47 protein-coding genes are annotated in these 49,109 nt (G+C 36.2%); 10 read left to right on the forward strand and 37 right to left on the reverse strand.

What is annotated here, in order from left to right:
- Nucleotides 1-213: 213 nt before the first annotated feature.
- On the forward strand, nt 214-939 hold the full coding sequence (locus AMS59_RS03020; RefSeq protein ID WP_234007666.1) for a glucosaminidase domain-containing protein: 726 nt from the start codon (nt 214-216) through the stop codon (nt 937-939).
- Nucleotides 940-989: 50 nt separating this feature from the next.
- Here AMS59_RS03020 and AMS59_RS03025 read toward each other — a convergent pair whose 3' ends face one another.
- From AMS59_RS03025 to AMS59_RS03100, 15 genes are all read right to left on the reverse strand, one after another.
- On the reverse strand, nt 990-1,472 hold the full coding sequence (locus AMS59_RS03025; protein ID WP_053482280.1) for a hypothetical protein: 483 nt from the start codon (nt 1,470-1,472) through the stop codon (nt 990-992).
- A gap of 129 nt (nt 1,473-1,601) precedes the next feature.
- Nucleotides 1,602-2,417 (reverse strand): SH3 domain-containing C40 family peptidase, encoded by an 816-nt coding sequence (locus AMS59_RS03030; RefSeq protein ID WP_053482281.1) that lies wholly within the window; start codon nt 2,415-2,417, stop codon nt 1,602-1,604.
- A complete protein-coding gene (locus AMS59_RS03035) occupies nt 2,414-3,199 on the reverse strand; it encodes a serine hydrolase (RefSeq protein WP_053482282.1) in 786 nt (261 codons plus the stop codon). The genes AMS59_RS03030 and AMS59_RS03035 overlap by 4 nt, the downstream gene beginning before the upstream one ends.
- Nucleotides 3,200-3,208: 9 nt before the next feature.
- Nucleotides 3,209-4,141 carry an LD-carboxypeptidase gene (locus AMS59_RS03040; protein WP_053482283.1) on the reverse strand — a complete coding sequence of 311 codons (933 nt, stop codon included), beginning with the start codon at nt 4,139-4,141 and terminating at the stop codon, nt 3,209-3,211.
- A complete protein-coding gene (locus AMS59_RS03045) occupies nt 4,138-5,085 on the reverse strand; it encodes an ATP-binding cassette domain-containing protein (RefSeq protein WP_053482284.1) in 948 nt (315 codons plus the stop codon). Before AMS59_RS03045 ends, AMS59_RS03040 begins: the two co-directional genes overlap by 4 nt.
- Nucleotides 5,075-6,130, reverse strand: coding sequence for an ABC transporter ATP-binding protein (locus AMS59_RS03050; RefSeq protein WP_304438245.1), 1,056 nt, complete (start codon nt 6,128-6,130; stop codon nt 5,075-5,077). Before AMS59_RS03050 ends, AMS59_RS03045 begins: the two co-directional genes overlap by 11 nt.
- Nucleotides 6,131-6,145: 15 nt before the next feature.
- On the reverse strand, nt 6,146-7,120 hold the full coding sequence (locus AMS59_RS03055; protein WP_053482286.1) for an ABC transporter permease: 975 nt from the start codon (nt 7,118-7,120) through the stop codon (nt 6,146-6,148).
- Nucleotides 7,120-8,064 (reverse strand): ABC transporter permease, encoded by a 945-nt coding sequence (locus AMS59_RS03060; protein WP_053482287.1) that lies wholly within the window; start codon nt 8,062-8,064, stop codon nt 7,120-7,122. The genes AMS59_RS03055 and AMS59_RS03060 overlap by 1 nt, the downstream gene beginning before the upstream one ends.
- Nucleotides 8,065-8,261: 197 nt before the next feature.
- On the reverse strand, nt 8,262-10,085 hold the full coding sequence (locus tag AMS59_RS03065) for a peptide ABC transporter substrate-binding protein (RefSeq protein WP_053482288.1): 1,824 nt from the start codon (nt 10,083-10,085) through the stop codon (nt 8,262-8,264).
- 177 nt (nt 10,086-10,262) lie between these two features.
- Nucleotides 10,263-11,327, reverse strand: a complete 1,065-nt coding sequence (locus AMS59_RS03070; RefSeq protein ID WP_053482289.1) for a dipeptide epimerase — start codon at nt 11,325-11,327, stop codon at nt 10,263-10,265.
- A 23-nt stretch (nt 11,328-11,350) separates the two neighbouring features.
- Nucleotides 11,351-12,145: a M55 family metallopeptidase gene (locus AMS59_RS03075; RefSeq protein WP_053482290.1), complete on the reverse strand. Its 795-nt coding sequence runs from the start codon at nt 12,143-12,145 to the stop codon at nt 11,351-11,353.
- On the reverse strand, nt 12,142-12,834 hold the full coding sequence (locus tag AMS59_RS03080) for a M15 family metallopeptidase (RefSeq protein WP_082337364.1): 693 nt from the start codon (nt 12,832-12,834) through the stop codon (nt 12,142-12,144). The genes AMS59_RS03075 and AMS59_RS03080 overlap by 4 nt, the downstream gene beginning before the upstream one ends.
- A 534-nt stretch (nt 12,835-13,368) precedes the next feature.
- Nucleotides 13,369-14,097, reverse strand: coding sequence for a hypothetical protein (locus AMS59_RS03085; protein ID WP_053482291.1), 729 nt, complete (start codon nt 14,095-14,097; stop codon nt 13,369-13,371).
- A 239-nt stretch (nt 14,098-14,336) separates the two neighbouring features.
- Nucleotides 14,337-15,380: a P1 family peptidase gene (locus AMS59_RS03095; RefSeq protein ID WP_053482293.1), complete on the reverse strand. Its 1,044-nt coding sequence runs from the start codon at nt 15,378-15,380 to the stop codon at nt 14,337-14,339.
- Between the two features lies 1 nt (nt 15,381).
- Nucleotides 15,382-16,080 (reverse strand): aspartate/glutamate racemase family protein, encoded by a 699-nt coding sequence (locus tag AMS59_RS03100; protein WP_053482294.1) that lies wholly within the window; start codon nt 16,078-16,080, stop codon nt 15,382-15,384.
- Nucleotides 16,081-16,397: 317 nt separating this feature from the next.
- On the opposite strand from AMS59_RS03100, the gene AMS59_RS03105 reads away from it, so the two are divergent.
- Nucleotides 16,398-17,792 (forward strand): sodium:alanine symporter family protein, encoded by a 1,395-nt coding sequence (locus tag AMS59_RS03105; protein ID WP_053482295.1) that lies wholly within the window; start codon nt 16,398-16,400, stop codon nt 17,790-17,792.
- A 57-nt stretch (nt 17,793-17,849) separates the two neighbouring features.
- On the opposite strand, the gene AMS59_RS03110 is transcribed toward AMS59_RS03105, so the two are convergent.
- From AMS59_RS03110 to AMS59_RS03130, 5 genes are all read right to left on the reverse strand, one after another.
- Nucleotides 17,850-19,802 (reverse strand): methyl-accepting chemotaxis protein, encoded by a 1,953-nt coding sequence (locus tag AMS59_RS03110; RefSeq protein ID WP_053482296.1) that lies wholly within the window; start codon nt 19,800-19,802, stop codon nt 17,850-17,852.
- 659 nt (nt 19,803-20,461) lie between these two features.
- Nucleotides 20,462-22,423, reverse strand: a complete 1,962-nt coding sequence (locus tag AMS59_RS03115) for a methyl-accepting chemotaxis protein (protein WP_053482297.1) — start codon at nt 22,421-22,423, stop codon at nt 20,462-20,464.
- An 888-nt stretch (nt 22,424-23,311) separates the two neighbouring features.
- Nucleotides 23,312-25,273: a methyl-accepting chemotaxis protein gene (locus tag AMS59_RS03120; protein ID WP_053482298.1), complete on the reverse strand. Its 1,962-nt coding sequence runs from the start codon at nt 25,271-25,273 to the stop codon at nt 23,312-23,314.
- 299 nt (nt 25,274-25,572) lie between these two features.
- Nucleotides 25,573-25,860 carry a hypothetical protein gene (locus AMS59_RS24025; RefSeq protein ID WP_053482299.1) on the reverse strand — a complete coding sequence of 96 codons (288 nt, stop codon included), beginning with the start codon at nt 25,858-25,860 and terminating at the stop codon, nt 25,573-25,575.
- Between the two features lie 378 nt (nt 25,861-26,238).
- The gene (locus tag AMS59_RS03130) at nt 26,239-26,427 is read right to left on the reverse strand and encodes a hypothetical protein (RefSeq protein ID WP_053482300.1); all 189 of its coding nucleotides are present in this window, start codon (nt 26,425-26,427) and stop codon (nt 26,239-26,241) included.
- A gap of 115 nt (nt 26,428-26,542) precedes the next feature.
- On the opposite strand from AMS59_RS03130, the gene AMS59_RS03135 reads away from it, so the two are divergent.
- The gene (locus AMS59_RS03135) at nt 26,543-27,097 is read left to right on the forward strand and encodes a hypothetical protein (RefSeq protein ID WP_053482301.1); all 555 of its coding nucleotides are present in this window, start codon (nt 26,543-26,545) and stop codon (nt 27,095-27,097) included.
- Between the two features lie 180 nt (nt 27,098-27,277).
- Here the strand turns inward: AMS59_RS03135 and AMS59_RS03140 are convergent, their stop codons facing one another.
- The 8 genes from AMS59_RS03140 to AMS59_RS03170 form a co-directional block, all read right to left on the reverse strand.
- Nucleotides 27,278-27,817, reverse strand: coding sequence for a DUF1572 family protein (locus AMS59_RS03140; protein WP_053482302.1), 540 nt, complete (start codon nt 27,815-27,817; stop codon nt 27,278-27,280).
- 176 nt (nt 27,818-27,993) lie between these two features.
- Nucleotides 27,994-28,893: a hypothetical protein gene (locus AMS59_RS03145; RefSeq protein ID WP_053482303.1), complete on the reverse strand. Its 900-nt coding sequence runs from the start codon at nt 28,891-28,893 to the stop codon at nt 27,994-27,996.
- Entirely contained in the window at nt 28,886-29,296 is a 411-nt protein-coding gene (locus AMS59_RS03150) for a sigma-70 family RNA polymerase sigma factor (protein WP_082337365.1), read from the reverse strand. Before AMS59_RS03150 ends, AMS59_RS03145 begins: the two co-directional genes overlap by 8 nt.
- A gap of 81 nt (nt 29,297-29,377) precedes the next feature.
- A complete protein-coding gene (locus tag AMS59_RS26125) occupies nt 29,378-29,593 on the reverse strand; it encodes an RNA polymerase sigma factor (protein ID WP_053482304.1) in 216 nt (71 codons plus the stop codon).
- Between the two features lie 106 nt (nt 29,594-29,699).
- Nucleotides 29,700-30,308 (reverse strand): SCO family protein, encoded by a 609-nt coding sequence (locus AMS59_RS03160; protein ID WP_053482305.1) that lies wholly within the window; start codon nt 30,306-30,308, stop codon nt 29,700-29,702.
- 104 nt (nt 30,309-30,412) lie between these two features.
- Nucleotides 30,413-30,535: a YvrJ family protein gene (locus tag AMS59_RS24030; protein ID WP_082337366.1), complete on the reverse strand. Its 123-nt coding sequence runs from the start codon at nt 30,533-30,535 to the stop codon at nt 30,413-30,415.
- 87 nt (nt 30,536-30,622) lie between these two features.
- A complete protein-coding gene (locus tag AMS59_RS03165) occupies nt 30,623-30,847 on the reverse strand; it encodes a DUF2922 domain-containing protein (RefSeq protein ID WP_053482306.1) in 225 nt (74 codons plus the stop codon).
- A gap of 12 nt (nt 30,848-30,859) precedes the next feature.
- Nucleotides 30,860-31,075, reverse strand: a complete 216-nt coding sequence (locus tag AMS59_RS03170; protein ID WP_053482307.1) for a DUF1659 domain-containing protein — start codon at nt 31,073-31,075, stop codon at nt 30,860-30,862.
- A gap of 120 nt (nt 31,076-31,195) precedes the next feature.
- On the opposite strand from AMS59_RS03170, the gene AMS59_RS03175 reads away from it, so the two are divergent.
- Entirely contained in the window at nt 31,196-31,624 is a 429-nt protein-coding gene (locus AMS59_RS03175) for a DUF2621 domain-containing protein (RefSeq protein ID WP_053482308.1), read from the forward strand.
- A gap of 267 nt (nt 31,625-31,891) precedes the next feature.
- Here AMS59_RS03175 and AMS59_RS03180 read toward each other — a convergent pair whose 3' ends face one another.
- From AMS59_RS03180 to AMS59_RS03190, 3 genes are read right to left on the reverse strand one after another with little or no spacing between them, the layout of a single operon-like run.
- Entirely contained in the window at nt 31,892-32,389 is a 498-nt protein-coding gene (locus AMS59_RS03180) for a CcdC family protein (protein WP_053482309.1), read from the reverse strand.
- Nucleotides 32,390-32,411: 22 nt separating this feature from the next.
- Complete coding sequence (locus AMS59_RS03185) at nt 32,412-32,780, reverse strand: response regulator (RefSeq protein ID WP_255349994.1); 369 nt, start codon at nt 32,778-32,780, stop codon at nt 32,412-32,414.
- A 53-nt stretch (nt 32,781-32,833) separates the two neighbouring features.
- Nucleotides 32,834-33,544, reverse strand: coding sequence for a cytochrome c biogenesis CcdA family protein (locus AMS59_RS03190; protein ID WP_053482310.1), 711 nt, complete (start codon nt 33,542-33,544; stop codon nt 32,834-32,836).
- 460 nt (nt 33,545-34,004) lie between these two features.
- Here AMS59_RS03190 and AMS59_RS03195 point away from each other — a divergent pair, with 460 nt between their 5' ends.
- From AMS59_RS03195 to AMS59_RS03210, 4 genes are all read left to right on the forward strand, one after another.
- Entirely contained in the window at nt 34,005-34,733 is a 729-nt protein-coding gene (locus AMS59_RS03195; protein WP_053482311.1) for a FadR/GntR family transcriptional regulator, read from the forward strand.
- Nucleotides 34,734-34,899: 166 nt separating this feature from the next.
- Entirely contained in the window at nt 34,900-35,613 is a 714-nt protein-coding gene (locus AMS59_RS03200) for a (Fe-S)-binding protein (protein ID WP_053482312.1), read from the forward strand.
- A gap of 173 nt (nt 35,614-35,786) precedes the next feature.
- Entirely contained in the window at nt 35,787-37,214 is a 1,428-nt protein-coding gene (locus tag AMS59_RS03205) for a LutB/LldF family L-lactate oxidation iron-sulfur protein (RefSeq protein ID WP_053482313.1), read from the forward strand.
- Nucleotides 37,214-37,930 (forward strand): lactate utilization protein C, encoded by a 717-nt coding sequence (locus AMS59_RS03210; RefSeq protein ID WP_053482314.1) that lies wholly within the window; start codon nt 37,214-37,216, stop codon nt 37,928-37,930. The genes AMS59_RS03205 and AMS59_RS03210 overlap by 1 nt, the downstream gene beginning before the upstream one ends.
- Before the next feature lie 160 nt (nt 37,931-38,090).
- On the opposite strand, the gene AMS59_RS03215 is transcribed toward AMS59_RS03210, so the two are convergent.
- Nucleotides 38,091-39,377 (reverse strand): MFS transporter, encoded by a 1,287-nt coding sequence (locus tag AMS59_RS03215; protein ID WP_053482315.1) that lies wholly within the window; start codon nt 39,375-39,377, stop codon nt 38,091-38,093.
- Nucleotides 39,378-39,708: 331 nt separating this feature from the next.
- On the opposite strand from AMS59_RS03215, the gene AMS59_RS03220 reads away from it, so the two are divergent.
- Nucleotides 39,709-40,962 (forward strand): helix-turn-helix domain-containing protein, encoded by a 1,254-nt coding sequence (locus AMS59_RS03220; RefSeq protein ID WP_053482316.1) that lies wholly within the window; start codon nt 39,709-39,711, stop codon nt 40,960-40,962.
- Between the two features lie 49 nt (nt 40,963-41,011).
- Here AMS59_RS03220 and AMS59_RS03225 read toward each other — a convergent pair whose 3' ends face one another.
- Nucleotides 41,012-42,916, reverse strand: a complete 1,905-nt coding sequence (locus AMS59_RS03225; protein WP_053482317.1) for an endonuclease MutS2 — start codon at nt 42,914-42,916, stop codon at nt 41,012-41,014.
- A gap of 1,480 nt (nt 42,917-44,396) precedes the next feature.
- On the opposite strand from AMS59_RS03225, the gene AMS59_RS03230 reads away from it, so the two are divergent.
- Nucleotides 44,397-45,281, forward strand: coding sequence for a helix-turn-helix domain-containing protein (locus AMS59_RS03230; RefSeq protein ID WP_053482318.1), 885 nt, complete (start codon nt 44,397-44,399; stop codon nt 45,279-45,281).
- Nucleotides 45,282-45,344: 63 nt separating this feature from the next.
- On the opposite strand, the gene AMS59_RS03235 is transcribed toward AMS59_RS03230, so the two are convergent.
- Genes AMS59_RS03235 through AMS59_RS24795 form a run of 4 tightly spaced genes read right to left on the reverse strand, consistent with a single transcriptional unit; the run spans nt 45,345 to nt 48,931 of the window.
- The gene (locus AMS59_RS03235) at nt 45,345-46,313 is read right to left on the reverse strand and encodes a zinc-binding alcohol dehydrogenase family protein (protein ID WP_053482319.1); all 969 of its coding nucleotides are present in this window, start codon (nt 46,311-46,313) and stop codon (nt 45,345-45,347) included.
- A complete protein-coding gene (locus tag AMS59_RS03240; RefSeq protein ID WP_053482320.1) occupies nt 46,301-47,566 on the reverse strand; it encodes an MFS transporter in 1,266 nt (421 codons plus the stop codon). The genes AMS59_RS03235 and AMS59_RS03240 overlap by 13 nt, the downstream gene beginning before the upstream one ends.
- 4 nt (nt 47,567-47,570) lie before the next feature.
- Entirely contained in the window at nt 47,571-48,770 is a 1,200-nt protein-coding gene (locus AMS59_RS03245; RefSeq protein ID WP_053482321.1) for an acetyl-CoA carboxylase biotin carboxylase subunit family protein, read from the reverse strand.
- Nucleotides 48,771-48,793: 23 nt separating this feature from the next.
- Nucleotides 48,794-48,931 carry a hypothetical protein gene (locus tag AMS59_RS24795; protein WP_156304544.1) on the reverse strand — a complete coding sequence of 46 codons (138 nt, stop codon included), beginning with the start codon at nt 48,929-48,931 and terminating at the stop codon, nt 48,794-48,796.
- Nucleotides 48,932-49,109 lie beyond the last annotated feature (178 nt).

Genomic DNA, 49,109 nt, shown 5'->3' on the forward strand with positions numbered 1-49,109 from the left:
GTCAGCAACAAAGCGAGTAGCCCGTAGCGGAAATCAGCCTCTTTGGATGTATAAAAATGGTTAATCAACACACCTGCACTACTTTATTTCTATTTATGACTCTGTATAATTAGAAATATATGAACTTCGTTATTGAAAAGAAAGGAGGAAGATGTGGTAATCTACCAACATCAATGAACAATGAAATACTTCGTAAATTTTTTAAAAGGTCTTATGATTACTGTTATTGTTATCTGTATTTCGTTTTTTATGGTGACGCAGTTTTTCAATACTAATGAAACAAAAGAGCCTGTAGTTGTCGATAATAGCCCTAGTGTAGAAGAGTTTATTGGCTCTATTGCTGAAATTGCTCGGAAACAAGGTGCTGACAATGACTTGTATGCATCGATTATTATTGCGCAAGCCGTTTTAGAAAGTGAGCATGGGCAAAGTGGCCTTGGATCTGCTCCAAATAACAATTTATTTGGGATGAAAGGTAGTTACCAAAATAACTCCGTCACATTGGAAACATCTGAAGATGATGGTTCGGGTAATATGACTAGGGTGATGGCTGAATTTCGCAAATATCCTACCTATGAGGCTTCCATACGAGATTATGTAAAATTAATGCGTAACGGGGTTTCCTGGAACAAAAATTTCTATGCAGGAGTTTTTAAAAGCAATACAAAGTCCTATACAGATGCGACGAAGTTTTTAACAGGCTCCTATGCAACAGATTCACAATACAATGAAAAGCTTAATACACTGATAGCAAAGTATGATTTACAACAGTATGACAGTCCTGTCAAAGATAAAAAAACAATTACCGTAGCTGATGGTGACTCTCTTATACATATTGCAGAGGCTCATAATGTTAAAGTTACGTCCATTAAACAATGGAATCAGCTTCGATCTGATAGAGTTGAAGCCGGCCAACAATTAAATATTTATAAATATTAATGTAAAAAATCTCCATGTACAATTATTGACATGGAGATTTTTATCTTCTACTAACTTATTAATCTGTAAATCACAGTTTCTAAGTCAAAGACTCGTTTATTCAAAACGTACGTTCTACCTTCTACCTGCTGAGCAATTTTTTCAGTAAACTCACCTAAATTTTCGATAATATTTTTCTGAAGCTCTGCTTGTCCAATTTTAAGTTCATACACATCACTCTTAAGTACTTGTACATCACTTTTAAGTTCATGCACATCATCCTTAAGTATGTGTACATCACTCTTAAGTTCATGCACATCATCCTTAAGTATGTGTACACCGCTCTTAAGTTCATGCACATCATCCTTAAGTATGTGTACATCACTCTTAAGTTCATGCACATCATTTTCAATTTTATCTAAGCGTAGTTCAATTCCATCAAATCTTTGATCAATAGTCTCAAAACGTTGGTCAATTCCGTCAAGTCGCTTATGCACTGGTATTAATTCTTCTTTTAAAACGGAACGTAACAACTCTTTTAACTCTAGATTCAATTCATATCCCCCAATCCTCTAATTTTGATTGCATTATAGCATAATGTAAATAGGTTATCTCAATCAATAATTTTCCGATTCGTCTCAAAAATTGAAAAAGAGAAGCCACGTCAAGCTTCTCTAAACTTTTTATTTAAATAAGCTAGCAACAGCGGTAATAGATGTTGCCAAATCTTTTCGATATTGCTGATGCTGTTCGTCCAGACTGTTTATATTAACCTCGTTCCCGCCAAGCGAAGAATGTACATAAAAGTTATCTCCTATATATAAAGCAATATGTCCTGGGAAGTATAATAAGTCTCCCTTTTGTATGTGCTCTAGAGATATTTCTTTAATAGGAAAACCTTCAACGATTTTGGCATCGCGATAAATATTTACCCCATTTAGCATATATGCCATAGAACATAGACCTGAGCAATCAATACCTAGCGGCGATTTTCCTCCCCAGCGATAGGGTGTCGCTAAATAGCTAAGCGCTGTTTGGACAACATTTTCTCGTAATTGTTGCTCAGATAAGCTATTTTCTGGAATTTTTTCTTGTAGCCATTGCCTACGTACGTAACCGATCTCCTCCGTTACTAATTGCACTGCTGCCCATTCAGGATCTAGCTCGTCAATAGCAATCGAACAGATGATTGAACCTTTAACGAGCGTCATCATTTTCGTACTCTGAATGCGAGGCTGCTGCAAAACATCAGCGAAGCTTTGGTTAATAAAATGGTTTACTTCTTGTAGCCAGGCATCCGTTTTGGCTTCACCCACTAGTAAGTTATCCTTCTGGCAATAACCTTCATAGCGATATGCGGTTTGTATACGTACCCAGCTCTCATCTATGTCTTCTATGATTTGAACCGTCATTCCGTATAATACCTCATCCACTAATTCTGAGGATTCATCTGGCTTTGCATGTAAATTGGCAATCATTGACGTCACAATGGCATTCATTCTATCATCTCCTTCCGCTTCACCAAGTAATCGTAAACAACTTTGGAAAGACGACCAATTAGCTGCCTTGCATGATCATTATTAGTAACTTCAGTGATGAAAACGCCAATGAGATAATCCCCAGAGCTACTGTACACAATCCCAACATCATGATCTACCGTATCAAGACCACCTGTTTTATGAGCAAGTTTCACATCATCTACTAAATAACGCTTCAGTGATTCGTGTACTCGTTGGCGGCATAAAATTTCTAGCGTTAGTTCACTAAATGCTAATGATAACAAGTCCCTACGATAAATTCGTGAAAATAGCAGTGCCATATCACGTGCTGACGTAGTATTATCAAAGCCTTTTGCAAGCCTCTCGATATCCATCATCTTACGTTGAATTGTAGTTTGTAGTAGCCCAATTTCACGAAAATATTGATTGAGCGCATCCATTCCTAGAAAATCGATTAGTACATTTGTTGCTGTATTATCACTCGTAATAATCATCCATACTAAAAGCTCGTAAATGGTACTTTGCTCTAGGCGCTGCTCACTAATAACACTAAAATCCACCCATTCTTCTGGTGTTATCTTAATCTCTTGTTCTAATGATAGGTTGTTGCTTTCTACATAATTCAGAACAGCAAGCAGTATAGGCACCTTAATCAAACTAGCACTAGAAAACGTGTCTTCTAGCTTTTCATTCATGAAAAAATGTTCAGTCTTACAATCTTTCACAAACATATGCACTTTATAGGGAGCTATTTGAAGAATCTGTGTAATCGTTTGCTTCATATTTCACACCTACTCTATGACTTTTATCAACTGATTCTCCGTGTCCATTGTAATAGTTCGACCTAATGGCAGGGACAGCGTTGGTAAACAGTGGCCACAAGTAATGTCCTTAATGATAGGTATATTGAGTGGACCTAAAATTTCTTGAAAAATGGTTTGTAGTGATAGGCTGTGTTCTGGATGTTTTGGATCTTCAGGGCCGCAATTTGTCCAAGCTCCTAATAGGATACCTGCCACCTCATCTAGTTTGCCTGCCAATTTTAGTTGCGTAAGCATCCGATCAACACGTTGCTCACTCTCGTCTACATCTTCTAAAAATAGGATTTTACCCTTTGTATCAATTTCATAAGGTGTCCCAAGAGATGCGGTAACTAATGTTAAGTTCCCACCAATAAGCTGCCCTGTCGCTTTGCCAGCTGCAAGCGTTGTCATTGTACGTCCAGGTGGATTTTCAAGACAGTAGCCCGTACGTTCTGTTGCTGTCACACTTTCGATAAAAGAATTCCATGTATATTGATCCATCTCTGGTCGAATAAATTCTGTAGAGGGCATTGGTGTATGATACGTAACAAAGCCACATTGTTGGTTAAAAGCGATATGTAATGCCGTTACATCGCTATAACCAGCAAATACTTTTGGGTTGGCTTTTATCGTAGCGAAATCTAGAAGCGATAAAATTTTTGTCGCTCCGTAACCTCCACGTAGACAGAAAATGCCGTCAATGTTAGAGTCGCTAAACATTTGATTAACCTCAGAGGCTCTTAGTTCATCAGAGCCTGCTAAGTAGCCGTGCCTTGCTCGACATGTTTCCCCAGCGACAACTTTAAAACCTAGCTTTTCAATACTTTGAACGGCAGGAAGAAATTTTTCAGGTGGGGTTGCACCCGAAGCACTTATCAAACCAATTGTGTCACCTTTTTTCAATGCCTTTGGACGAATCATTTGCTTACCTCCATTTTTAGTGAAGTTCGGTATCTTTCCAATTCCTCTTCATTAGCCAAGACAAAATGACCTTCTTCTATTTCAATAAATGACGGTGGCTGAATGTCATAGTTATGCTGTGATGGATCATAGATTTCTACGACTTTATCACGCTCCTTATAAGGATTTGGCTCCGGTACTGCCGATAACAATGCCCTTGTATAAGGATGCAGGGGATTAGCAAACAGCTTTTCTGTCTCCGCTAGCTCAACAATTTTACCTTTATAAATTACAGCCGTTCGGTCCGTAATAAAGCGGACTACAGATAAGTCATGAGCAATGAATAAATAGGTTAAATCATTTTGCTGCTGTAGGTTTGCTAGTAAATTTAATACTTGAGCACGAATGGATACGTCTAATGCCGAAATTGGTTCGTCCGCAATAATAAACTCTGGCTCCATTACTAGTGCACGTGCAATGCCGATACGCTGACGCTGCCCTCCTGAAAATTCATGCGGGAAGCGACTAGAAAACTCCGGTAATAATCCTACATTTAACAATGCATTGCGTACTTTCTGTTGACGATCAGCCTCATTTTTGAAGTTTTTTGTATTAATAAGTCCCTCTGAAATAATATAGTCAACCTTTGCACGTTCATTTAGAGATGCCATAGGATCTTGAAAAATCATTTGGATTTTCTGTGTAATTTCTCGATCCCACTCTTTCGATATTTTGCCATTTAGTTTCTTACCGTGATACAGTATTTGTCCTTCAGTGACTTCATTGATACGCATAATAGCTCGGCCGATTGTTGTTTTCCCAGAGCCTGATTCACCTACTAAACCAAATGTTTCACCTTTAAAAATATCGAAGCTGACATCATCAATCGCTATAAATTTATTTTTGCCCTTCCCAAAAACAACCTTTAAATTTTTCACCTCAACTACTACTTCTTTATGACTCATGCGCGTATCGTCTCCCTTCCGCGAAAAAGGCTTGTAGCGCTTCAGGAGGCTCTACTTTCGGCGCAAGTGGATCTAATAGCCATGTACGAGCATAATGTGTGTCACTGACCTGAAAAAATGGAGGACGTTCCACAAAATCGATCTTTAACGCATATTGATTGCGAGGTGCAAAGGCATCTCCCTTAATTTCTTGAAAAAGATTTGGTGGAGTACCCTTGATGGAATAAAGCTGCTCCCCTTTTGAGCCTAGTTGCGGTAATGAAGAAATGAGCGCCCATGTATAGGGATGCTTGCCATTAAAGAAAATTTCATGCGTCTTTCCTATTTCGATGACATCACCTGCATACATAACGGCAATACGGTCAGCAACCTTCGCGACAACGCCTAAATCATGCGTTATATAAACGGTCGTTAGTCCATATTTTTGTTGAAGATTTTTTAAAAGCTGCAAAATTTGTGCTTGGATTGTTACGTCTAATGCAGTTGTTGGCTCATCACAAATTAAAATTTTTGGTTTACATGCTAGCGCAATTGCGATGACGATTCGTTGACGCATGCCACCGGAAAATTCGTGAGGATATTGCTTATAGCGCTTTTCCACATCGTGAATGCCAACATCTTTTAACAATTTTAATGTTTCTTCGTATGCGACTTTCCCCTTTAAGTCTTGATGTAAATGAACACATTCCTCGATTTGCTTACCAATCGTTTTCAGTGGATTTAATGATGTCATAGGATCCTGTGTAACCATTGCCACTTCTTTTCCCCGAATGCTTAGCCACTCCCGCTCGGTTCTAAACTGCGCTAAATCCTGAGTATTGTAGAGGATCTGCCCCTGATCAATGTAGCCATTTTTATCGAGCAAGCCCATGATTGATTTCATAAGAACGGATTTTCCTGAACCTGATTCGCCAACGATCGCAAGATTTTCACCTTTGTATAAATCAAGGGAAATATTACGAATGGCCGTTAGCACTCTGCCACGAAGTGTAAATTTAATGACAAGGTTTTGGATGGTTAAAATAGGTGATTGAGTTTGTGTCACTTCCATCATCCCCCTTTATACGTGATTTTTCGGATCTGCTGCATCTGCAAATGAATTTCCTATAATATAAAATGCAATCGTAATGATACTTAATACAACACTTGGAAAAATGAGCTGATATCTTAATTCTGGAGACATCATGAGTACTCGTCCTTCATTGATTAAATTTCCTAAAGACGGCTCACTAATCGGTAGTCCTAATCCGATATATGTTAAAAAGACTTCTGAGCCTATTGCAAATGGGATGGCTAGGCTCATTCGTAACATAATGACCGAAATGAGATAAGGTAAAAGATTTTTTAAAATGATTCGATAATCGGGGGTTCCTAAACATTTTGAAGCTAAGTTATACTCTCGATCACGCAAAATCACAATTTGATTGCGTATAAATCTCGCCATTTCCACCCAGCCGGTAATACACATGGCAATAATGATCGTAGAAATACTTGGTCGCAAAATATAGGACATTAAAATAAGTACGATAGTCGTCGGTATGTTATCAACGACGTTGTAAAGCTGTGTGATGGGCAACTCTAATTTACGCGAAAAGCCCCAAAGTGTACCGACTGTAATACCAACGATAGCCTCTACTAAAGCAACGACACAGCCAATAAATAACGAGGTTCTCGTCCCTGCCCAAATACGTGACCATAAATCCTGCCCAATGGAATTTGTCCCAAACCAAAATTCAGCATTTGGTGCAATATTACGTGCTTGGAGGCCTGTCTGGTCATCTAAATATATTTCAGTCGGTGATTTTTGCGTTGGTAAATACGGCTGTAAAATGGTGAAACCTACGATTATAAACACGCCAACTAATAAAAAGACAGCGATGCGATTTTTCAAAAAGGATTTCCATGTGGAACGCCAATAAGAATAATTAGAATAGGCAGTTTCTTCAGCTTGACGTTCATCTACTTCTGCAAACTCGAACAATGTTTCACGTGATTTGTTTGAGATATTGTTTATTTCTTCTGAATACATTCCCATTAACGTACACTCTCCCCTTTCCCCAATTTAATGCGCGGATCAACAAGGGCCATTGTAATATCACCTAAAATGAGTCCGATAATTCCAAGTGACGAGAACACCAGCACTAAGCCTTGTACAATCGTATTATCCTGTCGCTGTATAGCATCTACGAGTAAGCCCCCCATACCAGGAATGGAATATAAGGATTCAATGTAGATGGAACCTGTAATGGTAAAAAGAATAGTTGCTGGTAAATACTGTGCCATTGGAATAAAAGCGTTTCGTAGTACATGTTTAAACATTAATGCACGCTCTTTAACTCCTTTTGCTCTCGCTAGCTTAATATAATCCTTGTTTAATTCATCCACCATATAACGCCGCATCCACATAGCATAGGAGGCAGTCGGTGCTAACGCCATTGAAGTCAGTGGTAAAATCCACGTAATTGGCCTATACTCATCAAAAAGCATTGGTAAATGGAAAATTTCTGTAATATACATTTGAATGACTAAATAATAGACGGCGGCTGGCACTGCAACGATAATGACAATATAGCCAGTCCCTAAGCGGTCCAGCCAGCGTCCCTTCATCTGGGCCATCAATATGCCGAGCGGAACTCCAATTAGAAGAGATAGTGCAACCGCACCTAAACCAAATAGTAAGGAATACATGATCTTATCTGCAATAATCGTAACGACTGGTACATCTGTCCGATATGTAACGGATTTACCTAAATCACCATGAAACAGCTTAGCGTAAAAATTCCCCAACTGTACAAGTATCGGGTCACGTAAACCTAAATTCGTTAAATATACTTCTTGTTGTGCAGGTGACATTTTATTCGCTGCTGCTCCTAAATAACCTTCTTCCGGCATTAAACGTAGTAATGAAAAAACAATCGTAATAATAATAAATAGTGTTAAAACTGATTGTAATAACCGTTTACCTATATACCACAGCATCATTTCATCCTCCTTCTTCAGAAAGACTGAAGGAGATGCCGACTTTTTTATTTCGGTATCTCCTTCATCAATACTCATTGCTTTTGAACATTTATCTTGAATGGAGCAATTATATTTTTTTCAGCATTAACTACCCTAAAGTCCGATTGCTGCAACTAACAATCATGGGAATAAGTTGAAAAAGATTGAATTTTCAATCATTTTGACACTTTAGCTAACGCATCCGCACGTTCTTGCTCCCATTTCGCTAAAGCTTCTTTAAATTCCTCATTACTCATCGGTTTTTCTAAAACTCGCTGACCTTTAAATTTCTCGGAAGTCACACCGAATGGAGAATATTGAGCTTCAAATGGATTTAATTTAGAAGCAACATAGCCGCTACCCCCTACTGAATAAGGGATAACAAATGCCTCATCAATTAAGAAGGCTTCCGCTTTGGCAAATAGTTCATAACGTTTTGCTGTATCGATTGTCGCTTTTGCTTCGTCCACTAAGTTTTGATATTTTGATTTTCCGTTTGCTTCTGTATAGCCTTCAGCTAGCTCTGGTTTATTATAAGTACCGTCTGCAGTAAATGGATCCGTATACGTTGATGGATCGGCATAGTCTGGACCCCAGTTTGCTTCGAGTAATGCAAATTTACCAGGTTTACGAACCTCTGATAAAAAGCCTGTTGATGGGCCGGCCTCTATGATAATATCTACATAATCAGTACCTAATAATTTTTCAATCTGCTGTTCAACCACTTGTGAACGATTTGCCCAGTCTGGACCACCGGAGTTATAAGGCATTAACACTTTTACTGGGAAAGTTACTTTTCCTTCTAGCGCTTTTTTCGCTTTTTCCTTGTATTCCAATGCCTTCTCCTTATTGAAGGAGTCGTTCTTTGAAATATCAGCTAATGGTGCTAACTGTGTATAGTCAACCCCCGCCACATTGACAAAGTTTTTAGGAGTAATTGTGTTGCTAAGCAAATCTTTTGGATTATAAGGTTCTAAAGTTAGCATTGCAGATTCACGGTCGAGTGCATGGAATAGAGATTTTCGGAAATCTTTATTATTGACCGCTTTCTTCCAATTTTCAGGCTCGTATTCTGCATCAAATTGCGGGTTAAAGTTTAATGCATAGAAATACGTATAGAAGTTATTTTGTGTTTGACGAATTTGTGATTTTTTCTTCTCATCTTTAAACCACTCATCAATTATAGAAGTTGGTATACTAGCTGAATCCACTTCTCCTCGTAAAAATAATTCTGGTTCAACTGTAGCCGCTTCTTTATTGTATTTATAGCGAATACGATCAATCAGAACATGATCTTTATCCCAATACGTATCATTTTTCACAAGTACTCGCTCATTTTGCGGTTCAAATTTGTCTAAAATATAAGATCCGTTATAAAGGAAATTTTCACGAGTTGTACCAAAACTATCTCCTTTTTCTGCTATAAACTTACCATTAACCGGGAAGAAACAGACATAATTCAACATAGAAAGGAAATAAGGTGTTGGCTTTTCTAAAGTATATTCTACTGTATGTTTATCTACTGCCTTTATGCCAACCTTCGTAAAATCTGTCATATCACCGTTATAGAAGGCTTCCCCATTTTTTACGACCGTAGCAATCCAAGCTGTTGATGATTCATTTTTTGCATCAAGTACATAATGTAAGCCATCTACAAAATCTTGAGCAACCACATCTGCATACTCTTTCCCGTCATGAGTGACCCATTTTGCATCGTCACGTAGCTTGAACGTCCAAACTGTAGCATCGTCATTTGATGACCATTCTTTGGCTAAGCTTGGTTGTACAACACCATACTTATCATACTCAATTAATCCATCAATCAAGTTCGCTGCCACAGCAAACTCATTGGTTTCGGAGGTCTTTAAGTAATTTAACGTTTTTATTTCCCCTGAATAAACAACGCGATACTCTGATTTCTTTTCACTTGAAGAATCATCACTACAAGCTGCACAAAGCATTACAATAAGACACACGAAAAGCAACCAATACCTTTTCATAATAAACATCCCCCTAGTAATCTTATTTATCTACATAAAGTGACAGTACAAATCCCACTTCAAGATGTTAGAGAAGTAAAAAATAACAGTGGGAGATCAACTATCCATAAAGCCCGATTGGTTCTATTTACAGTCAGTAGGGTTGACGCCCCCCTCACTGATTGAAGCTGCACTTTATTATGAAAATCCTATTCCAACTGCATCCGTCATCCTAATTCGATCATTTTCAAATATTGGACCACCTGCAATAGGATCTTTCAAACATAAACTTGGTCCGTCTAAATCTACCATCGTGATATTTTTCTGAGATGCGGCAAAATGTGCAGCGGCACTAACGCTAATTTTTGTCTCTAACATACAACCAATCATGCATCGTATGTCGTTCGCCTCCGCAATGTGACAAATTTTCTGCGCTTGATAAATGCCTCCTGTTTTCATGAGCTTAATATTAATCAAATCTGCAGCTCGCTTTTCAATAATTGTATAGGCATCTTTTGCAGAGAAAACACCTTCATCTGCCAAAATATTTGTCAATGTATTTGCCGTCACGAATTGCATTCCTACTAAATCATGGCAATGAACAGGCTGCTCCACCAATTCAACATTCGCACCTGCATCTTCCAGTGCACCAATAATTTGTACAGCCTGCTTCGGTGTCCAACCCTGATTCGCGTCAACTCGTAATGTTATGGCGTGTCCAACTGCATCACGAATAGCAATAACTCGCTTTACATCGCCTGCTGGATCTTTCCCGACTTTGATTTTTAAAATTTGAAAACCTCGCTGTACGGCGGCTATACTATCCTTCACCATTTCTTCAGAATCATTTACACTTATCGTAATATCTGTTATTAATTCTTTCCGATAGCCCCCTAATAATTTATACAGAGGTGTTTGATAGTGTTTCGCAAATAAATCATAAATCGCCATATCTACCGCAGCTTTTGCACTAGTGTTTTGATAAATACTGCTGTCAATTCGCTCCATGATTTCTGTCAATTCTTCTATATCCATCCCGATAATAGCTGGCTTTATATACTCTTCGATAGCGTGCGAAATTGACCCTAGTGTTTCACCAGTAATGGCTGCAGTCGGTGCCGCTTCACCGATGCCTATTTGCCCATTATCAGCATGGACATAGACGGCAATATTGTGAATGCTATGCACTGTTCTCAATGCTGTTTTAAATGGTGTTATAAGCGGTGCCTCCACCTTTCCTACGACAATATTTTTAATTTTCATCCATTCACCTACCTTTTCGTTACTTATGTTAAGAACTGTAAAATTCGAAGCACCTCATAAAAATCCTCCGTTACGAATTCCACTGTATTATGTGGTTTGAACGTAGCGTTCGGATAGAATGAATTTCGATATGCACGAGTATGATCCCGATAAATGATTTCTACCACGAAGCGCTCAGGCAATGTCACTTGTAAATCTTCACGCGACACCTTCATTGAGTCCTCAACAAGTCGTTTCGTTTCCATAATTGTCAGCTGTGGACTCACACTAATAGTCGCATTTCCTATCCCTTCTTTTGTAGCAAAGGTGATAATGTTGTCATTAATAGAGAGAATTTCTTCTGTTAACCCCACGTCCCCACTTACAAATGACACCGGTACACCATGTAAAGCAGCCGCGTACGTATTAATCAAAAATTCACTCGCATACTCACCATTAATTTTCACATCAGCAAAAACACAAAGCGTATGTGCTAAAGGATTTCTTGCACTTCCACCTTTACTGTGATAGCCAATAAAAACGGCGCGATCAAAGCTCTTATCAAGCCCCGCAACCATACACATCGGGTCATACGTCCAACCTCGAATGACCTTGCAGTTTACTGGCAAATTAGATATATCAAGATTACGTGCTGAATCATGAGCATCCTTTAATAAAATTTCGGTCGCCCCACCAAGAATAGCCCCCTCAATTGCGGCTTCTACTTCCTTTGTCATTTGCTTTTGGAAAAACTGATAATCTGGCGCGTTTAGCTCCGTCTCACTCCAAACTGTTGTGCCAGTAATCCCTTCAATATCTGCACTAATATAGACCTTCATAGAAATCGAAACTCCTTTACTTTATTGTCTTGGATAATTGCTTCCACTGCCCCATAACTAGCTTCTTGCGCACCTACACGTCTTGCCCATGAAACATTATTAAAATCGTAATGCCACCATTCCTCTGAATAATTCGTAAAGCCAACCATTGTCATACAGTTATACAGAAGTCGTCGATGAACACAGGCTTCCCAATCTTCCTCTGGATGTTGCTCAAAATAGCGTGTCGCAGACTTTTCACTGATTTCATCAAATGCTGTACCTAAATTTAAAGCATTGCCATCTAAATCTCCTAGCGTCACATCAATCGCTCCACCTGTTAAATGAGGGGCAAAATGAGCATGACCAATGCTAGGAAACGCAACGTACTTTCGCGTTTCTCTTACAACCTCTTGCTCAGTCAAATGTGGAAAACGCTGTGCGATTTGCTTTGAAAAACTCGTAAACAAAAATTGCTGTACTTGGAACGGACGATAGCCATCATATATGATAAGGCTATAATTTTTAGACAATAATAACAGCGCTTGTGTTAATCGCTCATACACACTCTGACGTAAATAAATTGCTTGTAAACTGTTTGGTATTTTTTGTTGATAGTAAATTGGGTTAATAAAAATCCTCGAATGTTCTTCCCCGATTTGAATGAATGGCTCGCCATTTTCACGAATTGTTGGCGTTGAGTCCCTCATTGAAGTTTTATTTACCTCAATGGGTTGAAAAACGGCGTCATGTATAGTACACACCTCCAATTTCAAGTTTCGATAAAATTTTCGGATAATTCAGTTTTCATTGAATGTATCATACCTTATATTTATTGACTAGATAAAAAAAGAAATATGACATAATAATGGCTATTTTCTTCTTTTCAATCAAGATACGCCAAATGATTGAGGCAAGCTGTCGAAAAACAATGTTTCTTCACCTATTTAGAAATTTTATTCACGGAGGGGGTAGAAGATTACTGAAAGATGATAAAACATGACGAATAAGCATCTTCAAAGATTTCCTAGTTAGAGCTCTTCGCCATAATGTGTGGTTGATTTCCGTTCCGATTGGGCGCTTTCTTGGGGGCGTCTAGTCGGAACGGAAATCAACTAATATGCATACGTTTTAACAAATGCATCTACTACTTTCGGTGATGAGCCTTAGTTAATAGAATCAAATTTAATTGGTTACAAAAAAACCTCCATTTTGATATTAATCAAAACGGAGGTAAAACTCTTCTAATTATTTCGAAGTTGGATACAGTCCAATTGCCAAGTAAATAATATTTTTATTAATATTTCACGCACTAAAGATGAGGTTTCATTTACGGAAGAACGAATATGACATTGAATAATTTTATTATTGAAGCTAAACCAGAACCATCTTGCTGGATATTTTGTTTCTTGAATTCCATAATAAACTTCAATTTTTCTATTTTCATATGGAATTTTCAATAATCTAAATCTCCATTTTTGACGAGTTCCAATATTTCTCCCTAAAGTTTTTGGTAAATCTTGTTCTAAAGTATGTGGGGCTATTGAAATCCAGCACCCATCTGTCAGGTTTTCATTTTGTCGATATAGTAATTGAACTTCATTCGTTTCTTTACCAATCCCAACCGAATCCAGCTTATAATCTAATAATGTCTCTGAGAAAGTATTATCCAAATTAATTGTTTCTGGGTCAAACCATTTTACTCTCGTTACTTCATCTTCGCCCCATTTTCCTTGATCATGTCTAGCTGTGTAACTTACAGTAGCAAATGACTTTTTTGACAAATCCAAGTTTATTACCAATAAATTCGCAAGATATTCTATTAACTCATCATCAGTGGCATCACCTTCAAAAACAGATATCTCCACAGTTGTAAATCCTACAGAATAGCTTAAAGCCTTATTATTTTTATAATCTATGCCAATAAAGCCGACTCTATTATTTATTACGAAAGGATTCCCTTGTTTAACCAAATTTGTATCTGCATAAATAAGGGAAAGCCCAATCATAGAAAAATTGTTTTACTCGAATAATTCCATTCTGAAGTTTTGCATAGAAGTAAATCGAACTACGATTATCTTTTGTTTCCGGGCGCAATGAAAAATTATAGATATTTTGCATTTGTTTATCATTCGGTAGTAAAGGGCTAAAATTAACATACTCTACAATTTCATCTAATGATTTATGTGTAATGATATTTTCCCATCTCCATTTAAAATTGATAAGCTTCCACTTTATGTCCATTTCGACCAACTGTAGTCTGTGCCTGCGAAAGTGAATTTAAAATGGCTTCCTCTGTTGCTTCTGCAGCAGCTGCAAATAATTGATTCATGATAGGATGATCCTCACGTAGTTGTGTCCGTGTTTCGACAAGCTGATCTGATAGATGAGCGATATGGTGGGCTGTTGTAAAGCCAATAACTATATCTCCGCTGCCATGTGAAAAATGACTGCCTGTACGTCCCAGTCCGATACCACACCGTTTAATGACACGAGTCAGTTGACGACTACTAAGTGGAGCATCTGTGGCAAGTACGATGATAATGGAGCCATCTGTTGGAGATAATGTCGATTCATGTTGTTCTTTTGAAACAAGATATCGATGTGCTAAAAACTCTGAGCTATGCCCAAAATTACTAAGGACCATACATCCTACCGTGTAATTCGTTGATTCATGCGTCACAATTCGGGAAGATGAGCCAATTCCACCTTTGTAGCCAAAGCACATCATTCCTTTCCCTGCTCCAACCGCCCCTTCCTCTGCAGTGTCATTTGATGCCTTGCGAATCGCTTTCACAGCATGCTCGGGTGTGATAGGGCATTCTCGAATAGAATTTAAATAGCTATCATTACATTCCCCAACAACGATGTTGATAGTTCCTGTCGATTGACCAATTTCACTATTTGTATCGAGCATATATAGTAGCGTTCCTTGAGTTACTGCTGGAATGCCAAATGTATTCGTTAACATAATGGGTGATTCAATAACGCCAAGCTCATTCACCTGCACAAGCCCTGTTGTTTTACCAAAGCCATTTAGGACATAGCTCGCTGCAGTAACCTTTTGCTGAAACAAATTGCCCTCATGCGGTAAAATCGCTGTTACTCCTGTACATGCATAAGCTCCTTCTTCATTAATCTTTTCATCAAGTGTTACATGACCTACCCGCACTCCGATTACATCGGTAATACAATTTTTCTCACCAGTTGATAAGTTTCCAATTATAATCCCCATTTCCCGTACTTTCCTCGGCATATTATTCCCCCTCACGAATCGCCCTATTTACAGCAGCCTGTGCATGTATAACAGTTGTATCAAAAACAGGTACGTTAACATCTTCCTGCTTAATGAGTAATCCAATCTCTGTGCAGCCTAAAATAATTCCTTGTGCTCCTAATTTCACAAGGCCCTCAATCACCTGTAAATAATATTCCTTTGATGTTGGTTCAATTTGACCTAAACATAATTCTTCATAGATGATCCGATTTACTTCTGCACGCTCCTCAGCAAGCGGAACAAGCACTTCGATGCCAAATCCCTCTACTCTAGCTCTATAGAAATCTTGCTCCATCGTATACTTTGTCCCAAGAAGGGCAATTTTTTGTAAACCAGCCTTTTCTATTTGATTGGCTGTCGCATCTGCGATATGTAAAATCGGGATTGAAATCTTCTCCTGAATGAAATCAATAACCTTATGCATCGTATTGGTACAAATGACAATAAAATTTGCCCCTGCACCTTCTAGAGATCGTGCTGCTTCTCCCAGTACTTGCCCAGCCTTCTCCCAATCTCCCCTGGCCTGATAATGCTCGATCTCTTGAAAATCTACACTATATAAAATACATTTTGCCGAATGCAAGCCTCCTAATTGTCGTTTTACCTCCTCATTCATAAGACGGTAATACTCACCAGAAGACTCCCAACTCATTCCACCAATCATACCAATCGTATCCATAAAATCTCCTCCTTTAATTCTATTATTAATTTACCTTAAATAAGAGAATTTTCAAAATATAACTCCCCTTATATTTGATAGAGGAATTTATTAGATTGATACTAACAAACATTTAAAAATAGTAAATTTTAAATTGTTAATTATTTCAAAATAAATGTTTATAATATCCTAAAATAGCCATTATAATAGTAAAAAACTTTCAGAAAATAAAGAATAAGCAAACAAAACCTATTTTTTAATAATTTTTATTTTCTAATAGTTGATTTTTTATAAAAAAAAAGTGTAGACTAAAACGTATTGTGAAAGGAGGAAAGATGATGGAATGGATATCGAATATCGTAGGTAACCTTAATGATATTTTATGGTCAAAAATGCTTATTGCATTGTTATTGATTGCAGGATTATATTTTTCATTTGGCACAAAGTTTGTACAAATTCGACTTTTTCCTGAAATGTTTCGTTTAATAGTTGAAAAAAGAGAAGGGGAGTCAGGTGTTTCCCCGTTCCAAGCCTTTACGATAAGCGCGGCATCGCGTGTAGGTACTGGAAATATTACAGGTGTGGCATTAGCAATCGGAGTAGGTGGGCCAGGAGCTGTATTTTGGATGTGGATTATTGCCATATTAGGAATGGCGACAGCCTTTATTGAAAGTACACTTGCACAGGTGTACAAGGTCAAGGATGGCAATACGTTTCGTGGTGGACCAGCCTATTATATGGAAAAAGCGTTAGGTCAACGAAAATTAGGAATCATTTTTAGTATTCTTTTAACATTATGTTTTGGCTTTATTTTTAACGCTGTACAATCTAATACGATTGCTACTTCTGTAGGTGCAGCATTTGATTTAAAACCTGCAGTTATTGGAATTATTCTCGTTATGTTAACGGCTTTGATTATTTTTGGTGGCGTACATAGAATTGTAAAAGTTACACAAGTACTTGTACCAGTAATGGCTATTTTCTATTTAGCTGTCGCGTTTTACGTTGTCGTGACGAACCTATCTGAAATTCCTGCTGTTTTCGAGCTGATTTTCACTCAAGCGTTTGGTCTTCAGGAAGCTGCAGGTGGTGCGATTGGTGCTGCAATTAGTCAAGGTGTTCGACGTGGCTTATTTTCTAATGAGGCTGGGATGGGTAGTGTGCCTAACGCCGCAGCTACTGCCAATACTTCACACCCTGCTAAGCAAGGACTTGTGCAAAGCTTAGGAGTCTTTTTTGATACGATCATGATTTGTTCAGCAACAGCGTTCATCATTATTTTAGCGGGTCTATATAATACAGGTGAAAGTAATGGAATTATTCTTACACAAAATTCTTTAGCTGTACACGTAGGTGATTGGGCTCCTTACTTTATCGCTATTGCTATTATTTTCTTTGCATTTAGTTCGATTGTCGGAAATTACTATTACGGTGAATCTAATATTGAGTTTATAAATGCTCATAAAGGCTGGATGTTTGTCTACCGTATTTTAGTGCTTGGTATGGTTATGTTTGGTTCTCTTGCGCAAGTAGAGCTTGTTTGGAACTTAGCAGACTTGTTCATGGGACTAATGGCTTTAATAAATATTGCCATCATCATGTTACTTGGCAAAATAGCCTTCCTTGTATTAGATGACTTTACAATGCAACGAAAAGCCGGTAAAAATCCCGTCTTTTATGCAAAATCAATTCCAACATTAAAAAATACTGATTGTTGGGAAGAAGATCGATAATATACAAAAACGCCATCCTCAAAAGAGGAATGGCGTTTTTTGTGCTGTTTGATTCTTTTAATATTTAAATTGACTTATTAGCTGTTTTAACTCATCCGCCATATGTGCTAGAGCTTGTGCTGAAGCATTAATTTCTTCCATTGAAGCTAATTGTTCCTCTGTAGATGCCGCTACGTCCTCTGAAGCAGCTGCATTTCCTTGTGCTGAGAACGCTAAATCTTCTGTAATAGCTGCCACCTCTTGTACGCTCGCTGACATTTCTTCAGATGCAGAAGATACCTCTTCCATTTTAGGAGTAATTTTATCCATGCTTGTCTTAATGACTTGGAATTTCGTAATGGCTTCATCCGATACATGTAGTCCATTTTGAACATCCTCTGTAACTTTTGCCATGATATTTACGGATTGTTCTGTTTCTAATTGAATACCATGGATTAGCTCGAAAATTTGCTTTGCAGATTCCTGCGATTGCTCCGCCAGCTTTCTTACTTCATCAGCAACAACTGCAAAGCCTTTTCCGTGCTCCCCTGCTCGTGCTGCCTCAATGGCTGCATTCAGAGCAAGTAAGTTCGTTTGATCTGCAATGCTTGTAATGACATCTAAAATGGATGTAATTTGCTTAGAGCGTTCATGTAGTGTTTGAATTTTCGTGTTTGAATCTGTTACCGATAAATGGATAGATTGCATTTGATCTTTTGTATCCTGAACTGCCTGTCCACCTTCATCTGCTTGTAGCGTTGCGTGCTGCGAAAGATCTGTCACAGTAGAAGAGATGTCCGCAATATGCAGAATGGCCTTAGAAAGTTCATGTAACGATTCTGCATTCTTATTGGCACTCGTCGTTTGCGTGTCTGCACTCGTAGCAACATCTTGAATCGAAATGGCCACTTTTTCTGTAGCAATGCTCGTTTGGTTAGCATTGGCTGTTAGCTCCTCTGCAGACGATGCTACCTCCTCGGCATTTTGTTCAATTTTTTGAATAAGAGTCCTTAAACTGTCTTGCATATCGTTAAAGGCTTGCCCTAGCTGTCCAATCTCATCTTGAGAAGTAATTATCACTTTCTCTGTTAAATCACCTTTACTAATGGTCACCGCACTATCCTTAAGCGATCTAATTGGTTTTATAATTCCCTTCATGACAAAATAGAACACAATCGTACTTATGACAATCGCAATAACTAACACAAGTAACGTATGTTTTAAAATGGATGATGCCGATTTATCAATTTCCTTCGAAAAAATTGTGCCGGAAATTTTCCAATTCGTTAATTCATTTGTAGTAAAGAACATAATACGGTCATCACTGTCTTCATACGTGCCAGATTTACTTTCATACATCTTATCTGCGAAGCTCTCTGTTAATTCGCTACCTGCTTCTAAAGTAGGATGTGAAATAACCAGTTTATTTTCATCAAAAATAGAAGAATATCCATTTTTCCCGATTCTAATTGAGCTTGCGGTTTTTTGGAGGTCTGCCAATTTTATATCTATTGCTACTACCCCAGATTGGTCCTTAATTTGACGGGCAACTGTAACAACCATATCTCCAGTTCCTGCATCAATATAAGGATTCGTTATTAAAGTTTCGCCTTTTAATGCCTTGGCCTCTTTAAACCAATCCCTTTCCAAAGGATTATAATCCCCCATATCCGTTTTTGGTTCTTGAATAAATGCTCCATCATTTGTTCCAAGATAAACACATAAAACCTCTGGATGCATCTTCATATATTGTTGAAAATTCGTTAATATTGTGGCTCCCTTCTGTTTATACTCAGAAGAATTTATTTCCTCGCCAAAAACATTAATATCGTTTATTTTTTCACTAATGGTTTTATCAATAACCGTATTTAACATAGTTACACTTTCATTTGCACTAAATAATATTTCTTCTTTTATCGAATTTTTAGCCGAAAGATACGAAAAACTCCCAACAGTAATAACTGGAACTAGCAAGATAAGAGCAAATAAAGTGTAAAGCTTGCCCTTAAAGCTTCCAAATAATTTCTTCATGCAACAGTTCTCCTTTTGTCTTCATTCGTTCTTAAGATGTGTATTTTTGTATAATTTCGTGTTTTCTTTTAATGGCACTATACTCAATGATTTAGACTCAAAAAGAATGCCGCTTTCCTCTACTGTTCACAGCCTACCCTTCTTTTATCGATGAAATTTCACCCTAGGCTTTTATCGGACGAAATACATAAATTCAAACCCCTTTTTTCATTTTTTTGATTTAGCTAGCTTAAATTCTTCTATTTCGCATTTTTCCATCATTCAACTAAACATAGAATTTTACTTTAGATATGATTATTGCTGTCGCATAGAGAACATAAAAGTGGAAAGAACAAAAGGAATATAAGCTTTCAGAAGAAAAACCATGCCATCGATCGGACAACGATAAATCGATGTAGAGCCTGTTTTTGGATTCTTGAAGGCTGATTTGCGTTTCAGTCGATTTTCTGTCCGTGGAAAATCAAAAACGAAATGGGCTTTGCATTGATAGCAGTAAATATTTGAAAATACACTGCCGTTATTAACAGAGAAATAAGGTAAAGAAAATAGAATGACTTGGTCAAACAAGAAAAAAGAGAAATCGATATACTTTTCGATTTCTCTTTTTCTTTACTATCAGCTAGTTATGTCCCAGCCTTGTTTTTTTGTATGTCTTTCTATTAATATTTAAATTGACTTATTAGCTGTTTTAACTCATCCGCCATATGTGCTAGAGCTTGTGCTGAAGCATTAATTTCTTCCATTGAAGCTAATTGTTCCTCTGTAGATGCCGCTACGTCCTCTGAAGCAGCTGAATTTCCTTGTGCAGAGAATGCCAAATCCTCTGTCACAGCTGTCACTTCTTGTACACTTGCTGACATTTGTTCAGATGCAGAAGATACCTCTTCCATTCTAGGAGTAATTTTATCCATGCTTGTCTTAATGACTTGGAATTTCGTAATGGCTTCATCCGATACATGTAGTCCATTTTGAACATCCTCTGTAACTTTTGCCATGATATTTACAGATTGTTCTGTTTCTAACTGAATGCCATGGATTAGTTCAAAAATTTGCTTTGCAGATTCCTGCGATTGCTCCGCCAGCTTTCTTACTTCATCAGCAACAACTGCAAAGCCTTTTCCATGCTCTCCTGCTCGTGCTGCCTCAATCGCTGCATTGAGAGCCAGTAAGTTCGTTTGATCTGCAATGCTTGTAATGACATCTAAAATGGATGTAATTTGCTTAGAGCGTTCATGTAGTGTTTGAATTTTCGTGTTTGAATCTGTTACCGATAAATGGATAGATTGCATTTGATCTTTTGTATTTTGTACTGCTTTTCCACCTTCATCTGCCTGTAGCGTTGCATGCTGCGAAAGATCTGTCACAGTAGAAGAAATCTCTGCAATATGAAGAATGACCTTAGAAAGTTCCTGTAACGACTCTGCATTCTTATTAGCACTTGTCGTTTGCGTGTCAGCACTCGTCGCAACATCTTGAATCGAAATGGCCACCTTTTCTGTAGCAACGCTCGTTTGAGTGGCATTGGCTGTTAGTTCCTCTGCCGACGATGCTACCTCCTCGGCATTTTGTTCAATTTTTTGGATAAGAGTCCTTAAACTGTCTTGCATATCGTTAAAGGCTTGCCCTAGCTGTCCAATCTCGTCTTGAGAAGTAATTATCACTTTCTCTGTTAAATCACCTTTACTAATGGTTACTGCACTATCTTTGAGCGATCTAATTGGTTTTATAATTCCCTTCATGACAAAATAGAACACAATCGTACTTATGACAATCGCAATAACTAACACGAGTAACGTATGTTTTAAAATGGATGCTGCCGATTTATCAATTTCCTTGGAATAAATAGTACCAGTAATTTTCCAATTCGTTAATTCATTCGTTGTAAAGAACAAAATTCGATCATCACCGTCAAAGACATAATCATACGTTCCAGATTTACTTTCATACATCTTATCTGCGAAGCTCTCTTTTAATTCCCCACCTGCTTTTAAAGTAGGATGTGAAATGACCATTTTATTTTCATCAAAAATAGAAGGATATCCATTTTTTCCGATTTTAATTGAGCTTGCGGTTTTTTGAAGGTCTGCCAATTTTAAATCAACTGCTACTACCCCAGATTTGTCCTTTAACTGACGGGCAATTGTTACAACCATTTCTCCAGTAAATGCATCAATATAAGGATTCGTTATTAAAATTTCTCCCTTTAAAGCCGTAGCCTCTTTATACCAATCTCTTTCTAAAACATTGTAATCCTTAACATCCAATTTAGGTTCTAGAAATAATGCTCCCTCATTTGTTCCAAGATAAACACTTAAAGCATCTTGATTCATCTTCATATATTGTTGGAAATTTGTTAATATTGCGGCTCCATTCTGTTTATACTTAGAAGAATTTATTTCCTCGCTAAAAACATTAATGTCATTTATTTTAGAACTAATGGTTTCATCAATTACTTTATTTAAAATATTTACACTTTCATTTGCACTAAATAATATTTCTTCTTTTATCGAATCTTTTGCCGAAAGATATGAAAAACTCCCAACAGTAATAACTGGAACTAGCAAGATAAGAGCAAACAATGTGTAGAGTTTACCCTTAAAGCTCCCAAATAATTTTTTCATGCAACTATTCTCCTTCTGTCTTCATTATTTCTTAAGATGTGTGTTTTTGTATAATTTTGTGTTTCCTTTTACTGGCACTATACTCGATGATTTAGACTCAAAAAGAATGCCGCTTCTATCTACGGTTTACAACCTACCCTTCTTCTATCGATGAAATTTCACCCTAGGCTTTTATCGGACGAAACTCATAAATTCAAACCCTTTTTTTTCATTTTTTTGATTAACCAACATAAATTATTTTATATTGCACTTCTTCATCATTCAATTAATCCTAGAATCTCACTTTAAATATGTTCATAGCTGTCGTACACAAAAACTTGTTGCCCGAAAAAATATGTAAAACAAAAGCTTTTAGAAAAAACAGATGCCATATAGCGACAATGGGAAAACGATGTAGAACCAGTTTTTTGTATTATTGAATGCTAATTTGCGTTTCACTCAATTTTCTGTCCATGGAAAATCAAAAGGTTGAAAACGAAATGTACTTTGCATTGATGACAGTAAATTTCTAGAAATAAATTAACAGAGAAATAAGGTAAAGAAAATAGAATGACTTATTTAAACAAGAAAAAGAGAAATCGATGCCTATTCGATTTCTCTTTTTCTTTACTATCAGCTAGTTATGACCCAGCCTCGTTTATTAGGTTGAAAAACACAATGGTCAAGCAGTCGAGCCACAAAACAGAATCGCTAAAGCTGATTTTCTTCGTTTTTATAGGAATACTTTGAAGATTTATCGAAACTATTTGAGCCTTTATCGAAAAACAATCTCTTTCTACCAACAAACGACTCAAGTAAGCGCCATTCGTATTGTCCAAGAGTCATACTTTATTTAATAGGACACCTTAATCTCATTGAAAACAATAGTTTTTCGTATAGCTGATTCTGTTAATATTTAAATTGACTAATTAGCAGTTTAAGCTCATCTGCCATATGCGCAAGAGCTTGTGCAGAAGCATTAATTTCTTCCATTGAAGCTAATTGTTCCTCTGTAGACGCTGCAACATTCTCTGAAGCAGCTGAATTTCCTTGTGCTGAGAATGCCAAATCCTCAGTAACAGCTGTCACTTCTTGTACGCTCGCTGACATTTGTTCAGATGCAGAAGATACCTCTTCCATTCTAGGAGTAATTTTATCCATGCTTGTCTTAATGACCTGGAATTTCGTAATGGCTTCATCCGATACATGTAGTCCATTTTGAACATCCTCTGTAACTTTTGCCATGATGTTTACGGATTGTTCTGTTTCTAATTGAATACCATGGATTAGCTCGAAAATTTGCTTTGCAGATTCCTGTGATTGCTCTGCCAGCTTTCTCACTTCATCAGCAACAACCGCAAAGCCTTTTCCGTGCTCTCCTGCTCGTGCTGCCTCAATCGCTGCATTAAGAGCCAGTAAGTTCGTTTGATCTGCAATGCTTGTAATGACATCTAAAATGGATGTAATTTGCTTAGAGCGTTCATGTAGTGTTTGAATTTTCGTGTTAGAATCTGTTACCGATAAATGGATAGATTGCATTTGATCTTTTGTATTTTGTACTGCTTTTCCACCTTCATCTGCCTGTAGCGTTGCATGCTGCGAAAGATCCGTCACAGTAGAAGAGATTTCAGCGATATGAAGAATAGCCTTGGAAAGCTCCTGTAACGATTCTGCATTCTTATTGACACTCATCGTTTGCGTGTCTGCACTCGTCGCAACATCTTGAATCGAAATGGCCACCTTTTCTGTAGCAACGCTCGTTTGAGTGGCATTGGCTGTTAGTTCCTCTGCCGACGATGCTACCTCCTCGGCATTTTGTTCAATTTTTTGAATAAGAGTCCTTAAACTGTCTTGCATATCGTTAAAGGCTTGCCCTAACTGTCCAATCTCATCTTGAGAAGTAATTATCACTTTCTCTGTTAAATCACCTTTACTAATGGTTACTGCACTATCTTTGAGCGATTTAATCGGTTTTATAATTCCCTTCATAACAAAATAGAAAACAATTGCACTTATGACAATCGCAATAATTAACACGAGTAAAGTATTATATAAAATCGGTGATGCTGATTCATCAATTTCCTTCGCAAAAATTGTGCCGGCAATTTTCCAATTCGTCAATTTATTCGTTGTAAAGAACATAATACTGTCATCACCGTCAAAGACATATTCATACGTTCCAGAGTTGCTGGCGTACATTTTGTCGAGGAAGCTTTCTTTTGATTCGCTACCAGGTTCTAAGGTTGGGTGTGAAATGACCTTTCTAGTTTCATCAAAAATAGAAGAATACCCATTTTTTCCGATTTGAATTGAGCTTGCGTTTTTTTGAATGTCTGCCAATTTTATATCTATTGCTACTACGCCAGATTTGTCCTTAACCTGACGAGCAACTGTTATGATCATATCTCCGGTCGCTACATCTTTATAAGGATTCGTTATTAACGTTTCACCCTTCAAAGCCGTAGCTTCTTTATACCAATCTCTTTCCAAAGGATTGTAATCCGCGCTATTAGATTTTGGTTCTACAAATACTGCTCCTTCACTTGTTCCAATATAAATAGTTAGTACATCTGGATGTAGCTTTATATATTCCTGAAATTTTGTATCTAATGCCGTTGCATGCTCTTTATACATTGAAGAATCTATTTCCTTGCTGAGGACATTAATGTCATTCATTTTTTCACTAATGGTACTATCAATTAACGTATTTAAAATATTTACACTTTCATCCGCACTAAAAAGTATTTCTTCTTTTATCGAATTCTTTGCTGAAAGATACGATAAGCTTCCTACAGAAATAACTGGGATTAGTAAGATAAGAGCAAATAATATGTAGAGCTTACTCTTAAAGCTTCCAAATAATCGTTTCATGCAACAGCTCTCCTTTTGTCTTATCAAGTTCTTAAAATATGTTTTATCCATTTGTAGTTTCTTTTTACACTCAAAAAAAGAATTCCTCCTCGGTTCACACCATCCCTTCTTTTATAGATTAAATTTCCATCATAAGTTTTTATCGGACGAAATACTTAAATTCAAACCCCTTTTTTCATTTTTTTGATTTTTTAACATAAATCCTTCTATTCTTGCACTTTTTCATATTATGTACTTAAACATAAACCCCTATGTATCACGCTTTAGCAATGATACATAGGGGCTCTTGATGTTAGTATTTAAAATGCTTGAATTGATTCTTGTAAGTCAATCGCCATTTTCGATAAATGTGTAGAGGATGCCGCAACACTTTGAACATTGCTAATCGATTTCATGGATACTTCGCTAATGTAGTTGATTTCTTTTACAAGTTTTTCGATATCTTGATGGATCGTTCGAATGGCTGCTGTAACTGATTCGGTTTGTGTTTGTACATCATTAATGGCATTGTCAATTTGAATGAAATTATCTCTTGCCACATTTACCTTTTCATGACCGACTTTTACTGAATCTTTACTGTTGATCATGTCTTCCTCGATAATTCTTGTATCCTTAGTAATTTGCACAACGACTTTTTCAATATCTCAGGTGTGTTGATTAACCATTTTTATACATCCAAAGAGGCTGATTTCCGCTACGGGCTACTCGCTTTCCTGCGGGCGAGCGTCGAGCCGCTTCCTCCGCTTCGCTCCGTGCAGGGTCTCGTCTGTCTCGCTTTCCCGCGGGAGTCGAGTAGCCCTACGCTACAATCAGTTAAAATGGAAATATATTGGCAAAGTGGTAACAAAAAAATCCTTTTATCGCTCAATAATAAACTTATTTTTTCCTAATCAACACGCCTGTCAATATCTACTGCTTCTATAAAGGCGTTGATAGCCAATAGATTTGTTTGGGTCGCAATATTTTTAATAACATTGACTGCTGAGACGATTTGCTACTGTATTTTCATCTAAGTCTTTAACACGTGTACTTAACTCTGTTGTGTTATCCGCAATTTCATTCATCTGTTCAATAACATAACGAACTGAGGAACGTCCTAGGCTAGCCATATTTTTAGTTTCTACCGTTGCATCGTTAACATGATCAATATTCATTGATATGTCATAATTGTCTTGACTTCTCTATTTTCTCTACAGCGTTTTATTGGTTCTAACTCCCAATTTTGGATATACTATTAATATAAAACTGATACAAAGGAGAATTTAGAAAATGAGTAAACCAGATTTGTATGTTAGTTTAGTAGTAGGCTCTGATTGTGATATCGAATCTCTTGCATTACGCTCAGTACTCGAGTCATTTGGGGTACGAGTAACACTTCATTTAATAGGAAGACCAAATGATTTTATTGATGTTTTATCTGGAGAAGATTTGGATGATCGAATAGATTATTTAATTTTAAACTTCCACGGGGATGAAGGACGATTTTGCATGCCAGAGCTAGGTGCAGATATTTATGAGTTAGATGAACTCAGAGGGGAATTTTTCGGTCCTCAAGAAGTCTTAAAATATAGTAAATTAAAAGATTTGAAGGTTATTGCCTCTGGCTGTACTTTAGGTGAAAAACAGCTAGCGACTGCATTTTTAAAAAGTGGTTGCCATTCCTATTTAGGACCGGATGATTACATAGATGGTAATGCAAATTTAATGTTTCTCATAAGATTTATGTACGAAATTATTGCTAATGAGAGAACACAGCAGGAAGCCTTTGAAATCGCAAAAGCTATCGACGAAGAAACTTCGATGTATCAGCTTTATTTGGCATAGAAGACAAATCCCCAAAAAGAGGCTGGAATAAAAGAATTTTAGCCAATGAAAAAAACCGAACTATATTACGAAACGCTCATTCTGTGTTTCGTAATAGTTCAGTTTTCTGTTTATATTCGTTGTTAATTTTAAAATTATCCGTCTTTCATAAAGGACAAAGAGTTATGTCCTGGCCTCTTCTTATTTATTGTTGATGTTTTTTAACATAGACTCTGTAAAAGCCTGCGATTGTCCCTTTGGAATACTTAATGTTTGCCACTTAGAGCCCTTTAGTTGCTTAGCAATGTAAACGATTTGACCGACATGTTGTGAGTAGTGGGACATCTGTCTTTCGATAGCATCTATCACAGAATGCTGTTCTCCCCTAATCGTTACAAACCCTTGTAAATCAGCTTCCGTTAATCTTTGTAAAGCATCTAAAAATACTTGCCAGCCTTTTTCCCATACTGTCATAACCTCTTCTTTTGTCTGAAGGCTATCCGTAAATTCATCATCACGATTTCTCGTTGCTTTCTCACCATCTGTCGTTAGAAAGTCAGTCCATCTTGATATCATATTACCACTAACATGTTTCACAATCACTGCGATACTGTTTGAATCTTCATTATACGCCCAGTGCAATTGGGCCTCTTCCAGTTGGTCAAGTGTTTTATCGCCTAGCTCTTTGACACTTCTAAGTCTTTTTTGGACAACATTTAAATACGTTTGCGCTACCGTCATTGTTGACCCCCCATCCCTTTTCTACTATTTTAATATAAACATAATGCGATGTGCCATTTAGGTAACTAGTTGTTGCCAAAAATAAAGTAATACTAACTCACTGGGGGGTTCTTTATCAACACTGATTGCCAGCCTTCACCAACCAAGCTTTTACATGCAATTTATCTTTCACCTTACTACTTTGCATTTGCTGAATTTAAGTGCGGGATAAAATCCCTTGCAAGAGCAACCATTTTTTCTTGTGCTTCCTGTTGATCACCATTTAATTGATAGCCTATTTGATATACATAGCCATTATAATACGTATAAAACTCATTGGCTCTTGAACTCATTCGATAAATGCGCTTGTCTGCCTCATCATAATTATAGTATACATACGCGAAAGCTTTATCTGGTGTCATCGCACGATAATACAAAGGATTCATAAAGTTCAAACCTACATTCGTAATTCCCCCTGAAAAGTCCTGACTATCCGCATCTTTATAGTTTACTAAAGGATTATGATTTACATTTGTTACCGTCAAATTAATATATTGACGATCCACTCCAGTGAGAGACTTTTCTTTATAACTAAATTGAAATTGCTTTTGCAGGCTACCATCTTGCATCTCTGATGTTACCGCATAGACCTCCTGTATATTTGATTTAAATGGAAGATTTTTAGGGTCTATTAGATGGACAGCATTCCCCATAGTAGTTGCTACTGCTTGCATAGCTTCGAAGCCCTGAAGCGGTGCATAAAATTTGATATTTTCGCGATGAACTAATCGATCCGCTATTAAAAAAAACTGACTGTACGCCATCTCTTTTCCTTCAACTTCTGTTTTAAATAAATCGGTGAATGATTGTTTTACTTCTTCATGAAGTATTTCTGTCGTTACATGGTCAATCGGTTTCGAAGCTTGCCATGCAATAAATAGTAAGACAGAGCATGTCATCATGACGGCCAGTGAACGATGCGACCAAAGTTGCTTTGATGGATACGGCTCTTGCTGAACTTGTTGTCGAACCTTTTGAATGATTGCTTCTTTATGTGCTGAGACATCCTTCAACACATGCATTGTATGCTTATCCATGGAAAAGTACCTCCCATTCAATATGCTGTAAGTCTACTTTTAATAATTCCTTCCCTTTCTTTAAACGAGATTTCACGGTACCCTCAGGAATTTCCAGTAGCTCAGCTATCTCCTTGATCGTCATCTCCTCCAAATAAAAATAGACAATTGCTTCACGTTGCTTTATTGGTAACCGTAAAATGGCTTCATCTAAAAGAGTTTGTTCATCTTGACGAATAAGTGTATCTTGTAAAACAGTTTTTTGTTTGGCAAAAAAATTATGCTGAAATGTAATTTTTCGATAAGCCCAGCTTTTTAAGTAATCCTTACATTTATTAATGGTCATGCGTGCTAAATAAGCCTTCATTTCTCCTCTTTCTTCATATAACTTTTGGTGGTGATAGAATTTAACTTCTTTCAGCAAAGTCTCCCACCTTTATAGGTGATTAGATGAATGTGGTTATTAGTCACTTTTCAGCGGGTGTCCAATATCCGCTGAAAAAAGTTAAAGCCTCCGGCGGATGTCACGGAATCGGAAAGGAGTTCTTTGTGCAAGCACAAAGCCGATTCCGGACGCAATTACGCCAAGGCATAATTGATTAAATACATCTTGAACAATATCCTCAGCTATTCGTAGATCTTTCGTATAGTAGTAAGCGATTCGAAATAAATGATCTGTATGTAGTTCCATTAGTTGCTCTAAATATTCTGTATCAGACAAAATCTTTCCCTCCTTCTACACTATAAATGAGGCTACAGTTATAAAAGATTAAATTTCAGCAAAAAAACCGTCTCTTTATTAATTGAGACGGTTTCCTTCTATTCCATTATAGATTTTCATCAATATATGTTTCTATATCAGATGCAATTGTGTCAATTGGCACATCATCGATATTTTTAGCAAACCCTGTATACATTTTTACGATTACGCCATTTTTATCGACTAAGAAAAATTGATTCCCATGGATCACTTGGTCGCTGTTAGGATCATCTTTGACGATTATTTTTGTTGATTTCACAGCAAACTGCTCGATATATTTTTGAGAATAACCAGTAAGTAGATTCCATTTTGATTCATCTGGAACATTATATTTTTTTAAATAATTAGCTAATACTTCTGGTTTATCAACGTCAGGATCAACTGAAAACGCAACAATATTATAATCTTCCACACCTTTTTTCTTCAGCTTTTCTTGAACTTGCGTCATATTAAAGGACATTGGTGGGCAAATTGATGTGCAATTTGTGAAAATATACATACCAATCCATGGTTTCCCTTTTAAACTCTCTAAAGAAACTTTTTCTCCGCGTTGATTGACATGTTCAAAATCTGGTAATTCTAAGTTATAATCTGCTTTAAACTTTGTATTTCCACACGCACTGAGCACTGCAGCTAATGCAAAAAGTAGAACAAGCCCAATTATTTTATTTCTCATCTCTAACACGCTCCCTACTTACACTACACCCATCCTATCGTACGATGTAAATATTGACAAGGACACTCAAGTGACAGCTTTCGTACATCTTTGTGAAATCGATTTCACTTTAAGGAAACAAGTGCATCATGAATTGCATCTAATTTAACTTCTACTCGGTGCAGTAAATAAAACGACACTAAGATAGGAAAACCGATATCCGATATCATGTTTAACCACTGTTCCATGCTGCTCCCTCCTTCACTGCTAGATTAATAAAACTGACATTGCTGAAAATGGTCCTTGCAGGAAATTCTGCAAAGACCATTTCGTGACTATTCGATCTCTAATTCAAATTCTGTTACTTGTCGATCAACGATGCGAGCCCCACTCATCGAAACTAGAGTGCCAGCTTGTCCATCAAAAACGTTTTTAGCGATGATTGTTTGCATTACCTTTTGAATTTCTTCCGCTGTTACTTTTGGCTTCGGTGCATCAATAGTAAATATTGCCGTTTTCCCTGCCGCTGTTTCAAATTGCAGCTCTAAAACTTGTGTCATAGCTTTCCCTCCTTAGGATAAATCTGTTGTTTCTTGTTTTACAATGCTGTCTAGTGCGTGTGAAGATAAACTTGCAATGGCATATGCTACTGCTACTAAATCCTCTGCCGTATGCGAGCTGTTTAAATTGCGGTACGTTTTTGTTGTGAACATAGGCTCGTTTTGTGCATTGTGTCCAGCGACATACTTTAAGCGTAGTGTAGCACCTACAAAATTGACTTTTGCCATGAGCGTCACCTCCTTCCTACACAATATATACCGACTAGTTACTAAAAAAGGGACATTTAGGATGAATTTTTTTATGTAAGCTTTTATAATAGAGTGAGAGAAGGCAAAGAGGTGAACGATTTGTTAAGTGGTTGGTTTTTATGGTTTATCCTATTTTGGGTAGTTGTACTTATTTCATTTATGGCGATAGGCGGATTTTTTATGTTCCGCAAATTTTTAAAGGCATTACCGAAGCAGGACGGTAAATCCGATTTAGATTGGCAAGAGTATTATTTAGATAAAACGATTCATTTATGGGGACAACCTGAGAAAGAGCTTTTATACGAACTTGTAAGCCCTGTACCTGAGCTATTTAGACAAGTAGCAAAGGAAAAAATAGCAGGAAAAATCGGCGAGCTTGCATTAGAAGAAAAAGCACCTGCCATTAGCCATGATTTAATTATTCGTGGCTATATTCAAGCAACACCTAAGCGCGACCATAAATTTTTACGTAAAAAATTAGAGGAAATGCAAATTGACATTTCCCCCTATGAACATCTATTTGATTGATGGTACGCTGCACACTGATTTGTGCAGCGTTTTTACTGACCTTAGATAAGTTTCATCATACAAAATACTTAATTAGTTCTTCTGATAGTCTAAAATAATTTTAGGCCCTACAGGATTCTTTTATTATTAGTTCGCTTTTGACTCTTCTTTCCACTCTTCTTTCCGTCGCTCCAGCGATTCTATCCGTCGCTCGAACTGCTCTATTCATCAGCCAAACTACGCACAAAAAAAACTACACTAGATAAAATCTCTAGTGTAGTTTTCCATTTAAATATTCTTCAGCGGAATAGTCTTTTTGATTTTTTTATATTGAATAAGCATTGCGATTCGCCAAGGGAGTAACATAGCGAACGCTAAAATCCAAAACATTCCTGCTAACTCACCAACGTCAATGGAGCTGCTTAATATCAATTTTGCAATTATACGGAACACTAACAGTCCGATTAATATAAAAAGGAATGCTTTTGAACGTTTTAAATAAATATCTTGACCTTTTACTTCAAATTTAGAAGTGGCAATTAAGATTGTTGAGAACACCATGCCGACTGCTGCCGCTTCAAGGATTTGCATGGGTGGCACTCGAAATTGTTCAAATAAAAACATTACTGCACCTGAAGACATCGCAATAGGTGGGATGATAATTTTCTTCTCATTTGTCGGTTTTTTAGATGCTCGCATACGTAAAACCATGACAAAGGTACCCATAAAAATGGCCATTATGGTCGAACCTATTACATAATATTGAGAAGGGATATTGCTGAACATAAAAATTCCTCCTCTAAAGTCATTAACAATTTTGTCCAAGTAAATGATCAACTACAGCTTTTAATCTTTCTGGCTCGAAAGGCTTTGTAATAAAATCCTTTGCACCACTTTCAATTGCTTCTACGATTAACTTCTGTTGTCCTAAAGCTGTAATCATAATTATTTTTGCATTTGGAAATTCGGGGATGATTTCTTTTACTGCTGCGATACCTGTCATAACGGGCATAGTTACATCCATCGTTACAAGATCTGGTTGTAACTCACGATACATCGCCACAGCTTCTTTACCATTTGCTGCTTTGCCGACTACCTCATAACCCCAATCAGTTAACATATTACTGATTGCAACACGCATAAAGAGCGTATCATCCACTACTAAAACTGTAGGCACATGTTCATCTCCCTCCACGTTAAAGTACGGTATAGCCCCTTTAGTTTAGCAGATTAGAAGCCTGTAAATCCACCAAAAATAGGCTGTAAAATGCGTGTTAAATACGTTAATCCGTCAAAGAATAACAATACACCAACGGCAATCATAATATAACCACCGATTTTCACAATTTTTTGGCTGTGTGTACGAATCCAAGTCATGCGTGCTATAAAGAAAGATAACACAAAGAATGGAATCGCAAAGCCTAAATAATAAGCTAACATATAGCTAAAGCCTGCACTTGGATTTGCACCAGCTAATGTAATAATCGATGCTAAAATTGGACCTGTGCACGGCGTCCAACCAGCCGCAAAGGCTATTCCGATTAATAATGATCCAAAATAACCAGATGGTCGGTTTTTAAATTGGAATTTTCGATCCTTCATTAAAAAGTCAATTTGTAGTAATCCCACAATCATTAAACCAAATACTACGATTAAGATGGCACCAACCTGACGTAATAATGTGTGATAATTAAGGAAGAACTCTGCTGCAAATGACGTTCCTAGTCCAATCATAATGAAGATAATTGAAAATCCTAGTAAAAAGAAGAGTGTATGCAAAATTGCACGCTTTTGCATCATACCTCGTTCCGATTTTAGCTCATCTAATGACATACCTGTTATGTATGATAAAAATGCTGGATATAGCGGAAGGGTACATGGTGAAATAAAGCTTAAAAACCCTGCACCTAAAGCTAAAAATAAGTTAATATCAGTTCCCATATTTTCTCACTCGCTCCTTACAGTTACTGTCTCCATCGTACCAAAAATCACTGTAAATTGCGCCATTCCTGTTTGTGAACGTTTCATGGCAAAAAGATGTTAAAAAAGTGAAGTTCCATCATATTATCATACAAATTTTTTTCAGACTTTATTACATCAATGTGTATTTGTTCTTGTACTTTTGCATTATGCGCTCCTCTTATAATATCTGTCAACAAAATTCACCATAATTCTGCAATACAAGTTATGTAATTCTAAACATTTCCAAAAGACACTAGCAACAATGCGATCGTGCAAAATGAATACCTGTTGCAAAGTCGTTACTTGCCGCTTATTTTAGAGTTGAAGTACCCTTTTTATTGACAGAAAGTATTTACTGTTAAATAGTGAGTAAATTACTTTTCTTCATGTATAATAAAAAACAATAGAGCAATTGTTAGAGATAAATGAGGTGTATTCCTTGGAACTAAGAAAAATTAAACAAAAAAAAATATATGAGGAAGTATCTGAAATCCTCTATGAAAAAATTAGAGCTGGCGAACTAAAGCCTGGTGACCGACTTGATTCAGTAGAACAACTTGCTGAACAATTACAAGTAAGCAGATCTGCCATCCGAGAAGCTCTTTCCGCTTTAAAAGCAATGGGGCTTATTGATATCAAACAAGGCTCAGGTACATTTGTTAAAAGTAATCAAGCCAATCCGCTCGATTTTCCCTTATCAACTGCCATTTTAACAAATAAGCAAGATATCTCACATTTGTTAGAAGTACGTAAAGTTATCGAAGTAGGCGCAGCGGCTAGTGCAGCCATTCATCGAACAGAAGAAGACATACAGTCAATGATGCAAATTTTGGATGAGATGAAACGAGTACAAGGAGATGGAGAGCTAGGAGAAAAAGTGGATTTTCAATTTCACGCGGCCATTTCTACAGCATCTCAAAACCCCCTACTTGCAACTATATTAGACCAGGTTTCAGGTTTGATGATCGAAACGATGAAAGAAACACGCCGAATTTGGTTATACTCTAAAAAAACAACAAGCGAAAAACTGTACGATGAACATCTACAAATTTTCCTCGCGATTAAACAGCAAAACGAAGAGCTAGCAAAGCATGCAATGGCTTCGCATTTAAGTAATGTGGAAAAGGTCTTAATGCAATATTTTGAAACAACTGAATCTATGAAATAACAGCAGATGCCTAGGTTTTATTATAGGCAGTTTTCAAATTTTCAGAAAATTAACAATAAACATCTTTTATTCATCTGAACAGTTGTAGTATTATAAACACAAAGTCATCAGATGACCTGTTGATTAGTTATTTGAGGAGTAATAGAGACAAAAAGGAGCGATGATCATGAAAGTAACACTTTTTGCGACTTGTTTAGTTGATATGTTTCAAGGTGATGTAGGAAAAGCTGTTGTCGAAGTTCTGGAAAGGCTCGGCTGTGACCTAGACTTTCCAGAAAATCAGATTTGCTGTGGACAGCCCGCCTATAATAGTGGCTATGTAAAAGACTCTAAAAACGCCATGAAAAAAATGATCACAGCCTTTGAACATGCTGAATATGTCGTCTCCCCTTCTGGTTCCTGTGCTTTTATGTTTAAGGAATACCCAGAAGTGTTTAAGGGAGATTCTGTTTGGGAGCCGAAAGCGCAAGCATTAGCAGATAAAACATATGAGTTTACAGAATTTATTGTTAATGTATTAAAGGTCGAGGATGTAGGTGCTCGTTTAGAGGGTAAAGCTACTTATCATACCTCCTGTCATATGACACGCCTGCTCGGTGTTACGGAAGCACCGTTTAAACTATTAAATCATGTTAAAGGATTACAGTATGTAGAACTTCCAGGGAAAGAACGATGCTGTGGATTTGGTGGAACATTTTCGGTAAAAATGGGCGATATCTCAGGAGAAATGGTCAATGAAAAAGTACATGATGTTGAAGAAACAGGGGCAGACATTCTAATCGGTGCTGACGCTGGCTGCTTAATCAATATTGGTGGCCGAATTAATCGACAAGGAAAGCCTATTAGAGTCATGCATATTGCAGAAGTATTAAACAGCTGATCAATTATGCCTCGGCATAATTGCGTCCAGAATCGGCTTTGTGCTTAGGCCTGCGTGATGCAGGTCAGTTAGCCGTTATCGCATGGATGCGATGATTTTAGGCTAACATCCTATGTGAACTCCTTGCCGATTCCGTGGCACCCGCTGAAAGAAGTTAAAAGGGGGTAACAGAAATGTCAATGAAAACAAGTGGTGAAGACTTTAAACATCGATTAGCGAAAGAATTAGAAAATACCTTTATGCGTGGAGCTGTGTCAAGCGCACAGGAACGCTTTCAAACACGTAGGCTAAAACAAGCTGATGAGCTAGGACATTGGGAAGAATGGCGATTACACGGAGAGGAAATCCGAAAGCATGTGCTTGCCAATTTAGATTATTACTTATATCAGCTGAGTGAAAATGTCTCTAAAAGAGGTGGACATGTTTACTTTGCGCAAACTGCAAAAGAAGCTACAGACTATATTCAAAGTATCGCAAAAAAGAAAAATGCTACTAAAATTGTGAAATCGAAATCCATGGTCACGGAGGAAATTAATTTAAACGCCGCTTTAGAACAGCTAGGGTGTGAAGTCATCGAAACAGATCTTGGTGAATACATTTTACAAGTAGACGATCACGAACCACCTTCTCATATTGTTGTTCCAGCTTTGCATAAAAATAAGGAGCAGATTCGAGACGTTTTTAAAGAAAAGCACGGCTATGAGAACACAGAAAAACCTGAAGAGCTAGCCCTTTATGTACGTGAAAAATTAAGGAATGAATATTTAACAGCAGATATTGGCATTACAGGCTGTAACTTTGCTATTGCAGAAAGCGGCTCGATTACACTCGTTACAAATGAAGGGAACGCAGATTTAGTAACAGCTTTGCCTAAAACACAAATTACCGTAATGGGAATGGAAAGAATCGTTCCCTCCTTTGAAGAGATGGAAGTGCTAGTAAGTCTATTAACAAGAAGCGCTGTCGGGCAAAAGCTAACAAGCTATATTACAACATTAACAGGGATCAAAGATGAAGGTGACACTGATGGACCAGAGGAATTCCATTTAGTAATCGTTGATAATGGACGCTCGGACATTCTAGGCAGTGAATTCCAGCCTATTTTACAATGTATTCGCTGTGCAGCCTGTGTCAACGTCTGTCCTGTTTATCGTCATATTGGCGGGCATACGTACGGCTCTATCTATTCAGGTCCAGTAGGTATCGTCCTTTCACCATTATTAGGAGGCTATAATGATTTTAAGGAGCTTCCGTATGCTTCCACATTATGTGGAGCTTGTACCGATGCTTGTCCTGTCAAAATTCCGTTACATCAGCTTATTCTTAGACATCGCCAAGTAATCGTTGAAAACGAAGGAAAAGCTCCTATATCGGAAAAGTTATTAATGAAGGCCTTTGGTTTAGGTGCTTCCTCCCCTACCTTATATAAAATGGCGACTAAAATGGCATCACCAGCAATGTCTCCATTTACTAAAGACCATAAAATATCAAATGGCCCGGGTCCACTAAAAGCATGGACGGAAGCAAGAGATTTTCCTGCTCCAAATAAAGATAGTTTCCGTGACTGGTTTAAACACCGTGAAAAAGGAGGCGAGGAATAATGACAGGTATCATCGAAAATAGAGATGCATTTTTATCAAAAATTGCGCAACAGCTTGGGCATACCCCAAAAACAGAACTTACACGACCAACGTGGCAATATCAACCACAAGATCGAGTCCTAAAAGGTGCTACAAAAGATGAATTAGTAAAGGTTTTAGTTGAACAATGCAAAAATATTCAAACGGAAATTGTCATTACAAATACAGCTAATCTTCCTGTAGATTTACAAAAAGTAGTTGAAAATTATGGTGGTCAATCTGTTATAACATGGAAAGACGAGCGTTTTCAAAGCTACGACCTATCATCTTTGATGACCGAGCAATGGCCACGAGAAAGTATTCAGCTATACGAATGGGACTCGGAGCAGCCAGAGGAAAATATTCGTCAGGCTGAAAAAGCTAATATTGGCATTACAATTAGTGAAATAACGTTAGCAGAATCAGGAACTGCTGTACTTTTTAGTGAAAAGGATAAAGGTAGATCGGTTAGCTTTTTACCAGAGAAGTCTATTATTTTAATTCCTAAAAGTACCATCGTTCCACGAATGACACAAGCAGCCCGCTTCATTAGCGAAAAAGTTAGAAATGGCGAGCAAATTGCTTCCTGCATCAACTTTATCACAGGACCAAGTAATTCGGCAGATATCGAAATGATTCTTATTGTTGGTGTACACGGACCAATTAAAGCTACTTATATTGTGATTGAGGATCAGTAAAACCAATCAACCAGGCATACTTCAACATTGAAGAAATGCCTGGTTTTGTATGTTGCTATAAAATCTAGTTGATGGATGGTTACGAATCGCCGATAAAACTGCTTTTATCGCTGATAAACCTCATAAATACGGTTTCCACCTTTATCTTCAAAGACAGACATTAATTTGTTACACTCTCAGTTACTATCTTTCGTTCATAAAACTCTGGATGAGCTTCTTTTAATATAGATGCCCGTAGCAAGACTAGTGAGAGCGTAATAATAATTGCACTTGTTACCGGCAAAATAACAATCGCTGGTAATGTATCGTATAACATGCCATAAACCATCATACCAATTGGCATCATCGACATAGCCATCGTTTCCATTAGCCCAAAGACACGCCCACGGTATTCTTCGGTAATATTTTTTTGCATATACACCCCGATTGGCATATTAATACCCATTTCAAAAATAGAGAAAATAAAATAAATGATAAGGTAAAAGATAATAATTGCTACATATGAAAAATTCGTTATTAATGGAATCACCGCTAGCCCAACACTACCAGCCAATAGTAGTAAGCTAATTTTTGAGAAACGTAGTGGTGCCTTCACCTCTGATCTTGTCGCAAAATAAAGGGAAGCCGCTAGCATACCCGCTGCACCCGAAGCCTCAATAAAGCCAAAATGCGTGGACTTTACTTTGAGCAATTCAATAATAATATACGTTCCTCCAACAGCGATTGCTGAGAAGAATAAGTTAATCCATAAGGCAACCCACATAATCGTTTTAATGACTTTTTGTTGTTTTATATAATGAAAGCCACCCTTAAGCCCTTCCCACATTTTTTCTTTTTTCACGTCTTCCCCTCTTGTACTATAGAGGTTAAAATTCATCGTTGCTTCTAAGCAAAAGGCAATGGCATAAGCCACCATATTGACCATTAGAAATGCGTCCATCTCAAAGAAGCCGTACATCATTCCCCCAATTACTGGTCCCCCGATCATAGCTACAGACGTCGACAATTGGTTAAATGACATGGCACGCTGTAAACGCTCTGGGTTAACAAGCGTTGCAATCGCAGATGAAAACGTTACCCCAGAAAAAGCTGAGCAAATTGTATTGAACACAGTAGCCGTATAAACCGCATACACCGATAAGCCTACCGTTTCTGTGTAAAGCAATAAGCCCCCTACTGTCAAAATGGTACCAGCTTGTGCAAGTAGAATTGTACGCTTTTTCGAAAAATTATCAGCCACATAACCTGCTAATGGAGCTACAAGTGCACGTGGTAACACAGAACAAATCATATTCGTTGCAAAGCTCATCGCCGAACCTGTCATAGCTAAAATATACAAACTAATTCCAAACGCCATCACATGAGATCCTAACATGGCAATCATTTTACTGGCTGTAAATGTCCATAAATGATACGTCGCCTTTTTATATTTTTGCTCTTCATTCATCCAAAACCCCTCCATTTTTTAATCAGAATCAATTATGCCTCGGCATAATTGCGTCCGGAATCGGCTTTGTGCTAAGGCCTGCATGATGCAGGTCAGTTAGCCGTTATCGCATGGATGCGATGGTTTTAGGCTAACATCCTCTAAGATCCCCTTTCTGATTCCATGACATCCGCCGGAGGCTTTAACTTTTTTAGCGGGTGTCCAAACACCCGCTAAAAAAGTTAAAAAGTTTAATTTAATTAAACAAAATATAACACAGCTCTCCCTTTCCACGCAAGAAAAAGTTTAATATAATTAAACAAAGGGCATGTTTAAAAAAGGAGGCGAGGCAATGAACTCTTTAGGCACACGAATTCGCAAATTAAGGAAGGAACAAAAATTAACATTAGAGGCACTTGCCGGTGATCGTCTAACAAAAGGTATGTTAAGTCAAATTGAAAATGATAAGGCCAAGCCTTCGATGGAAAGTCTTGATTATATAGCGGAACGTTTAGGAGTAAAAGCAAGTGAATTACTTGAACAAGTAACCCCCTCTTCGCTACGTCATCTTTTAGAGCAGGCAGAAATTTTGTTTGCGGAATTAAAACTTGGTGATACAGATAATGTGCAGCAAATCATAGAAATGATTAAGCCTTATGTAGAAGAGTTTCCGCTTAGTTATGAAGCAGGTCGTTTACTCTATATATACGCTGCAGCACAATATTATGCGGGATTAACGACATGGGAGTCACCACTTCAACAGGCACGCTTTATGTTTAAAGAAATTAATTTACTAAGTCATTGGTTTGAAACCTATATATTACAGTTGGGTATATTAGCAGAAAATCGAAAATACAAAATAGCTTATTCCTGTATTTCACAGGCGAAAGAAGAAGCAGGACAGGAAAATTACCAGTTAGATTCGCGAGATGATGTGAAAATGGCTTATTATATTAGCATTTTTCAGGTAGCAGTTGGTGAACTTGAAGGAGGTAAACAGCTCATTAATGAAACCATTACCAATGCACATAAAAATCAATTCTACTCTTATATAGATGATATGTATCGTATTGGGGCATTTTGCGCCATGATTGACCATGATTTCGAGCAAGTAGAGCATATGCTGAAGAAACTAGAGCAGTATCGGGTTTTTGCCGAACAAGTGGATGTTGACGCTTTTATTTTCGGATTACGTGCGCATTATTATAACAGTTACACTCACGATTATCAGATGGCATTAGAGGAAATAGAACGTTATGGCGCACTTATGCATGAGGAAGGTTCGATTAAACTAGATAAAAATTTTTACTATTCAGAAAAAGGGAAATCCTTATATTTGCTAGGTCAATATGAAGAAGCTAAGGAAGCATTTGAACATTTTACAAGCGTTCCTCCCTTCATCTTACATCCATTTGACATATTAAGTTTAAATGAGTGCTTTTCCTATAAAGCTCTTTGTTATGCACATTTCGGTGAGTTAACAACTGCCTATGAAATCGCCAAAATGGCTTATATGGATTCACAGGATTTAATTGATCTACCTTACAAACAAAAAATTGAGGAAACATATTATTCAATTAAAGCGCAAATTAATTCGGCTCGATAAATAAAAGGGATTGCACATAAATTTTAAATGTGCAATCCCTTTCAAACTTTTAGCTCGGTTTATCTCTCTTCATTTCTTTCTGAATCTTGCGAAGGGCTTTTTTCGAACCGCGCTCTAGATCATGCTGAAGCTTTCGTTCTTTATAATCCACAAACAATGTCTCTACATCATATCCTTCTGGGTATAATTCTGTTGCCGGTAGCTCTAATGCCAGTCGCTTAACATTTACCTTTATGAATTCTCTCTCATAGAACACGACAACATTATAGAAATTATCCATTTCTTGATAAACGATTCCAACGTCATCATGATCTAACAGCTTCACACGGTCGCCTTTTTTAAAGTCAACCTTTACTTTGGTTCTTTCTTGCTCAATCTTAGGCTTCCTGATTTTATTGTCATTTACTCGTTCTAAATGATATTCTTTATTGTCAATATAGCTCTTGGCTCTTTGTAATACTGTTTCACGTATATTCATTTTCTTAGAAATCCATAGGGCGTTACTGTCTCCAGATGTTCCGATCACTAATTTATACAAAGGTTCTAATGTTTCACTATTAAAACGCATAGCCGCATTCATAAAATCACTATGCATTTCAGAGAAACGCTTAATTTCTCCATAGTGAGTAGTTGCCACTGTCATACAGCCCATTTGATAGAACTCTTCTAGAATGGAAATCGCCAGTGCTGCTCCTTCATTTGGCTCTGTACCACTTCCTATTTCATCAAATAGCAAAAGCGTATTATTATTGGCTACCCTCATAATATCCGAGAGATTTTTCATATGGGATGAAAACGTACTAAGTGCATTTTCAATACTTTGATTGTCACCAATGTCAACAAAGATATGATCAAATACGGCTATTTCAGTACCTTTATCAGCAACAATATGGAAGCCCGACATAGTAGCCAATGTTAATAAGCCAATGGTTTTTAGGACAACGGTTTTACCACCAGCATTCGGTCCTGTAATGATTAAGCTGCGATAGTCTTTACCAATTTCAAAATGAAGTGGCACTGCCTTCCCTGTTAACAGTGGATGCTTACAATTAACGAGCTTAATATAGCCATAATCATTTAAGCTCGGTTCTACGCCTCCAACATGCTTGCTAAACTTAGCTTTGGCAAACACCATATCATACTGGCTAATTAACTCCATGTTAATATTGATTTCACGAATATTTTCCATCAGTAATCCTGATAAAGTCGCTAAAATCTGATATTCCTCCACCGCTTCCTCTGCCTTCAAAGTGGCTAATTCCACATTTAATTTAGCGACAGTACTTGGCTCCATAAAGACCGTTGCACCTTTTGATGAAATTTCTACTACCGTCCCTTGCACATGATTTTTATAAGAAGCCTTAATGGGAATCGTGTAGCGATCATCCTTTTTACTTACAAAAAATTCCTGGATATATGTTTTATTTGCACTATTATTTAAAAATTTAGTTAGGCGGTCTTTAATTTTTTCCTCTGTTGTTTCAATATGAATTCGAATACGCTTTAACTCTCTACTAGCAGCAGAATCAACACGATTTGCTTTAATCGCAAAGTTAATTTCCTCTTCCACACTTTTAAACTCAGACATCGAATTAGCATAAGATGCAAGTACTGGCGCAAAAAATTCCTTTTCCAGCATAAATTTTTTTATTTTTCTACAGCCTCTTAAAAAGTCTGAGATGCTAATCAGTTCACTAAGTTCTAAAATAATGCCCTTTTCAAGTTTTTTTATCGTATTGTCAATATTCGATACCCCTAAAAACGGGATATGACCTTCCGCATCTAAAATTGCTCGTGCCTCAGTCGTTTCATGCAAACGATTTTTAACAACTGTCAAATTTGAGCTCGGCGTTAATTTATCTAATAACTGTTTCCCTAACCCACTGACACAGTATGATTTAACGATTTCCTTCAATTCATTGTATTGTAACTTCTCAAAAGTAGTATGATTCATTTTAAATTCTCCTCACGATGATTTTCCAAAGTCATTCATGAAGATACCTACTCATTAGATATCAATGATTTTTTATTCAAATCTATTATGCCTCGGCATAATTGCGTCCGGAATCGGCTTTGTGCATGCACAAAGAACTCCTCTCCGATTCTGTGACATCCGCGGAGGCTTTAACTTCTTTTATAGGGTGTTTAGACACCCTCTGAAAGAAGTAAAAAAAGACAAAAAAAGCTGTGGGAGAACCCACAACTTTTACATTACAAGGCATGTGTAAAAAGCATCGTGAAAAAGACCTCATCAACATGAAGTTTAGTCAGAGCATTACACGCTTTATAAAGTATTGTAGGTATCTTCATAGGTATCGAAATAAATCCACGACTAAATAAGGGGTGACATACTGACATAAATCCCCTGTCGTCATTAAATTTATTTCATTTAGTTGTTCCTATTTAGAACCTACCGCACTCATTAAAAGCACCTCTCATTAATTTATAATAATCATCATTGTTATCTAATTCATTGACGTTATATTACTATATGCTGGCAAAAAAGTAAAGTTGCTTATTTTCCAATCTAGAGAGAACTATGCAGTTTTTAATTTCCCTCTGGAATTATCGCAATATTACCAAAAGTACAAAAGAACCAAAATCTAACGGTTTCACTTACAATATTTTATATTATTATCCATCTAACAACCTATTAATATATATTTTAGTATATAATGTAAATATAAAATATTGACTAGACAAACCACGAGAGGAGTGGAGTTTTCTCTTTATACTCTAAATTTTATAAAACGATTCCACTGCACAGCATTTACCCAAAAATCCATTTTTATCTGATGAAGGATCGAATTATTTCTCCTGTAATACATAGGGGTTTAATCTATGAAATGTCTAATTCGTCATGGGAAAAGGATTAGTCTTACACTAACATTACGTCTTTTTCGACCTAATTATGTATAGAACTTGGATTGAAGAGGTGTTCCAAAGTTTGCGTGTTATTGTAAGTTAGCCCATGAATATGGTTCAGTGATTGTCGAAGCGTCATCGGCTATGTTTCATAATAGCTAGTTCAGCATTGCCTTGTTGTAAGCCCGATACATTAATAGAAGAAACAGCTACAACTATAGATTTGGTCTGAGTTAATATACTGCCGAAACACAGGTAAACGACGATTAACAATTGGTTTAAGCGATATTAATTTCACATATGTGGTTTGGCTCCTAAGATTACTAAACGCTGATTGCATATGAAATTACTAGACACTTCTATATTAATCACTATCAAATGGCATTATAGAAGGCACAAATAATACTCTTTACAAGATATGGTTTTGGAAACAGAAGAGACTACCATTTATTCTTTCGTTTACAATTGGAAACAGTACGTTAATTTTGTCATCCATGACCTTAGTGTTGAACCTACTATTCGTAAAGTTCAAATAAGAGTTTTTCAAGATAAAAAAATAAGGTGATAAAATGTATAATAACTTAGGTAAAGAAATTGAAAAGAAAAGAAAAGAAAAAAAAATGACTCAAAAAGAATTAAGTAATAATATATGTACACAGCCAACTATTAGCATGATAGAACGCGGTGAAATAACCCCTAGTCTAGAAATTTTAACCAAAATATCAAAAAAGCTAGATCTGAAACTAGAATATTTTACTGATTTCCTTATTTACGAAAATCCTGTATATATTAGAAAATTCACTCAAAAAATAGATAATTTAACGGTAAATCAAAACTATAATACGGCCCTTAAATTAATTGAAAAAGAGTTAAATAATAATACTCTCACTGATTTTGAACCTATTTTTAAAGCATATTTAATGTGGGTAAAAGTACTTTGTTTATATAACATGGGGAATATGGATATTCATAAAACAATAAATGAAATAAAGAATATTTTAGAGCTAATCAAAAATTTCCCTAACAGTAATTTTTTATCTATAAGAATATATAACTCAATTGCCTTATTATATTCTATCAATAAAGATTTCAGTAAAGCGCTATTTTATTATAATAAAATAGATTTTATTCAGACTTTAGAAGATACTTCTCGATTAAATAATGAGGTTTATATTCTTAGGATCTTATACAATAAAATTAAAACATTATATGACATGGGTAATTATAATGAATCAATTGATTGTTGTAATATCGGTATACAAAAATCCATAGAATTAGAAAACATGTCTTCTTTAGGTAATTTTTTTTATTACTTAGGGCAAAATTATGAAAAAATGCAATATCCACACGAAGATATATCCAAGTGTTACCATAATTCTTTATTTATTTTTGGGATTCTAAATAGGGAAAATTACATAAGAGCTATAAAGTCCAACAAAAAGACTTTCCTCTAAAAATTATTATTGGAAATATCCTCAAACCAGTTTAACTATAATAACTGGTTTGAAGATATTTGATTAAAATTCAATTAAAACTTTTCCTACATGGTTTCGGTTTTCTATAATCTTATGTGCTTCAATTATTGAATCAAAATTCAATACATTCTCTATATGAACTTTTACCTTACCAGAAGCCAAAAGTTCTAAAACCTCTGTGGCGATACTTTGAATATAATCCGGTCGTAACTTTCTAGTTGTACCTAGGCTAAAACCAATAATTGAGCGGCAACTGGAATGGAAATCTGTATTATTAAATGTTGCTCTTTCTCCACTAGAGTTCCCAAATTGGACTATTTTACCATATTCTTTCAAACAGTTTAAACTTTTACGTGTTACTTCACCAGCAACTGAATCAAATACAATGTCTACCCCTTTATTTTGGGTAATTTTCAATGACTCTTCTTGAAATTCTTCATATGTGAAAGTATATTTTGCACCATACTTCTTTAAAATAGGAAACTTTTCTTTGGTAGAAGTTACCCCAATAACATTTTCAATTCCACTTAAATCTAGTAATTGTAAGATTGTAGTACCAACTCCTCCTGAAGCTGCATGAACGATAACAAATGATGATTTATCAATCTCTATTAACTTATTTACTAAAATATAACCTAGAAAACTAACTGTTAAAGCAGCTGCGCCCTGTTCAAAAGATAGTTCTTTTGGCATTTTGAATACTAGATTTTCATCAGCTACTACATATTCTGAATACGATCCTTTTTTAGGAAAAGCTACTACCCTGTCCCCTACATTTAGTTTCTTTACATACCCTCCAACTTTTTGAACCACTCCAGCTACATCTAAACCTAACTCCATTGGAAATTTCCCTTTAGCTTTTTTACCAGTCCTTTTTTTTACATCGGCATAATTTACACTGAAATTTTCAACCTTAATTAAAATTTCATTTTCTTTTATTTTTGGAATCTCTTCTTCTACATAGGTTAATACTTCAGGGCCCCCATATTGCTCAAATATTATTTTTCGCATAACAGAATCATCCTTTCTGATTTCTTTTTGTATAATTTGGATAAAATTATAGACATCATAATAGTAGCAACCAGTCCACTAATTAAAATTGAAACACTCATAAAAATTACAGAAGTTAGACTATAACAGTAAATACCTAGCGTTCCTATTAATAAACCTAATTTTGAAGCTATTTTATTCAAAGCTAGATAAGTTCCTCTAGAATCATCTGGAATAATATCGCCCAAATATGACTGTTGAAGAGGCATAGCTATCACTTCTCCAACAACAGCTATGAACATACTTATAATTAATACCCAGAAGTTCATAGAATAAGAAACATAAAAGTATCCAAATGTATACATAATAAATCCGACTAATATTGCTTTTCTCTTATTAACATTCTTAAGAAAATAAGTAAATACTAAAGAAAGTATTATTACACATATTGTATTTTCTGTACGTAAAAAACCCATGATTTGTATTCCATTCATATTAAATAAAGTATTGTCTAACAGATTTGAACCCATTTCATTTTCTAATCTTATAGCAATAAAATTTGTTAAATGTGATTCTATCGAGACAATAAGAATTGTAACAATTAGAAATAATAAAAATATCTTATTTTTTAATGCTAATTTATAGCTTTTTAAATTGATAAAATCCTGAAATGATAATTTTTTTTCGGATATATTTTCAAAATCCTTACATTCTTTCATAAAGAATATTGTAAGCACTAAGGAAACACCTGAAGAAAATACTAAGAAAATAAGTAAATAGAAAGTATATTTTTCAAAAAAGATTGCTCCAATTGTTCCTCCAATAGCAACACTTACATTTGAAATCCAATATAAGAGGCTATAAATAAAAGGCCTTTCTTCTATTTTAGAAGAATCTAACAACATAGCCTCAGCAGCTGGTGTATATAGTCCATTGCAAATGTTATTAAAGACAAAGAAAATGATAGTAATCAAAACAGATTCAAACCAAGGTGAATTCGAAAGAGCCATAATAACAAATGTTATTAATCTTAATGATTCAGCAATAATCATGATTTTTTTTCTACCAAATTTATCTGATAAACTGCCACTAATAATACTAGAAAGAAAATTTAATATTATTCCTAATGACAACAGTAAACTCGTATTTAATGCTCCTAAAGCACGCGTCGAATAAATAGCCATAAAAGGGAAAATGGTATTGGTTGACATTGAAATTAAAAATAATGTGATCATTCGAATTTTTATATTATGATCAAGTGTTTTTAATCTCATCTTATTAAACCTCTATTTCCCATACAACTGCCTCGTTTGTAAACCATTCATATAGAGCATTTATTCTATTAATAAGCTCTTGTTCATTCTCTCCCTTTACTAATAACATCGCAATTGCATCTACACTTGATGAAGCTTCATTATAAATTTTTCCTACAATGTCATCCTTAATATAGGAATCAATCACCCACTCAAATGGGATATTTTTATTAATAGAGACCAATTTCCCTTTATTTGGATGTATAATCAGAAAGCCAGTTAAAAACTTCCTTTCTATATCGCGAATAATCTCAACATTTAATTGTGAATTTATAGATTCAGTATCCAATTCTAAATTAAAAGCATGTACAAATTCTTCTGCTATCATGCCCCCACCCACTCTAGATGCTATTTCACAGAAAATAATTTCTCCTGTTTGAGTAACAAAAAATTCCGCATGAAAAGGGATTGTATCTAAGGGTGTTGGCAATTTATCCAAAATTTTAGATACTTCACTATTTAATTTAACTGATAATGGATTTTTCTCTATTAAATTATACGAACCCAAATAATTCTGATTATGAAATGCCAAGCATCCATTGATATATTTAGAAGATTGACTTAGTAGTTTTTCACCAGTTTTATACAAACCATCTACATGATACATATCACCAATAATATATTCTTCCGCAATAAGATTATAAAGTGCATTTTTTTGAATGAATTCAATTAAATCATTTTCTGAAAATAAAATTTCAACACCTACGGAACCCGCACCATCCCTAGGCTTTAAAACAAATGGGTATCCAAAACTGTCTATAAAATCATGAAGTTCATAAATGTCATCAATTTTACTGAATCTTGGTACTTTCACAGTGTCTTGTAATAACTTCTTCATGACATATTTATCTCGAAAAGCTTGCGAGCTGACATAACTCTGCCCTTCTAAACCTATTTTTTTCCGTAATTTCCCAGCTTTTAATATATCAAATTCGTTAGTCGCAATTATTTTATCGATTTTTTGTTCTTCATTAATTTTTAAAACTTCAAATTCTAACAAATCACTATCAAAATCTTCTATTGTTAGAACATTATTAAATAATGATTCATATTCGCTTTGGTACTTTTTGTGAACAATCCATATAATTTCATGTTTAGATTTCAAAACAGACTCGATAAATTGAGTTCTCTTCGAAGAGGATCTGTTGATTATTACCACCCTCATATTTATCCCCCCAATTTCATATATTATCTATCCCACTTAGTATTATTCAAAAACCAGTCATACAAACTCTCTAATCTTTTGTAAACTTCTTCTTCGTTTTGACCGTAAACAAGAAACTCTGCAACACTATCTACACTACTACTTGCGTCTTGAGAATCCATGCCTATATATCCATTAATCCCCTTATTCCTTTCATTTTATAAACCCATTATTATACATTTAGATATATAAGTAAATCCAATATAAGTAAATTAATATTATATACTCAAACTTCGCACCAATATAAATCGGCTTAATCATTGAGCTTGTTTGGTTCTTTACAATTTCAATAGGATTCTT

This window comes from Lysinibacillus sp. FJAT-14745, from assembly GCF_001275675.1.
Taxonomy (GTDB): domain Bacteria; phylum Bacillota; class Bacilli; order Bacillales_A; family Planococcaceae; genus Lysinibacillus.

Bases quoted from the DNA above. Each gene is read 5' to 3' on its own strand.
- AMS59_RS24030 (WP_082337366.1), bottom strand. From the start codon at position 30,535: ATGGAACAGTGGTTAAACATGATATCGGATATCGGTTTTCCTATCTTA.
- AMS59_RS03200 (WP_053482312.1), top strand. From the start codon at position 34,900: ATGAAAGTAACACTTTTTGCGACTTGTTTAGTTGATATGTTTCAAGGT.
- AMS59_RS03245 (WP_053482321.1), bottom strand. From the start codon at position 48,770: ATGAGGGTGGTAATAATCAACAGATCCTCTTCGAAGAGAACTCAATTT.
- AMS59_RS03055 (WP_053482286.1), bottom strand. From the start codon at position 7,120: ATGGGAATGTATTCAGAAGAAATAAACAATATCTCAAACAAATCACGT.
- AMS59_RS03190 (WP_053482310.1), bottom strand. From the start codon at position 33,544: ATGGGAACTGATATTAACTTATTTTTAGCTTTAGGTGCAGGGTTTTTA.
- AMS59_RS03135 (WP_053482301.1), top strand. From the start codon at position 26,543: ATGAGTAAACCAGATTTGTATGTTAGTTTAGTAGTAGGCTCTGATTGT.
- AMS59_RS03075 (WP_053482290.1), bottom strand. From the start codon at position 12,145: ATGAAGGTCTATATTAGTGCAGATATTGAAGGGATTACTGGCACAACA.
- AMS59_RS03220 (WP_053482316.1), top strand. From the start codon at position 39,709: ATGAACTCTTTAGGCACACGAATTCGCAAATTAAGGAAGGAACAAAAA.
- AMS59_RS03045 (WP_053482284.1), bottom strand. From the start codon at position 5,085: ATGAGTCATAAAGAAGTAGTAGTTGAGGTGAAAAATTTAAAGGTTGTT.
- AMS59_RS03210 (WP_053482314.1), top strand. From the start codon at position 37,214: ATGACAGGTATCATCGAAAATAGAGATGCATTTTTATCAAAAATTGCG.
- AMS59_RS03020 (WP_234007666.1), top strand. From the start codon at position 214: ATGATTACTGTTATTGTTATCTGTATTTCGTTTTTTATGGTGACGCAG.
- AMS59_RS03115 (WP_053482297.1), bottom strand. From the start codon at position 22,423: ATGAAAAAATTATTTGGGAGCTTTAAGGGTAAACTCTACACATTGTTT.
- AMS59_RS03060 (WP_053482287.1), bottom strand. From the start codon at position 8,064: ATGCTGTGGTATATAGGTAAACGGTTATTACAATCAGTTTTAACACTA.
- AMS59_RS03120 (WP_053482298.1), bottom strand. From the start codon at position 25,273: ATGAAACGATTATTTGGAAGCTTTAAGAGTAAGCTCTACATATTATTT.
- AMS59_RS03030 (WP_053482281.1), bottom strand. From the start codon at position 2,417: ATGAATGCCATTGTGACGTCAATGATTGCCAATTTACATGCAAAGCCA.
- AMS59_RS03035 (WP_053482282.1), bottom strand. From the start codon at position 3,199: ATGAAGCAAACGATTACACAGATTCTTCAAATAGCTCCCTATAAAGTG.
- AMS59_RS03100 (WP_053482294.1), bottom strand. From the start codon at position 16,080: ATGGATACGATTGGTATGATTGGTGGAATGAGTTGGGAGTCTTCTGGT.
- AMS59_RS03130 (WP_053482300.1), bottom strand. From the start codon at position 26,427: ATGAATATTGATCATGTTAACGATGCAACGGTAGAAACTAAAAATATG.
- AMS59_RS03225 (WP_053482317.1), bottom strand. From the start codon at position 42,916: ATGAATCATACTACTTTTGAGAAGTTACAATACAATGAATTGAAGGAA.
- AMS59_RS24795 (WP_156304544.1), bottom strand. From the start codon at position 48,931: ATGGATTCTCAAGACGCAAGTAGTAGTGTAGATAGTGTTGCAGAGTTT.
- AMS59_RS03140 (WP_053482302.1), bottom strand. From the start codon at position 27,817: ATGACGGTAGCGCAAACGTATTTAAATGTTGTCCAAAAAAGACTTAGA.
- AMS59_RS03240 (WP_053482320.1), bottom strand. From the start codon at position 47,566: ATGAGATTAAAAACACTTGATCATAATATAAAAATTCGAATGATCACA.
- AMS59_RS03230 (WP_053482318.1), top strand. From the start codon at position 44,397: ATGTATAATAACTTAGGTAAAGAAATTGAAAAGAAAAGAAAAGAAAAA.
- AMS59_RS03215 (WP_053482315.1), bottom strand. From the start codon at position 39,377: ATGAATGAAGAGCAAAAATATAAAAAGGCGACGTATCATTTATGGACA.
- AMS59_RS03110 (WP_053482296.1), bottom strand. From the start codon at position 19,802: ATGAAGAAATTATTTGGAAGCTTTAAGGGCAAGCTTTACACTTTATTT.
- AMS59_RS03170 (WP_053482307.1), bottom strand. From the start codon at position 31,075: ATGGCAAAAGTCAATTTTGTAGGTGCTACACTACGCTTAAAGTATGTC.
- AMS59_RS03235 (WP_053482319.1), bottom strand. From the start codon at position 46,313: ATGCGAAAAATAATATTTGAGCAATATGGGGGCCCTGAAGTATTAACC.
- AMS59_RS03160 (WP_053482305.1), bottom strand. From the start codon at position 30,308: ATGAGAAATAAAATAATTGGGCTTGTTCTACTTTTTGCATTAGCTGCA.
- AMS59_RS03040 (WP_053482283.1), bottom strand. From the start codon at position 4,141: ATGATTCGTCCAAAGGCATTGAAAAAAGGTGACACAATTGGTTTGATA.
- AMS59_RS03080 (WP_082337364.1), bottom strand. From the start codon at position 12,834: ATGAGGGACTCAACGCCAACAATTCGTGAAAATGGCGAGCCATTCATT.
- AMS59_RS03145 (WP_053482303.1), bottom strand. From the start codon at position 28,893: ATGGATAAGCATACAATGCATGTGTTGAAGGATGTCTCAGCACATAAA.
- AMS59_RS24025 (WP_053482299.1), bottom strand. From the start codon at position 25,860: ATGATCAACAGTAAAGATTCAGTAAAAGTCGGTCATGAAAAGGTAAAT.
- AMS59_RS03095 (WP_053482293.1), bottom strand. From the start codon at position 15,380: ATGCCGAGGAAAGTACGGGAAATGGGGATTATAATTGGAAACTTATCA.
- AMS59_RS03070 (WP_053482289.1), bottom strand. From the start codon at position 11,327: ATGAAAATTAAAAATATTGTCGTAGGAAAGGTGGAGGCACCGCTTATA.
- AMS59_RS03205 (WP_053482313.1), top strand. From the start codon at position 35,787: ATGTCAATGAAAACAAGTGGTGAAGACTTTAAACATCGATTAGCGAAA.
- AMS59_RS03105 (WP_053482295.1), top strand. From the start codon at position 16,398: ATGGAATGGATATCGAATATCGTAGGTAACCTTAATGATATTTTATGG.
- AMS59_RS03180 (WP_053482309.1), bottom strand. From the start codon at position 32,389: ATGTTCAGCAATATCCCTTCTCAATATTATGTAATAGGTTCGACCATA.
- AMS59_RS03065 (WP_053482288.1), bottom strand. From the start codon at position 10,085: ATGAAAAGGTATTGGTTGCTTTTCGTGTGTCTTATTGTAATGCTTTGT.
- AMS59_RS03165 (WP_053482306.1), bottom strand. From the start codon at position 30,847: ATGACACAAGTTTTAGAGCTGCAATTTGAAACAGCGGCAGGGAAAACG.